This window comes from Microbispora corallina, assembly GCF_016863035.1.
Taxonomy (GTDB): domain Bacteria; phylum Actinomycetota; class Actinomycetes; order Streptosporangiales; family Streptosporangiaceae; genus Microbispora; species Microbispora corallina.
The window spans coordinates 1-56,085 of the sequence record NZ_BOOC01000051.1 but is presented as its reverse complement, the minus strand read 5'-3'; the positions used below and the strand labels follow the sequence as shown (position 1 = coordinate 56,085).

General features: G+C 71.8%; 55 protein-coding genes (1 of these 55 only partly in view). 38 read left to right on the top strand and 17 right to left on the bottom strand.

Annotated elements, in window-relative coordinates; translation table 11 throughout:
- From rpsP to Mco01_RS39960, 10 genes are all read left to right on the top strand, one after another.
- On the top strand, positions 1 to 432 hold the 3' portion of the coding sequence (rpsP, locus tag Mco01_RS35175) for a 30S ribosomal protein S16 (RefSeq protein WP_204061137.1). Its footprint begins 30 nt before the window's first position; only the last 432 of its 462 coding nucleotides appear in the window; its start codon lies off the left edge, out of view; its stop codon occupies positions 430 to 432.
- A 1-nt stretch (position 433) separates the two neighbouring features.
- Positions 434 to 676 carry an RNA-binding protein gene (locus Mco01_RS35170; RefSeq protein ID WP_036327189.1) on the top strand — a complete coding sequence of 81 codons (243 nt, stop codon included), beginning with the start codon at positions 434 to 436 and terminating at the stop codon, positions 674 to 676.
- 81 nt (positions 677 to 757) lie between these two features.
- A complete protein-coding gene (gene rimM, locus Mco01_RS35165) occupies positions 758 to 1,276 on the top strand; it encodes a ribosome maturation factor RimM (protein ID WP_204061136.1) in 519 nt (172 codons plus the stop codon).
- A 12-nt stretch (positions 1,277 to 1,288) separates the two neighbouring features.
- Positions 1,289 to 2,188: a tRNA (guanosine(37)-N1)-methyltransferase TrmD gene (gene trmD, locus Mco01_RS35160; RefSeq protein ID WP_204061135.1), complete on the top strand. Its 900-nt coding sequence runs from the start codon at positions 1,289 to 1,291 to the stop codon at positions 2,186 to 2,188.
- Between the two features lie 155 nt (positions 2,189 to 2,343).
- A complete protein-coding gene (gene rplS, locus Mco01_RS35155) occupies positions 2,344 to 2,709 on the top strand; it encodes a 50S ribosomal protein L19 (protein WP_204061134.1) in 366 nt (121 codons plus the stop codon).
- 109 nt (positions 2,710 to 2,818) lie between these two features.
- Complete coding sequence (gene lepB / locus Mco01_RS35150) at positions 2,819 to 3,682, top strand: signal peptidase I (protein ID WP_372445017.1); 864 nt, start codon at positions 2,819 to 2,821, stop codon at positions 3,680 to 3,682.
- A gap of 5 nt (positions 3,683 to 3,687) precedes the next feature.
- Complete coding sequence (gene lepB / locus Mco01_RS35145; protein WP_204061132.1) at positions 3,688 to 4,278, top strand: signal peptidase I; 591 nt, start codon at positions 3,688 to 3,690, stop codon at positions 4,276 to 4,278.
- Between the two features lie 78 nt (positions 4,279 to 4,356).
- Complete coding sequence (locus Mco01_RS35140) at positions 4,357 to 5,082, top strand: ribonuclease HII (RefSeq protein ID WP_204061131.1); 726 nt, start codon at positions 4,357 to 4,359, stop codon at positions 5,080 to 5,082.
- A 39-nt stretch (positions 5,083 to 5,121) separates the two neighbouring features.
- Positions 5,122 to 5,445, top strand: a complete 324-nt coding sequence (locus Mco01_RS35135) for a DUF2469 domain-containing protein (RefSeq protein WP_036327164.1) — start codon at positions 5,122 to 5,124, stop codon at positions 5,443 to 5,445.
- Positions 5,446 to 5,566: 121 nt separating this feature from the next.
- Entirely contained in the window at positions 5,567 to 6,553 is a 987-nt protein-coding gene (locus tag Mco01_RS39960) for a M23 family metallopeptidase (protein WP_204061144.1), read from the top strand.
- A gap of 63 nt (positions 6,554 to 6,616) precedes the next feature.
- On the opposite strand, the gene Mco01_RS39460 is transcribed toward Mco01_RS39960, so the two are convergent.
- From Mco01_RS39460 to Mco01_RS35105, 4 genes are all read right to left on the bottom strand, one after another.
- The gene (locus Mco01_RS39460; RefSeq protein ID WP_239104149.1) at positions 6,617 to 7,789 is read right to left on the bottom strand and encodes a tyrosine recombinase XerC; all 1,173 of its coding nucleotides are present in this window, start codon (positions 7,787 to 7,789) and stop codon (positions 6,617 to 6,619) included.
- Positions 7,790 to 8,025: 236 nt separating this feature from the next.
- Positions 8,026 to 9,264 carry a DNA-processing protein DprA gene (gene dprA / locus Mco01_RS35115; protein WP_239104148.1) on the bottom strand — a complete coding sequence of 413 codons (1,239 nt, stop codon included), beginning with the start codon at positions 9,262 to 9,264 and terminating at the stop codon, positions 8,026 to 8,028.
- Positions 9,265 to 9,269: 5 nt separating this feature from the next.
- Positions 9,270 to 10,847, bottom strand: coding sequence for a YifB family Mg chelatase-like AAA ATPase (locus tag Mco01_RS35110; RefSeq protein WP_204061130.1), 1,578 nt, complete (start codon positions 10,845 to 10,847; stop codon positions 9,270 to 9,272).
- 1 nt (position 10,848) lies between these two features.
- A complete protein-coding gene (locus Mco01_RS35105; protein WP_036327159.1) occupies positions 10,849 to 11,202 on the bottom strand; it encodes a YraN family protein in 354 nt (117 codons plus the stop codon).
- 194 nt (positions 11,203 to 11,396) lie between these two features.
- Here Mco01_RS35105 and Mco01_RS35100 point away from each other — a divergent pair, with 194 nt between their 5' ends.
- The 6 genes from Mco01_RS35100 (at position 11,397) to Mco01_RS35075 (ending at position 17,380) form a co-directional block, all read left to right on the top strand.
- On the top strand, positions 11,397 to 12,854 hold the full coding sequence (locus tag Mco01_RS35100; protein ID WP_204061129.1) for a CoA transferase: 1,458 nt from the start codon (positions 11,397 to 11,399) through the stop codon (positions 12,852 to 12,854).
- Between the two features lie 191 nt (positions 12,855 to 13,045).
- Positions 13,046 to 13,978, top strand: coding sequence for a 30S ribosomal protein S2 (gene rpsB / locus Mco01_RS35095; RefSeq protein WP_204061128.1), 933 nt, complete (start codon positions 13,046 to 13,048; stop codon positions 13,976 to 13,978).
- 97 nt (positions 13,979 to 14,075) lie between these two features.
- The gene (tsf, locus tag Mco01_RS35090; RefSeq protein ID WP_204061127.1) at positions 14,076 to 14,909 is read left to right on the top strand and encodes a translation elongation factor Ts; all 834 of its coding nucleotides are present in this window, start codon (positions 14,076 to 14,078) and stop codon (positions 14,907 to 14,909) included.
- A gap of 123 nt (positions 14,910 to 15,032) precedes the next feature.
- On the top strand, positions 15,033 to 15,731 hold the full coding sequence (gene pyrH, locus Mco01_RS35085; RefSeq protein ID WP_372445018.1) for a UMP kinase: 699 nt from the start codon (positions 15,033 to 15,035) through the stop codon (positions 15,729 to 15,731).
- Between the two features lie 9 nt (positions 15,732 to 15,740).
- Positions 15,741 to 16,298, top strand: a complete 558-nt coding sequence (gene frr / locus Mco01_RS35080; protein WP_036327149.1) for a ribosome recycling factor — start codon at positions 15,741 to 15,743, stop codon at positions 16,296 to 16,298.
- Between the two features lie 116 nt (positions 16,299 to 16,414).
- Positions 16,415 to 17,380 (top strand): phosphatidate cytidylyltransferase, encoded by a 966-nt coding sequence (locus tag Mco01_RS35075; RefSeq protein ID WP_239104147.1) that lies wholly within the window; start codon positions 16,415 to 16,417, stop codon positions 17,378 to 17,380.
- A gap of 3 nt (positions 17,381 to 17,383) precedes the next feature.
- Here Mco01_RS35075 and Mco01_RS35070 read toward each other — a convergent pair whose 3' ends face one another.
- The gene (locus tag Mco01_RS35070; RefSeq protein WP_239104146.1) at positions 17,384 to 18,358 is read right to left on the bottom strand and encodes a suppressor of fused domain protein; all 975 of its coding nucleotides are present in this window, start codon (positions 18,356 to 18,358) and stop codon (positions 17,384 to 17,386) included.
- 144 nt (positions 18,359 to 18,502) lie between these two features.
- Here Mco01_RS35070 and rlmN point away from each other — a divergent pair, with 144 nt between their 5' ends.
- Entirely contained in the window at positions 18,503 to 19,621 is a 1,119-nt protein-coding gene (gene rlmN / locus Mco01_RS35065; RefSeq protein WP_204061124.1) for a dual-specificity RNA methyltransferase RlmN, read from the top strand.
- Between the two features lie 46 nt (positions 19,622 to 19,667).
- Here the strand turns inward: rlmN and Mco01_RS35060 are convergent, their stop codons facing one another.
- Both Mco01_RS35060 and Mco01_RS35055 read right to left on the bottom strand, forming a co-directional pair.
- A complete protein-coding gene (locus Mco01_RS35060; RefSeq protein WP_204061123.1) occupies positions 19,668 to 20,330 on the bottom strand; it encodes a hypothetical protein in 663 nt (220 codons plus the stop codon).
- Complete coding sequence (locus Mco01_RS35055) at positions 20,327 to 21,118, bottom strand: ABC transporter ATP-binding protein (RefSeq protein WP_239104145.1); 792 nt, start codon at positions 21,116 to 21,118, stop codon at positions 20,327 to 20,329. Before Mco01_RS35055 ends, Mco01_RS35060 begins: the two co-directional genes overlap by 4 nt.
- A gap of 187 nt (positions 21,119 to 21,305) precedes the next feature.
- On the opposite strand from Mco01_RS35055, the gene Mco01_RS39955 reads away from it, so the two are divergent.
- Entirely contained in the window at positions 21,306 to 22,199 is an 894-nt protein-coding gene (locus tag Mco01_RS39955) for a DivIVA domain-containing protein (RefSeq protein WP_204061121.1), read from the top strand.
- Positions 22,200 to 22,310: 111 nt separating this feature from the next.
- Positions 22,311 to 23,903 carry a M1 family metallopeptidase gene (locus Mco01_RS35045; RefSeq protein WP_204061120.1) on the top strand — a complete coding sequence of 531 codons (1,593 nt, stop codon included), beginning with the start codon at positions 22,311 to 22,313 and terminating at the stop codon, positions 23,901 to 23,903.
- A gap of 1 nt (position 23,904) precedes the next feature.
- Here Mco01_RS35045 and Mco01_RS35040 read toward each other — a convergent pair whose 3' ends face one another.
- On the bottom strand, positions 23,905 to 25,422 hold the full coding sequence (locus Mco01_RS35040; RefSeq protein ID WP_239104144.1) for a PucR family transcriptional regulator: 1,518 nt from the start codon (positions 25,420 to 25,422) through the stop codon (positions 23,905 to 23,907).
- A gap of 84 nt (positions 25,423 to 25,506) precedes the next feature.
- Here Mco01_RS35040 and Mco01_RS35035 point away from each other — a divergent pair, with 84 nt between their 5' ends.
- The 4 genes from Mco01_RS35035 to Mco01_RS35020 all read left to right on the top strand — a co-directional run bounded on the left by Mco01_RS35035 (position 25,507) and on the right by Mco01_RS35020 (position 29,494).
- Complete coding sequence (locus Mco01_RS35035) at positions 25,507 to 26,928, top strand: purine-cytosine permease family protein (RefSeq protein ID WP_204061118.1); 1,422 nt, start codon at positions 25,507 to 25,509, stop codon at positions 26,926 to 26,928.
- A gap of 91 nt (positions 26,929 to 27,019) precedes the next feature.
- Positions 27,020 to 27,886 carry a nitrilase-related carbon-nitrogen hydrolase gene (locus Mco01_RS35030; protein WP_204061117.1) on the top strand — a complete coding sequence of 289 codons (867 nt, stop codon included), beginning with the start codon at positions 27,020 to 27,022 and terminating at the stop codon, positions 27,884 to 27,886.
- Complete coding sequence (speB, locus tag Mco01_RS35025; RefSeq protein ID WP_204061116.1) at positions 27,883 to 28,830, top strand: agmatinase; 948 nt, start codon at positions 27,883 to 27,885, stop codon at positions 28,828 to 28,830. The genes Mco01_RS35030 and speB overlap by 4 nt, the downstream gene beginning before the upstream one ends.
- 22 nt (positions 28,831 to 28,852) lie before the next feature.
- Complete coding sequence (locus Mco01_RS35020; protein ID WP_239104143.1) at positions 28,853 to 29,494, top strand: cyclase family protein; 642 nt, start codon at positions 28,853 to 28,855, stop codon at positions 29,492 to 29,494.
- On the opposite strand, the gene Mco01_RS35015 is transcribed toward Mco01_RS35020, so the two are convergent.
- On the bottom strand, positions 29,491 to 29,979 hold the full coding sequence (locus Mco01_RS35015) for an Lrp/AsnC family transcriptional regulator (RefSeq protein WP_204061115.1): 489 nt from the start codon (positions 29,977 to 29,979) through the stop codon (positions 29,491 to 29,493). The genes Mco01_RS35020 and Mco01_RS35015 overlap by 4 nt on opposite strands.
- 229 nt (positions 29,980 to 30,208) lie before the next feature.
- On the opposite strand from Mco01_RS35015, the gene Mco01_RS35010 reads away from it, so the two are divergent.
- The 6 genes from Mco01_RS35010 to Mco01_RS34985 all read left to right on the top strand — a co-directional run bounded on the left by Mco01_RS35010 (position 30,209) and on the right by Mco01_RS34985 (position 37,231).
- A complete protein-coding gene (locus Mco01_RS35010) occupies positions 30,209 to 31,642 on the top strand; it encodes a gamma-aminobutyraldehyde dehydrogenase (RefSeq protein WP_239104142.1) in 1,434 nt (477 codons plus the stop codon).
- Positions 31,643 to 31,706: 64 nt separating this feature from the next.
- A complete protein-coding gene (locus Mco01_RS35005) occupies positions 31,707 to 32,855 on the top strand; it encodes an ABC transporter ATP-binding protein (RefSeq protein ID WP_204061113.1) in 1,149 nt (382 codons plus the stop codon).
- 27 nt (positions 32,856 to 32,882) lie between these two features.
- Entirely contained in the window at positions 32,883 to 34,139 is a 1,257-nt protein-coding gene (locus tag Mco01_RS35000) for a polyamine ABC transporter substrate-binding protein (RefSeq protein ID WP_204061112.1), read from the top strand.
- Positions 34,136 to 34,999 (top strand): ABC transporter permease, encoded by an 864-nt coding sequence (locus tag Mco01_RS34995; RefSeq protein ID WP_204061111.1) that lies wholly within the window; start codon positions 34,136 to 34,138, stop codon positions 34,997 to 34,999. Before Mco01_RS35000 ends, Mco01_RS34995 begins: the two co-directional genes overlap by 4 nt.
- On the top strand, positions 34,996 to 35,781 hold the full coding sequence (locus Mco01_RS34990; RefSeq protein WP_204061110.1) for an ABC transporter permease: 786 nt from the start codon (positions 34,996 to 34,998) through the stop codon (positions 35,779 to 35,781). Before Mco01_RS34995 ends, Mco01_RS34990 begins: the two co-directional genes overlap by 4 nt.
- Before the next feature lie 55 nt (positions 35,782 to 35,836).
- Positions 35,837 to 37,231, top strand: a complete 1,395-nt coding sequence (locus Mco01_RS34985; RefSeq protein ID WP_204061109.1) for an NAD(P)/FAD-dependent oxidoreductase — start codon at positions 35,837 to 35,839, stop codon at positions 37,229 to 37,231.
- On the opposite strand, the gene Mco01_RS34980 is transcribed toward Mco01_RS34985, so the two are convergent.
- The 4 genes from Mco01_RS34980 to Mco01_RS34965 form a co-directional block, all read right to left on the bottom strand.
- Positions 37,232 to 38,104, bottom strand: a complete 873-nt coding sequence (locus tag Mco01_RS34980) for a phosphotriesterase family protein (protein WP_204061108.1) — start codon at positions 38,102 to 38,104, stop codon at positions 37,232 to 37,234.
- A 53-nt stretch (positions 38,105 to 38,157) separates the two neighbouring features.
- Positions 38,158 to 39,438, bottom strand: coding sequence for a glycosyltransferase (locus Mco01_RS34975; protein WP_204061107.1), 1,281 nt, complete (start codon positions 39,436 to 39,438; stop codon positions 38,158 to 38,160).
- Entirely contained in the window at positions 39,435 to 40,379 is a 945-nt protein-coding gene (locus Mco01_RS34970) for a DMT family protein (protein WP_204061106.1), read from the bottom strand. Before Mco01_RS34970 ends, Mco01_RS34975 begins: the two co-directional genes overlap by 4 nt.
- Before the next feature lie 129 nt (positions 40,380 to 40,508).
- Complete coding sequence (locus tag Mco01_RS34965) at positions 40,509 to 41,234, bottom strand: SDR family oxidoreductase (RefSeq protein WP_204061105.1); 726 nt, start codon at positions 41,232 to 41,234, stop codon at positions 40,509 to 40,511.
- A 55-nt stretch (positions 41,235 to 41,289) separates the two neighbouring features.
- Between Mco01_RS34965 and Mco01_RS34960 the strand changes: the two genes are divergently transcribed.
- Positions 41,290 to 41,751, top strand: a complete 462-nt coding sequence (locus Mco01_RS34960) for a nuclear transport factor 2 family protein (protein WP_204061104.1) — start codon at positions 41,290 to 41,292, stop codon at positions 41,749 to 41,751.
- A 3-nt stretch (positions 41,752 to 41,754) separates the two neighbouring features.
- On the opposite strand, the gene Mco01_RS34955 is transcribed toward Mco01_RS34960, so the two are convergent.
- A complete protein-coding gene (locus tag Mco01_RS34955) occupies positions 41,755 to 42,396 on the bottom strand; it encodes a VC0807 family protein (protein WP_204061103.1) in 642 nt (213 codons plus the stop codon).
- 196 nt (positions 42,397 to 42,592) lie between these two features.
- Here Mco01_RS34955 and Mco01_RS34950 point away from each other — a divergent pair, with 196 nt between their 5' ends.
- Positions 42,593 to 43,438 (top strand): LLM class F420-dependent oxidoreductase, encoded by an 846-nt coding sequence (locus tag Mco01_RS34950; protein ID WP_204061102.1) that lies wholly within the window; start codon positions 42,593 to 42,595, stop codon positions 43,436 to 43,438.
- Positions 43,439 to 43,443: 5 nt separating this feature from the next.
- On the opposite strand, the gene leuE is transcribed toward Mco01_RS34950, so the two are convergent.
- Positions 43,444 to 44,115 (bottom strand): leucine efflux protein LeuE, encoded by a 672-nt coding sequence (gene leuE, locus Mco01_RS34945; protein WP_204061101.1) that lies wholly within the window; start codon positions 44,113 to 44,115, stop codon positions 43,444 to 43,446.
- 119 nt (positions 44,116 to 44,234) lie between these two features.
- Between leuE and Mco01_RS34940 the strand changes: the two genes are divergently transcribed.
- The 7 genes from Mco01_RS34940 (at position 44,235) to Mco01_RS34910 (ending at position 54,180) form a co-directional block, all read left to right on the top strand.
- Positions 44,235 to 45,623, top strand: a complete 1,389-nt coding sequence (locus tag Mco01_RS34940) for a selenium-binding protein SBP56-related protein (RefSeq protein WP_204061100.1) — start codon at positions 44,235 to 44,237, stop codon at positions 45,621 to 45,623.
- Positions 45,620 to 46,219, top strand: coding sequence for a hypothetical protein (locus Mco01_RS34935; protein WP_372445015.1), 600 nt, complete (start codon positions 45,620 to 45,622; stop codon positions 46,217 to 46,219). The genes Mco01_RS34940 and Mco01_RS34935 overlap by 4 nt, the downstream gene beginning before the upstream one ends.
- Before the next feature lie 418 nt (positions 46,220 to 46,637).
- Entirely contained in the window at positions 46,638 to 47,726 is a 1,089-nt protein-coding gene (locus tag Mco01_RS34930; protein ID WP_204061099.1) for a glycoside hydrolase family 18 protein, read from the top strand.
- A gap of 365 nt (positions 47,727 to 48,091) precedes the next feature.
- A complete protein-coding gene (locus Mco01_RS34925) occupies positions 48,092 to 49,435 on the top strand; it encodes a cellulose binding domain-containing protein (protein WP_204061098.1) in 1,344 nt (447 codons plus the stop codon).
- A gap of 5 nt (positions 49,436 to 49,440) precedes the next feature.
- Positions 49,441 to 51,063, top strand: a complete 1,623-nt coding sequence (locus tag Mco01_RS34920) for a chitinase (protein WP_204061097.1) — start codon at positions 49,441 to 49,443, stop codon at positions 51,061 to 51,063.
- Positions 51,064 to 51,089: 26 nt separating this feature from the next.
- Positions 51,090 to 52,562, top strand: coding sequence for a carbohydrate-binding protein (locus Mco01_RS34915; RefSeq protein WP_204061096.1), 1,473 nt, complete (start codon positions 51,090 to 51,092; stop codon positions 52,560 to 52,562).
- 286 nt (positions 52,563 to 52,848) lie between these two features.
- Positions 52,849 to 54,180: a hypothetical protein gene (locus tag Mco01_RS34910; RefSeq protein WP_204061095.1), complete on the top strand. Its 1,332-nt coding sequence runs from the start codon at positions 52,849 to 52,851 to the stop codon at positions 54,178 to 54,180.
- 3 nt (positions 54,181 to 54,183) lie between these two features.
- Here Mco01_RS34910 and Mco01_RS34905 read toward each other — a convergent pair whose 3' ends face one another.
- The gene (locus Mco01_RS34905) at positions 54,184 to 54,594 is read right to left on the bottom strand and encodes a hypothetical protein (RefSeq protein ID WP_204061094.1); all 411 of its coding nucleotides are present in this window, start codon (positions 54,592 to 54,594) and stop codon (positions 54,184 to 54,186) included.
- A 55-nt stretch (positions 54,595 to 54,649) separates the two neighbouring features.
- Positions 54,650 to 55,723 (bottom strand): AI-2E family transporter, encoded by a 1,074-nt coding sequence (locus Mco01_RS34900; protein WP_239104141.1) that lies wholly within the window; start codon positions 55,721 to 55,723, stop codon positions 54,650 to 54,652.
- Positions 55,724 to 56,085 lie beyond the last annotated feature (362 nt).

The window sequence follows — 56,085 nt, the reverse complement described above, 5'->3', positions numbered from 1 at the left end:
GGGATGATCCGCAACCCGCAGTACCGCATCGTCGTCGCCGACGCCCGCAGCAAGCGTGACGGTCGTGCGATCGAGGAGATCGGCCTGTACCACCCGAAGGAGAACCCCTCGCGCATCGAGGTGAACTCCGAGCGGGCGCAGTACTGGCTCGGCGTCGGCGCCCAGCCGACCGACCCGGTCCTCAAGATCTTCAAGCTGACCGGCGACTGGCAGAAGTTCAAGGGCGAGGCCGCTCCGGCGACCCCGCTCCTGGTGGCCGAGCCCAAGCCCGACCGCCACGCCGCCTACGAGGCCGCCGCCCGCGAGACGCTGTCCAGTGACAGCGCCGGCGCCGCGACGACGCCGAAGAAGGCCAGGAAGCCGGCGAAGGCCGACGAGACCGCCGAGGCCCCGGCCGCCGCCGCCGAGGAGAAGCCGGAAGGCGAGGCCTGAGGTGCTCGAGGAAGTCCTCGAGCACCTGGTTAAGGGCATCGTCGAGCATCCCGACGACGTCCGGGTCCGGGCTCGGCGCATCCGCACCGGGCGCGTTCTCGAGGTTCGGGTCCACCCCGAGGACCTCGGCAAGGTCATCGGCCGCGGCGGCCGTACGGCCAGGGCGTTGCGCACCGTCGTCAACGCCCTGTCGAACGGCAAGTACGTGCGGATCGACCTGGTCGACATGGACGAGGTCCGCTGAGCAGAACCTCATGACCGGGGGGCCCTCGTACGGGGGTCCCCCGGTGCTTTTTCCGGACGTGCCGCATTGGGAAGGCGAGAAGTGCAGCTTGTGGTTGGCAGGATCGGCCGCCCGCACGGCGTGCGGGGCGAGGTCACGGTCGAGGTGCGCACCGACGAGCCCGACCGGCGCTTCGCGCCCGGCGCGACCCTGGCGACCGACCCGGCCGGCGCCGGCCCGCTCACGGTCGAGCGCGCCCGCTGGCACAAGGGAATCCTGCTGCTGACCCTCGACGGCGTGGCCGGCCGCGACGCGGCCGAGGCCCTGCGCGGCACGCTGCTCGTCGTCGACTCCGCCGACATCCCGCTTGGCGACGACCCCGACGAGTTCCACGACCACCAGCTCATCGGCCTCGCCGTCGTGACGTCCGAGGGCGCACGCGTGGGGGAGGTCTCCGACGTCCTCCACCACGGGCAGGACCTGCTCGTCGTGCGCCGTCCCGGCCGGGACGAGGCGTACGTGCCGTTCGTGAAGGCGCTGGTCCCCGAGGTCGACCTGGACAAGGGCTTACTCGTGGTCGATCCCCCGCCCGGCCTGCTCGACCTCGGCGAGGCGGAGTAGGAGCGGGGTCCGATGCGCGTCGACATCATCTCGATCTTCCCCGAGTACTTCGCCCCCCTCGACGTCTCCCTGATGGGCAAGGCACGCGAGCGGGGCATCCTCGACATCCGGCTCCACCAGTTGCGTGACTGGACGCACGACGTCCACAAGACGGTCGACGACACGCCGTACGGCGGCGGGCCGGGCATGGTGATGAAGCCGGAGGTCTGGGGCGAGGCCGTCGACGCGGTCATCGCGTCGGGCCGGTCCGCGCCGGACGCCGACTCCCGGGCGCTGCCGCGCATGGTCGTCCCCACTCCCAGCGGGCGGCCGTTCACGCAGGAGGTCGCCCTGGAGTACGCCAAGGAGCCGTGGCTGCTGTTCGCGCCGGCCCGCTACGAGGGCATCGACTCCCGGGTCGTCGCCGAGTACGGCTCCCGCCTGCGGGCCGACGAGGTGAGCATCGGCGACTACGTCCTGGCGGGCGGCGAGGCCGCCGTGCTGGTGATCGTGGAGGCCGTCGGGCGGCTGCTGCCGGGGGTGCTCGGCAACGCCCGCTCCGTCGCCGACGACTCCTTCGCCCCGGGCGCGATGGCCAACCTGCTGGAGGGCCCGGTCTACACGAAGCCGCCCGTCTGGCGTGGGCACGAGGTGCCCGAGGTCCTGCTGTCGGGGCACCATGGCAGGATCGCCCGCTGGCGGCGCGACCAGGCCCTTCGCCGTACGCTCGAGAAGCGTCCCGAACTGATCGACCGGCTGGGCCGGGAGGACCTCGACAAGCACGACCGGCGGGTCGTCGAAGAGTACGAGGAGAGCCGGCGGCACGAGCAGGGCCTGGCGGACGGCGGGCCGGCTTCCGTCGGGGCCGAGGGCGCTGACGAGGGCGGGGTCGCCGGTGCGTTTCGCGCCGGGCCGGAAGATATGGCAGACTGAATCGCTGCTGCCCTCTTCCGTGTGTCCGGGCGAGGCCCGGCCCAGGCGCAGCAGACCAGACGTATCAAGCCAAGCGCGCGTGTCCCCCTCGTCGCCGAGCCACGGGTTCGGCCGGGTGGACCTCCGCGTGCTCATGTGAGCGAGGAACCGCCGCGATGCACACGCAGATCCAGGAGATCGAGAAGGCTGCGCTCCGCAGCGACGTACCGGCCTTCCGCCCGGGCGACACGCTGGAGGTCCACGTCCGCGTGGTCGAGGGCAACCGGTCCCGTATCCAGGTGTTCAAGGGCTTCGTCCTGCGCCGCCAGGGCGGCGGCATCCGTGAGACGTTCACGGTCCGCAAGGTCAGCTACGGCGTCGGCGTCGAGCGCACCTTCCCCGTCCACAGCCCGGTGATCGAGAAGATCACCGTCGTGACCCGTGGCGACGTCCGCCGCGCCAAGCTCTACTACATGCGTGACCTGCGCGGCAAGGCCGCCCGCATCCGCGAGAAGCGTGAGGCGCTGCCGACCGCCAAGTAAGGGCGGCAGGCGTCGTGGCCCGTGCCGTATGGCGCGGGCCACTTTCTTTTCACGGGGATGCCGCGTCCCCGGCCCTGAGCGCCGGGGACATCATTTAGGCTCAGCAGCGTTGGTTAGCGACGAGCGGGGTTCGGCGGGCGCCGTCCCCGCCGAGGACGGGGTGGACGTGGTCGCCGAAGACGTCAAGCAGGCCGCCGAGGGCGGCGGCAAGAAGGGCTCGTTCTGGCGGGAGCTTCCCGTGCTGATCGTGGTCGCCCTCGCCCTCGCCCTGCTGATCAAGTCCTTCGTGGTCCAGGCGTTCTACATCCCCTCGGAGTCGATGCAGGACACGCTGCTCGTCAACGACAGGGTGCTGGTCAACAAGCTCGTCTACCACGTCCGCGACATCACGCGCGGCGACATCGTGGTGTTCTCCGGCCTCGACTCCTGGGACCCGGAGGTCCAGATCGAACCGCCGTCCAACCCGGTCGCGGGGGCGCTGCGCTGGGTCGGGACGGCGTTCGGGATGGTCCCGGGCGAGAAGGACTACATCAAGCGCGTCATCGGGATCCCCGGCGACAAGGTCAAGTGCTGCGACCCCAAGGGCCGGATCACCGTCAACGGCGTGCCGCTGGACGAGAAGTCGTACCTGTATCCGGGCGACACCCCGTCCGGCCGCGAGTTCGAGGTCACGGTGCCGCCCAACCGGCTCTGGGTGATGGGCGACCACCGCTCGGTCTCGCTCGACTCCCGCTCGCACCAGGGTGACCCGGGTGGCGGCACGATCCCCGCGGACAAGGTGGTGGGCCGGGCGTTCGTCATCGTCTGGCCGTTCGACCGGGCCACGATCCTGCCGATCCCGGACACCTTCGCCCAGCCCGCCCTCTCGGTCGCCTCGGGGGCCGCGCCGTTGGTCGCGGGCTTCGCCGGAGCGGTGCCGCTGGTGGCCCTCGGCCGCCGGCTGAGGCCGCGCAGGCGACCGGCCGGGCGGTAACGGCCATGGAGACGGCCGAGGCCCCGGCCAAGAAGACCTCCGGATTCCGCGACACGCTGCTGTTCACGCTCGGCGGCATCGTGGTCGCGCTGCTCGTGCACGCGTTCGTCCTGCAGTCGTTCTACATCCCGTCGGAGTCGATGGAGAAGACGCTGCTGATCAACGACCGCGTCATGGTCAACAAGCTGGCGTTCACCTTCGGCTCGGTCGACCGGGGCGACATCGTCGTCTTCAAGGGCTGGGACGGCGAGGACACGATCAAGCGCGTCATCGGCGTCGGCGGCGACGTGGTCAAGTGCTGCGACGCCCAGCGCCGGATCACGGTGAACGGCACGCCCCTCGACGAGGAGAACAAGTACCTCTACCCGGGCGTCTACCCGTCGGGCCGCCAGTTCGAGGTGAAGGTGCCCCAGGGCCGGCTCTGGCTGATGGGCGACAACCGCAGCAACTCGCTCGACTCGCGGGCGTTCCTTGACGACGGCCACTTCGGCACGGTCTCCGAGGACGACGTGATCGGACGGGCCTTCGCCCGCTACTGGCCGCTGTCCCGCCTGTCGTGGCTGTCGCCGCCGGAGACTTTCAGCGCCGTCCACTGATCTGACCAGGTGCTTTGCCGTCTGGGGCGCTTTCGGCCGTATCGCGGGCCGGGAATGGGGCGTAATCTGCTTGTCGTCATGACAGCTGCCTATCGCCCGCGTCCCAGCGTCGTACGGCGGGACTCGGGACTCTACGGCTACGAGCGAGCCCTGGCCCGGCGGGGGTTCACCCCGGTCGCCGGGGTGGACGAGGCCGGACGGGGGGCGTGCGCCGGGCCGCTGGTCGTCGCCTCGGTCGTCCTCGGCCGCGACATCGACGGGCTGAGCGACTCGAAGCTGCTCACCGAGGCCGTACGCGAGCGTCTGTACGAGCGGATCTCGGCCACGGCCAGGGCCGTCAGCGTCGTCGTGATCCCGCCCGAGGAGATCGACGCCCGGGGGCTGCACAAGTGCAACGTGGCCGGCATGCGCCGCGCGGTCGCCGGTCTGGGGATCGTCCCCGGATACATCCTCACCGACGGCTTCCCGGTGGCCGGGCTCCCCGCGCCCTCGCTGGCCGTCTGGAAGGGCGACCAGGTGGCTGCCTGCGTCGCCGCCGCCTCCATCGTGGCCAAGGTCACCAGGGACCGGATGATGCACGGCCTCGACGGCGTCTACCCGCAGTACGGCTTCGCCGAGCACAAGGGCTACGTCACTCCAGCGCATCGACGGGCTTTGGCCCTGCACGGACCGAGCCCCCATCATCGGTTCTCGTTCGTGACGGTGGCCAGGGTGACTCGTGGGTCGCAGATCCCGGACGTGGGCCCGTGGACGGGGCAGGATGGGGACATGCGCGAGAATGAGGTCGGTGCCGGTGTCGTCTGAACGGGCGATCTCGACGGGAAGCGGAGAAGGAGGACCGGGATGAGCGCGGAAGATCTCGAAAAGTACGAGACCGAGATGGAGCTGCAGCTCTACCGGGAGTACCGCGACGTGGTCGGGCTGTTCACCTATGTCGTGGAGACCGAGCGGCGTTTCTACCTCACCAACTCCGTGGACCTCGACGTCCGCACCGCCGAGAACGGCGACGTCTTCTTCGACGTGAAGATGCAGGACGCCTGGGTCTGGGACATGTACCGGCCGGCCAGGTTCGTGAAGAACGTCCGGGTGGTGACGTTCAAGGACGTCAACATCGAGGAGCTGGCCAAGCCCGACCTCGAGATGCCCAAGGAGGGCTTCTCCAGCTGAGCCCGCGGTCCGCGGCGGGTCGTGCCTGCCGCGGCCTCGGTCCGGGGTGGGCGTGTGGCCGTCATCCCCAGAACGGGGTTCGGCAGGCCGGGGCGTCGGGGCGGTGTCGCATCGTCGGGGCATGCGTCTTCGATGGTCTGTGTTCGCCGGGTCTGGTTTCGTGGGGTCTGTGTTCGCCAGGTCTGGGGCGGCGGCTGCCGGGGCGGCTGCCACGGGAAACCCGGCGAGGATCCGTACGGGCGGGCTCGTGCCGCCGGTGCCGACGGCTCTCCTGGCGGCACTGCTGGCTGCTCTGGTGGCCGTGACCGCATCCGCGTCGGCCCCCCTGCCCGATCTCCGGTCACCCGTTTCCGTGCCTCCGGCATCGGTCCCCGTGCCGGGTCTTTCACCCCCCGCTTCCAGGCCTCCGGCATCGGTGCCCCGCTCCCACACTGCTGGGCTGTGGGTGCCGGGGTCTCCCGTGCCGGAGGCGTCCGTACCCGGCTCACACGTGAGGCGGCTGCCAGGCCCGCTGGTGCCCGAGTCGTGGGACCGATCGGCGGCGGAATCGGGGGATCCGCCTGGGGCTCAGCCGTTGCTTTTGCAGGCCGCTCTTGTGGCCACCTCGGCAGCGGCGAAGGGGCGGCCCGTGCCGCCGCTCTCGTCGCCCGGACCCTCGCGGCCGGTCTCGGGTGCGACGAGATGGCGCCCGCCGACGGCCGGCTCGTTTCGCGTTCTTCGGCGGTTCGATCCGCCGCCACAGCGGTGGCTGTCGGGCCATCGGGGTGTCGACCTCGCGGCCGAGGCGGGCGAGCCGGTGCGCGCAGTCGGTTCCGGAATCGTGCTGCACGCCGAGCGTGTCGCGGGACGCGGTGTCGTGACCGTCGCCCATCCCGACGGCCTGCGCACGACCTATCTGCCGGTCCGCGCGTCCGTACGCCCCGGAGACTCCGTGGCCGCCGGTGACGTCATCGGCGTCATGGAGGACTGGACGGGCCATTGCCCGATGTCGTGCCTCCACCTCGGCCTCCTCCGGGGAGACCTTTATCTCGATCCCCTGCTCCTGTTCGGAACAGGCCAGGTCCGCCTGCTTCCCCTCTGGTCGCGGCCGTCTGAGCGCCGGGGCTGAGCGGAGGTACGGGGGTGGACGAGTCCGGGGGAGTTGGGGATGGCTCCGAGGCAGGGGAGCGGGTCAGGCGCGGGGGTGGGCCTGGCGGTATGCCGCCCGCAGTCGCTCGATCGACACGTGCGTGTAGATCTGTGTCGTGGCCAGGGAGGCGTGTCCCAGCATCTCCTGAACGCTGCGCAGGTCCGCCCCGCCCTCCAGCAGGTGGGTGGCGGCCGTGTGGCGGAGGCCGTGCGGGCCCATGTCGGGCGCGCCGTCCACCTCGGCGAGGCGGGCGTGCACGATGCGCCGTATCGTCCCCTGATCGATACGGCCTCCCCGCACCCCCAGGAAGAGCGCGGGTCCGGTGCCCTCCCGGATCCACAGTGGCCTGCCGCGGACGCACCACGCGTCGAGAGCGTGGAGCGCCGGCCGGCCGATGGGGATCGTCCGCTCCTTCCGGCCCTTGCCGAGCACGCGGACGGTGTTGCGGTCCCGATCGACGTCGTCCACGTCGAGGCCGCACAACTCGCTCACCCGCATGCCTGTGGCGTACAGCAGCTCCAGCACGGCCTGATCTCGAAGGGCCTTGGGGTCTCCAGTCGTGCGACCGTCCCCCCGGCCGTTCGCCCCGGCCTCTTCTCCGCCGCCGGCCGCCTCCGGTGCTGTGACAGGCGCGTCCGGTGACCCGGAGCCGGCAAGCTGTGCGCCCGCATCGTCGGACGCCACGGGGGCGAGGCCGGCTGCGGGCTCGGACCGTCGAGCGTCCAGCGCGACGATGTCCGGTCTACGGGCGTCCAGCGCGGCGATGTCCGTCCCGTGCGCTTCCACGGTGCCGGTGTCCGGCCACCGGGCGTCTACCGTGGGGGTGTCCGGCCGCCGGGCGTCCAGCAGCGCCCGCGCCTCCGCCTGGTCGAGGACCGCGGGGAGGCTCCGGCCCGCTTTGGCGGTGCCGAGGAGCAGGCCCGGGTCGGTGGCCAGCCAGCCACGCCGGTGGCAGAAGGCGGTGAAGACGCGCGCGAAGGCCGTGCGCCGCGCCAGCGTCGATCGTGACCGCCCCGCCTGGTGGAGATTGCCGAGCCATTTCCGCAAGGCCGTGATGGTCAACGCCTCGACCCCGTCCACACCCGCCTGGTCGAGGTGTGCGAGGAGCGAGGCGAGGTCCCCCAGGTACGCCCTGACCGTGTGTGGTGAGAGGTCGCGCTCCAGCCGCAGGTGACGTTCGAACGCGTCCCGCACGGCCTCAAACTCAGGAGCCATACCGGCCTCCCCGTCCCGCGCGACCGCATCTCCAGCAACGACCTCCGGCGGTTCGGGTAGGGCAGTACCAGCCGTTCGGGGCCGTCTCGGCACGGTTGCGTTGCCGGTTGTGCCCGGCCTTGATCCCGAATGTGCCGTCGGCCATGCGAATCACCGTAGGCCTTTGCCCTTCCATGGTCGACAGGACACGCCACAGGCCGTCGGCGAGCCGCGATACTCCCGGGCAGGCCGGGGTGTCACCCACGGCGTCGTAGCCGCCAGCCCCGGTCCGCCGCCTCAACGAAGCCGGCCGCCGCGAGGCCGCCCAGACAGCCGAGTGCCGTGGTGAGATCCACACCCGCGGCCACGGCTATGGCCGCGGGCCCCGCCGCCCCGCGCGCCGGGATCGCTTCCAGCACTCGCCGGGTCTCGTCGTTGAGGGCGTCGTGCGGGCGGGCCTGTCCTCGCTGCTCGGGCGCCAGGTCGTCGCCGATCGACCCGACCAGTTCGACGATCTCCTCGACCGAGGTGACGCACACGGCCTTGCCCTGTCGTATCAGCACGTGGCAGCCCGCGGAGGCCTCCGACGTGATCGGGCCGGGGACGGCCATCAGATGCCGGTTGAGGCCCGAGGCGTGGGCGGCCGTGTTGAGCGCGCCGCTGCGGACGGCCGCCTGGACGACCACTGTGCCGCGCGACAGTGCGGCGATGACCCGGTTGCGGACGAGGAAGCGCAGCCGTGTCGGATGCGAGCCCGGCGGCCACTCGCTCACCACGACCCCGCGTCCGCGCACCGCCCGGAAGAGCTCCTCGTGCGCGCTCGGGTAGCAGACGTCCGTCCCGCAGGCCAGCACGACGACCGTGGGCGTCCGGACCGCCAGAGCTCCTCGATGGGCCGCGCCGTCGATCCCGTACGCCCCGCCGCTCACCACCGACCACCCGCGCGAGCCGAGCCCGTGGGCCAGGTCGGCGGCCACGGTCGTCCCGTACGGCGTGGCGGCTCTGGCGCCGACGATCGCCACCGAGCGCAGGCAGGACAGACGGAGGTTGGCCCGGCCGTCCAGCCACAGCCCGAAGGGCCGCGTGTCCCCGAGGTCGTCGAGCTGGGTCGGCCACTCCGCGTCGCCGGGGATGACGAGCCGCGCACCACGCTCCTCCCCTTGGGCGAGATCCGCCGCGGGGTCGGCGTAGCGGGCCGCCCACGAGGCGGCGAGCCGGTCCAGGTCGGTCCGGCGCCGGGGCGCGACGGCCTCCTCGGCTGCTACGAACTCCGGTGCGAGCACCCCGCGCCGGGCCTGTCCGAGCGCTCCGTGCGGCCCGTAGGCGCGGATCAGCCGGCCCATGACCGGGTCACCGGCCTCCGCCATCCGCATGAGGGCGACCCGGGCGAGCCGATCCTCGCATCGGTCCGCTCCTGGCGGAGAGTCCGGGGTGCCGGCGACGGGGCACTCGCCCGCGGGCAGACCCGGGGCGTCGGCGGATCCGGGGGACATCATGGCGATCACTCCACTCCCAGCCACATGGCGAGGGCGGCCGTCGTCTCCGGCTCGCCCGGTCGGTGCTTGCCCGCGAGGTCGGCGAGCGTCCAGGCGACGCGCAGGACGCGGTCGAGCCCACGCGCGCTCAGCGTCCCCAGGTCGAGGCCGCGGTGAAGGGGGGCCAGGGCACTGTCCGGCACCCGGAGGTCGCCGTGCAGGGCGGCCGAGGACACGTCGGCGTTGCAGTGCCACGGCGTGCCGGCCAGGCGCCGGGCCGCCCTGTCGCGCGCGTCGAGGACGCGGGCGGCGACCGTGGCGCTCGGCTCGGCGAAGTGGCGGTCCGCCAGCAGCTCCGCTCGTGTGGCGCGCCCGATCCGCACCTTGACGTCGATGCGGTCGAGCAGCGGTCCGGACAGCCGGGCCAGGTAACGGCGCCGGGCGGCGGGGGTGCACCGGCAGGGATGACCTGCGCTGCCCTGGAGACCGCACGGGCAGGGGTTGGCGGCCAGGATCAACGTGAACCTCGCCGGGAACGTCACCGTCCCGATCGCCCGCGCGATCGTCACCGAGCCCGACTCCAGCGGTTGCCGCAGGGATTCGAGCACCGCGGTCGCGAACTCGGGCGCCTCATCCAGGAACAGGACGCCTCTGTGGGCGAGTGACACGGCCCCGGGCCGTACGACGCCGCCGCTTCCGCCGCCCACGACGGCCGCGGTCGTCGCGCTGTGGTGCGGGGCCATGAACGGCGGCCGGGTGAGCAGCGGACGCCCCGGCGGAAGGCGGCCCGCCACCGAGTGGATGGCCGACACCTCCAGCGCCTGATCGGGGTCGAGCGGCGGCAGCAGGGTCGGCAGCCGTTCGGCGAGCATCGTCTTCCCGCTCCCTGGCGGGCCGAGCATCCACAGGTTGTGCCCTCCCGCCGCGCACACCTCCAGTGCCTTGCGGCCCACCGGCTGCCCGGCGACGTCGCGCATGTCGAGGCACCGGTCGTCCTCCTTCGCCGTCCCGGACAGGCCGGACGCGGAACGGCCGGAGGCGTCGTCGAGCAGCGCGGCCGCTTCGGCGACCACAGGGAGCCGGTGCAGGTCGCCGGAGCGGAGCCAGTCCACCAGCTCGCCGAGGGTCGCCACGGGGACCACGGTCAGCCCCGGCACCAGTGCCGCCTCGGCGGCGTTGATCGACGGGACCACGACGGTGCGGGCGCCCGCCTCGGCGGCCGCGAGGGCCGCGGGCAGCACGCCCCTGACCGGCCTGACCCGCCCGTCGAGCCCGAGCTCTCCGAGGAACGTGGGTTCGGCGACCCGCTGGGCCGGGACGGCGCCGGCGGCGGCGAGGACGGCGATCGCGATGGCGAGGTCGAACATCGACCCGCGTTTGGGCAGGCTCGCGGGGAACAGGCTCACGGTCACCCGCGCGTCGGGCCAGGAGAACCGGCTGTTGATCAGAGCCGACCGCACCCTGCCGCGCGCCTCGCTGATGGCGGTGTCGAGGAGGCCGATGAAGTGGGTGCCGGCAACGCCCGGCCCCACGTCGGCCTCGATCTCCACGATCCGCCCGGTCACGCCCACGAGCGCGACGCAGCGGGTGCGGGCCACGGCCACGTCAGACCACCCCGCGCTCGTGGCGGAGCGAGAAGTCGCCCGCGAACCGCTCCAGCGCGATCACGTCGACCCTGATCGAGTCGAACCTCTCCGTCTGGGACGCGAGCCAGCGCCCCGCCAGCGACCGCAGGCGCAGCAGCTTGCCCTGCGTCACCGCTTCGAACGCCGTGCCGTGGCTGCGGCCCGATCTGGTCTTCACCTCCACGACGACCAGCGCGTTGCCGTCACGCGCCACGATGTCGATCTCGCCCTCGGCGCAACGCCAGTTGCGGGCGAGGATGCGAACGCCCGCCGCCTCGAGAAAGTCGGCGGCCAGTTGCTCGCCGTGTCTGCCCAGTCGATCTTTCGCGGCCATGGGACCACCTCCGCCGGAGACGATCGCCGGGCGGTCCGCGGCGCCGATCGGCCGAATCACGTTCTGTGGACAACCGGGTTATCCACAGGCTGCCGGGGTGCGTCGCCGCGAGCCGGAGGGCGTGGGGATACTGGCCGAGGCCCACGAGAAACAGGCGCAGGAGACCCCTTGGGACGGGGCATGAGGAGGTGGCGATGATCGAGAATCCGGCAGTGGAGGTCGAGGACGGGAGCGTGCGGTCCGTGCCCGAGCTCATCTCGGCGCTCGGCGACGCGGTGGGGGTCGCCCTGCCCGCTGTGCGGGTGACCGGCGGGGATCCGGTGTTGCCGTCCGTGTACCGGCTCGGTGCCCTCGCCGCGGCCTCGGTCGGCGCGGTGACCGCCGCCGCTGCCGCCCACTGGTCCATGCGTGGCGGGCCGGGCTCGGCGGAGGTGGCGGTCGACGTGCGGCACGCCGCCCTGGCCTTCCAGAGCGAGCGGCACTTCCGCGTCGACGGCGTCCCGTCCGTCTCCTGGGCGCCCCTGTCCGGCGACTACCGCACGAGCGACGGCTGGGTCAGGCTCCACTGCAACTTCGACCACCACCGGGACGCCGCCCTGCGGGCCCTCGGCCTTCCGCTGGGAGCCGCCGAGGGTGAGGTGGCCCGGAGATGCGAGAGCCGTACGGCGGCGGACGTCGAGGAGGCGGTGACACGCGAGGGCGGGTGCGCGGCCGCGATGCGGAGCAGGGCCGAGTGGCTGGCTCATCCGCAGGCCGCGGCGGTCGCCGCCCTGCCCCTCGTCGGTCTCCGGAGGATCTCCGCGGAGGGCGGGGACGCGCGGACGAGGACGCCGGACAACGTGCCGGGACGGCCGCTCGCCGGGGTGCGGGTGCTCGACCTGACGCGGGTCATCGCCGGGCCGGTCGCCGCGCGGACGCTGGCCGCGCACGGCGCCGAGGTGCTGCGCGTCGGCGCCGCCCACCTGCCCGAGGTGCCGGGCCTGGTGGTGGAGACCGCGTTCGGCAAGCGGTCGTGCCACGTCGACCTGCGCTCGGAGGCCGAGACGCTGCGCGAGCTCGTCCGCGGCGCCGACGTGGTGGTCCAGGCCTACCGGCCGGGGGCGCTGCGCGACCGAGGGTACGGCCCGGAGGATCTGGCGCGGCTGCGGCCGGGTGTCGTCTGCGTCGACGTCTCCGCGTACGGCTCACGCGGTCCCTGGGGCGGGCGGAGGGGGTTCGACAGCCTCGTCCAGATGGCCTCCGGGATAGCGAGCGAGAACGGCGACGGGACACGCCCGTGCCCGCTGCCCGCCCAGGCGCTCGACCACGCCACCGGCTACCTCGCGGCGTTCGGGGCGATCGCCGGCCTGCTCCGGCGCGCCGCCGAGGGGGGCTCCTGGCAGGTCGAGGTCTCGCTCGCCCGTACGGCGGGCTGGCTCGACGCCCTGGGCAGGACCGACGGGGCGTCCGCGCCCCAGCCGTCGCCGGACGAGGTGCTGGCCGTCATGGACAGCCCCTTCGGCGAGCTCACCTATGTCACGCCGCCGGGCCTCATCGAGGGGGCGGCCCCGCACTGGGCCTCGCCTCCGCCACGTCAGGGGGAGCACGCACCCGAATGGCCGACCGGTGCGGCGGGGCCTGCGCCGGTCAACCGACGGGGCGGTTCCGGGTAGACTATTCGACGGCCTGCTAAGCAGGCCGAATTCGCACGCCCGTTCACGAGCCGCCTTCTCGGTCCGGACCATGTCCGGCGAAAGCGGCCCGGGGCGTCAGGGCGCGGGCAAACGGCCCGCGTGTCCAACCGAGGCCGTGCCTTGGGGTCCCATAGGGCTCCTGGGGCACACAACCATGGAGGACCATCACGATGGCCCCTGTCGTCACCATGCGGCAGCTGCTCGAGAGCGGCGTCCACTTCGGTCACCAGACCCGCCGGTGGAACCCGAAGATGAAGCGCTTCATCTTCACCGAGCGCAACGGCATCTACATCATCGACCTGCAGAAGTCGCTGTCGTTCATCGACCGTGCGTACGACTTCGTGAAGGAGACCGTCGCGCACGGCGGCTCGATCATGTTCATCGGCACCAAGAAGCAGGCCCAGGAGTCCATCGCCGAGCAGGCGTCCCGGGTCGGCATGCCGTACGTGAACCAGCGCTGGCTGGGCGGAATGCTCACGAACTTCTCGACCGTCCACAAGAGGCTCCAGCGCCTGAAGGAGCTCGAGGAGCTCGACTTCGACAACGTCGCCGCGTCCGGGCTCACCAAGAAGGAGCTCCTGATGCGCCGCCGCGAGAAGGAGAAGCTGGAGCGCACCCTCGGCGGCATCCGCGACATGGCTCGCGTTCCGAGCGCCATCTGGGTGGTCGACACCAAGAAGGAGCACATCGCGATCAACGAGGCCAAGAAGCTTGGCATCCCGGTCGTCGCGATCCTCGACACGAACTGCGACCCCGACGAGGTCGACTACCCGATCCCGGGTAACGACGACGCGATCCGGGCCGTCAGCCTCCTCACCCGCGTGATCGCCGACGCCGTGGCCGACGGCCTCATGACCCGCTCGGGCGCCGCCCGCGCCGACGACAAGCCGGCCGGGGTCGCCGCCGCCGAGCCGCTGGCCGAGTGGGAGCGCGAGCTGCTCCAGCGCGCCGACGGCGAGGAGGGCGCCGCGGAGGCCGCCTCCGGCGAGACCGCCGAGGCCCCTGCCGCTGAGACCGCCGAGGCCCCCGCCGCTGAGACCGCTGAGGCCCCCGCCGCCGAGGCCGCCGAGGCCCCCGCCGCGGAGCAGGGCGAGCAGGCCTGACCCAGGCACCAGCACAACGGCTTCACCGGGCGGGCGCCGACCTCGGCGCCCGCCCGCCACGACGATTCGCATCGGGTCCCGAAGAGGAATTTGGACAATGGCTTCCGTGAACATGGCCGACGTCAAGCGGCTTCGCGAGCTGACCGCCGCCGGCATGATGGACTGCAAGAAGGCGCTTGAGGAGTCCGAGGGCGACTTCGACAAGGCCGTCGACATCCTCCGCGTCAAAGGCGCCAAGGACGTCGGCAAGCGCGAGGCCCGCACCGCCTCGAACGGCCTCGTCGCCGTCAAGCACGAGGGCGACTCGCTCGCCGCGCTGCTCGAGGTCAACTGCGAGACCGACTTCGTCGCCAAGAACGAGCGGTTCCAGCAGCTCGCGGGCGAGATCGTCGCCCACATCGTGGCGAGCAGGCCCGCCGACGTGCCGACCCTGCTCGAGTCGCAGGTCGACGGCAAGACGGTCAAGGAGCTCCTCGACGAGGCCAACGCGGCGCTCGGCGAGAAGATCGAGATCCGTCGCTTCTCCGTCCTCGAGGGCGGCTTCATCACGTCCTACATGCACAAGACCGACCCGCAGCTCCCGCCGACCGTCGGCGTGCTCGTCCAGCTGGACAAGCCGAACGCCGAGGTCGCCAAGGACATCGCCCAGCACGCCGCCGCGATGGCGCCCAAGTACCTCAGCCCCGCCGAGGTGCCGGCCGACGTCATCGAGAAGGAGCGGTCGGTGTTCGAGCAGATGACCCGCGAGGAGGGCAAGCCCGAGGGCGCCATCCCGAAGATCGTCGACGGCCGGGTTAACGGCTGGTACAAGGACTTCACGCTGCTGGAGCAGGCCTTCGTGAAGGACAACAAGAAGACGATCGCGAAGGTCGCGGACGAGGCCGGCGTCAAGGTCCTGGCCTTCACCCGCTACAAGGTCGGCCAGGCTTAGGCTTACAGCCAGGAGCTCTGACCCGCACTTATATCCGAGGAGGCCGCCGCCGTGCAGGAGAACACCAGACCCGCCACGCCGGCGGCTTCGTCGTACGACGGGCCGCTGCGCTGGAAGCGGGTGATGCTGAAGCTGTCCGGTGAGGCGTTCGCCGGCGGCGAGTCGCTCGGGATCGACCCGCTCGTCGTGGCCCAGCTCGCCGACTCCGTCGCCGAGGCCGTCCGCGAGGGCGTGCAGGTGGCGGTCGTCGTCGGCGGCGGCAACATGTTCCGCGGCGCGGCCCTGTCGGAGCGGGGCATGGACCGCGCCCGCGCCGACTACATGGGCATGCTCGGGACGGTCATCAACTGCCTCGCCCTGCAGGACTTCCTCGAGAAGCGCGGCATCGACACCCGCGTGCAGACGGCGATCACCATGCAGCAGGTCGCGGAGCCGTTCCTGCCGCGGCGGGCGATCCGCCACCTGGAGAAGGGCCGCGTGGTCATCTTCGGCGCCGGGCTCGGCTCGCCGTTCTTCTCGACCGACACCTGCGCCGCCCAGCGCGCACTGGAGATCGGCGCGGAGGCGCTGCTGAAGGGCACGCAGGTCGACGGCGTGTACGACTCCGACCCCCGGAAGAATCCGGACGCTGTGCGGTTCGACCAGCTCGAGTACGGTGAGGTCCTGACGCGGGGTCTCGGGGTCATGGACGCCACCGCGATCAGCCTGTGCATGGACAACGGCCTGCCCATCGTGGTCTTCGATCTCATGGGCGAAGGCAACATCCTGCGGGCGGTCCGCGGTGAGAAGATCGGCACGCTGGTGAGTCCGGCAGGGAAATAGGGAGCCGCAGTGATCGACGAAACCCTCCTCGAGGCCGAGGAGAAGATGGACAAGGCGGTGACGGTCGCCAAGGACGACTTCGCGAGCATCCGCACCGGCCGCGTCACCCCCTCGATGTTCAGCAAGATCAGCGTGGACTACTACGGGTCGCCCACGCCCATCCAGCAGCTCGCGTCCTTCCATGTGCCCGAGGCGCGCATGGTGCTGGTCCAGCCGTACGACAAGGGCTCGCTGAACGCCATCGAGAGGGCCATCCGCGACAGCGACCTCGGCGTCAACCCCGGCAACGACGGCGCGGTCATCCGCGTCGTGTTCCCCGAGCTGTCGGAGGAGCGCCGCAAGGAGTACATCAAGGTGGCCCGCAACAAGGCGGAGAGCGGCCGTGTCTCCGTGCGGAACATCCGTCGTCACGCCAAGGAGGTCCTCGACAAGCTCGTCAAGGACGGCGAGGTCGGCGAGGACGAGGTCCACCGGGCGGTCAAGGAGCTCGACGACCTCACCCAGAAGCACGTCGCGAAGATCGACGAGTTGCTGAAGCACAAGGAAGCCGAGCTTCTCGAGGTCTGATGACCCGGTGCCGGGGGAGAGACCCCGGCAGGGCCGGACGGCACGACCGTGATCCTTGTGCCGCACTGCGTGGACAGGGCGGCGCAAGGATCACGCGTATACAGGGAGTGGACGCTGTGGACGGAACGGCTGGCGACCGGAACTCGGCGAAGAGCGCCGCCGGGGCGTCGGGCAACGGGCACGGGCCGGCCGACGCCGGTGACGCGGCCGGGCCATCCGCGGTGCCGGGGGGTGATCGCGTGAGCGGGTCCTCGGGCGGGTCCGGCGGCGGGAGCCGTACGGGCCGCAACCTGCCGGCGGCGGTCGCGGTCGGCGTCGCGCTCGGCGTGGTCGTCATCGGCTCGCTGTACGTGGTGAAGCTGGCGTTCCTCGCCGTCGTCATGGCCGCGGTCGGGCTCGGCGTCCACGAGCTGGCCAAGGCCCTCGCCACCCGCGGCATCCGGGTGCCGCTCGTCCCGCTGCTGGCCGGTCTCACCGCCATGGTCGTCGGTCCCTACTGGGGCGGGACGGCCTTCCTCGTCGGCGCGTTCGCCGTGACCGTGATGGTCCTGCTGACCTGGCGGATGTTCCAGGGCGCCGAGGGATACGTGCGGGACGCCACGGCCGCCCTGTTCATCGCGGTCTATCCTGCCCTGCTCGCCGGGTTCGTCCCGCTGCTGCTGTCGCCGGAGGACGGCCCCGACAGGGTCATCGTCTTCATCGCCGTGACCGTGTGCAGCGACATCGGCGGCTACTTCGCCGGCATCCTGTTCGGCCGGCACCGGATGTCGCCGCTGATCAGCCCGAAGAAGACCTGGGAGGGCTTCGCCGGGTCCGCCCTCGCCTGCGTCGTCGGCGGGTCGTTACTCGTCCACTTCCTGCTGGACGGCGGCTACTGGCAGGGCGCCCTGATCGGCGCCGCCGGGGTCGTCTGCGCGACGCTCGGCGACCTGATCGAGTCGGTCATCAAGCGCGATCTCGGCATCAAGGACATGGGCAGCCTGCTGCCGGGCCACGGCGGCGTCATGGACCGGCTCGACTCGCTGCTCTTCACGCTCGTCCCGGTCTGGCTGCTGCTGACACTCCTCGTGCCGGTCCACTGACGTCTAGATCCGGCTGTGCACGGCCAGCCGCTCGCTGATCACCTCGTGCCCCTGGTCCGCCACCACCCGGAGCTCGGTGTCGGTGAGCGGGACGAGCCACAGCCACCGCACGGAGTCGCCCCCGAACAAGAAGCCAGACATGTCCGGCATCCCCGGCGGATCCGCCAGCATGATCACCCCTTGGTGGCCGCCGTCCAGGGGGAACGTTCCCGGCCGCTGGAACCACCGGGCCGTGTGCCCGTGTCCCAGCCAGGTCACCGACCGCCACGGATACTGCGCCAGCCAGGCGAACAGCCGGGCCGCCACCCTCGGGTCCTGGCGCGTCGCCACCGCGAGCTCGACTCGGCAGGCCGTGTCGTACAGCTCGGCCGTCGGCATCCGCTGGCAGCTCATCCCCACCGTGGACAGGACCGTGTACCCCCGGCCGGGCCGCTCGCTCACCCCGACGAGAGGGAGCCGGTCGCCTCCGACGTCCCAGTAGCGGCCCGGCGGCCCGACCCTGCTGTCGAGATGCCCCATCACGAACTGCTGGAACGACGCCCAGCTGCCCTCCGCCTGCCGCCACTGCCAGTACGCCCGCGCCTTCGCCACCCTCGGGGCGAGCCCCTCCAGCGCCTCGCTCAGCGACCAGGCGAACGGCGACTCTCCGGCGGCGTCCCTCGCGTAGCCGGGCATGCCGCGGGCCATGTCGGCCCACCCCGGAATGACGGCCAGGAGATCGTCGTTCTCGTACAGGGCGACGCCGTCGCCCTCCTCGAACCACAGGACCGACAGCGTCGCCGGGTCGAGGGGCGGCGTGCCCGTGGGGTGGTGGGTCCCGGAGGCCGGCATCAGCGGCGGAAGACCGGCGTTGGCCCTCGCCAGGTCGACGGCCGCCGGAGCTGGGACGTGGTTGGCCAGCCAGACGGCTCCGTGGACGGTCCCCCTGGCGTCCCGAAGGTAAGCTACGGAGGACGCCCGGTCGGATTCGATCGTCAACGTGCGGCTCCCGTAAGGGTTGGGGCTGGTGAGGACCACAGAGACGTCCACATCTACCTCCGGGATTAGACCGCCAGACCAGAATGTAAAGCCGCTGGCCGCGATCGTTAAGAGCACGCGGTCAGGAGATCGGAAGGGTTTTGCGTGAGCGAGCAGCCGAAGGCCGGGCAGCTGACGTTGGTGGCGCCCCGGCGGGGCAAGCCCCAGCGCCATCTGGCCGACCTCACGATGGCCGAGCGGCGCGCCGCCGTGGCCGAGCTGGGCGAGAAGCCGTTCCGCGCCGACCAGCTCTCACGTCACTACTTCGCCCGGCTCACCGAGACCCCCGAGCAGATGACCGACCTGCCCGGCGGCACCCGGGAGCGCCTGGTCGCGCAGCTCATGCCGCCACTCCTGACCTCCGTACGGGAGATCACCTGTGACGGCGGGACGACCCGCAAGACGCTGTGGAAGCTGTTCGACGGCTCCCTCGTCGAGTCGGTCCTCATGCGTTACCCCGACCGGGTGACGATGTGCGTCTCCTCCCAGGCCGGCTGCGGCATGAACTGCCCCTTCTGCGCCACCGGCCAGGCCGGCCTGACCCGGAACATGTCCACCGCCGAGATCGTCGAGCAGGTCGTCGCCGGGGCCCGGGCCCTGGCCGCGGGGCAGGTCCCCGGCGGGCCCGGCCGGATCACCAACGTCGTTTTCATGGGCATGGGCGAGCCGATGGCCAACTACAAGGCCGTCATCGGCGCCGTCCGCCGCCTCGTCGATCCCGCGCCCGAGGGGCTGGGCATCTCCGCCCGCGGCGTGACCGTGTCGACCGTCGGCCTGGTGCCCGCCATCGAGAAGCTGGCCGACGAGGGACTGCCGGTCACGCTGGCCCTCTCGCTGCACGCCCCCGACGACGAGCTCCGCGACACGCTCGTGCCGATCAACACGCGCTGGAAGGTCTCCGAGGTGCTCGGCGCGGCCTGGCGGTACGCGGCCAAGACCAAGCGCCGGGTGTCGATCGAGTACGCCCTCATCAAGGACATCAACGACCAGGAGTGGCGGGCCGACCTGCTCGGACGCCTGCTCAAGGGCAAGCTCGTCCACGTCAACCTGATCCCGCTCAACCCCACGCCGGGCTCGAAGTGGACCGCCTCCCGGCCGGAGGACGAGCGGGCCTTCGTCCGCCGTCTTGAGTCCCACGGCGTCGCCGTCACGGTGCGCGACACCCGGGGCCGGGAGATCGACGGCGCCTGCGGGCAGCTCGCCGCCGCGACCCCCGACTCCTGACGGCCGACCCCGCAGCCCTCCCGTCGAGACGCCGTCGCGGCCTGACTCAGGGACGTGTACGGCGAAGCCAGGCGTAGGCGGCCAGCCCGACGGCGGGCCACAGAAGCGACTCGGCGGCGAGCCAGGGGAGACGGGACTCGAGCAGGCCGTGGTGCGCGTCCCGCATCCACGTCATGACCGGGACGCTCAGCCAGTGCACGCTCGACGCGCTGACCATCAACGTCGCGATATATCCGGCGATCAGGACGATGGTCGAGACGGCCGGCGAGGGAAGGATGGGGCGGCTGGTCAGGGCGCCCAGGGCGACCCCGGCCACGACCGAGAACAGGTGCAGGGCCACGCCCAGCGCCACCTGGCCCGCCGTCGGGCTCCCGGCGAGCCGTGTCAGCAGGGCGACCTCGGAGACGGCGGCCAGCACGAGGTCGTACGCGAAGGCGGCGAGCAGGCCGCTCACGAGCTCGGCGCGACCGGCGGCGACGATGGAGATCATCCGCTGCTCGTCGGGCTCGCTGTCGAGCAGTCCGCGCGCCGCCCAGGCGAACACCGGGATCAGGATGCCCGCCGAGTCGGCCGCCGCGCCGATTTCCTGGCCCGGAGGAACCGGCGTCGCGTACAGGATGGCGAGCAGTGGCAGCAGTCCGATGAGGGGCTGCAGCGCCCGGTGCGACCGGGCGTACCCGGCGATCCGGAACCGGACCAGGGCGATCACGACGCCTCCCCGGACCGGGGGCCGACCCGGGAGTCGCCGACGTCGGAGGCCCCGAGGTCCCGGAGGTCCGGGGCCTCCCGCTCACCGGAACCGGGGCCGGAAGGCGCGAGGCCGGCCGGGCCGATCCGCACCGCGTAGCCGTCCGCGCGGAGACGGCGGGCCAGGCGGGCGGCCTCGGACGCCGGGACGTCGACCTCCAGGACGGCGAGCCGTTCCGGCTCAGGACCGGTCCCCGCCGCGGCCTCCCGCACCGACCGGTCCGCGACCTCGTAGCGGCGTATGCCCGGAAGGCCCCGCAGGTCGCCCTGATGGTCGCTGACCACGACGGTGCCGCCCCTGGCGGACACCTCCGCGATGACGACGGGCAGTTCGGCGCGGGTCGCCGCGTCGAGCCCGGCGAACGGCTCGTCGAGGACGAGCAGTCCGGGGCGGCACAGGAGGGCCTGGGCGAGCCCCACCTTGTGGGCGCTGCCCTTGGACAGGTCGGGCAACCGCTGGCCCAGCAGGTGGTCCATGCCGAGCCGGTCGGTCCACTCGTCGACGTCCCCCGGCGCGACCTTCCTGATCGCGGCCATGTGCCGCAGGTAGCCGGCCACGGTGAACGGCTGGGCCGCGGGGAAGCGCTCGGGGGCGTACCCGACGACGGGCGGACGGTCCTCGACCGCTCCCCGCACGGGCCGCAGGAGTCCCGCGAGAAGGCGCAGGAGGGTGGACTTGCCGGTGCCGTTCGGGCCGACGATCTCGACGACGTCGCCCGCGCCGAGGGTCATGTCCACGCCGGCGAGCACCCAGGGCTCCCGCCGTCCATAGCGAAAGGAGAGATCGGCGACCCGCATAGATCCCCGAGCTTATCGGCATATTTAGGGTCACGTCTGGGGATCGGGCGATCACCAGGTATCGCTTTTGTGATCGGCGTACCGACAGAATCGCCGTACGGACAGAATGGACAGGTTTCGCAGAGGCCCGGAGGAGTGGGTGAATCGCTTTCCACGCGTCATGGCCGTGCGGCTGGGCTATGACCCCGGCCAGGTCGACGAACTGATCCGCAGGATCGAGCGGACGCTCGCGTCCGGCCCCGCCGCCGAGCGGCCGATCACGCCGAACGAGATCCGCGAGGCCAAGTTCGGCGTCAAGCTGGGCGGTTACAACGAGACGGCCGTGGACTTCGCGCTCGACGCGTTCATCGTCGCCCTGGAGGCCCGCGCCGCCGGTTCCGGCGCCCCGGCGGCCAAGGAGGGCCCTGCGGTGCCGAAGGCTCGTACCGGTTCCGGCGCCCCGGCGGACGCGGAAGGCCCCCCGGCCCCGGCGGGCCCCGCGGCCCCGGCGGGCCCCGCGGCTGAGGAAGGCCCCTCGCGCCCGAAGGCGCCCGCCGACCTGGCCACCACCGACGTGCTCGTGGCCGGCGGGCCGGCGACCCCGCTCGACGCCCCGCCCGCCGCCGCGACCTCGCCCGCCGCCACTCCGCCCGCCTCCCCGGCTCCGCTCGGCACCGAGCCGCCTGCCCCCGCCGCACCGTCCGCCCCGCCGGCCGCCGCACCCTCACCCCCAGCCCGTACGGCAGAGCCCGCTGGGGCGACACCCGCACCGCCCCGCCCGGGAACGCCGGAGTGGTGGGAGGGCCACGCCGAGAAGGTCGAGCGGGTGGCCTTCCGGCCGGGCCGGCTGGGCATGGGTTACCGGGAGGACGAGGTGGACGCCTTCCTCGACCGGGTGGTCGAGACGCTCCGTGGGACGGCCGACCGGCCGCTGACCCCCGACGAGGTCCGGGCGGCCACGTTCTCCACCGTGATGTTCCGCCCCGGGTATGCGATCACCGAGGTGGACGGCTTCCTGAACGAGATCGCCGGCATCCTCGAACGCCGACCCTGATTCCCCTCGAGCCGGGGGCCACCGTACACGCCGGTCCGGACGACCAGACCGAAGCCTGACCGAAATGGAATAAGTACATATTTGCCGGGGCGATGCACCACGATGGTGGCCATGCCTCGCAGATCCCCCCTCGCGGCGCTCACCGCCGCCGGTCTGACCTTGCTCACAACCGCAGTCACCCCCACGGCCGCCCTCGCCGACACGCCCGGAGGGGATGACGCTCCCCTCACCGTCACCCTCCAGGACGCCGGCTCCGGCGACGCCCGGCCCGCTGACGCAGGCGCCGCCGGGCTGGAGGCCGGCACCCGCCGCACGGCCTCCCGCGAGCGCGGCACGGCGGCCCTCGCGGCCGCCCGTCGCACGACCCTCAGGGACGCGTCCCGCACCGAGTCGAAGGACACCTTCACGCCCGGCTCCGCCGGCCTCGGCGACCCGTACTTCCCGCTGGCGGGCAACGGCGGCTACGACGTGGGCCACTACGACATCGCCCTGCGGTTCGACCCCAGGACCCACCGCATCGCCGCGACCACGACCATCAAGGCCACCGCGACCAAGAACCTCTCGCGGTTCGACCTCGACTACTCCGGACCGGCGATCACCAACCTGGAGGTGAACGGGAAGCGGGCCTCCTACCGCCGTAAGGGCCAGGAGCTCGTGGTCACCCCCAAGGAGGGCCTGCCGTCGGGCGCCGCCTTCACCGTCGAGGTGTCGTACGCAGGCGCGCCGAAGGCGATCAACGACAAGGCCCTGGGGCTGGAGGGCTGGATCAACACCAAGGACGGCGCCACCGTGGTGTCGGAGCCGGACGGCGCCCGCAGCTGGTTCCCGGCCAACGACAACCCCCAGGACAAGGCGACCTTCAGCTTCCGCGTCTCGGTCCCGGTGGGCCTGACGGTCCTGGCCAACGGCGAGCCGAAGAACCCCGGGATCGTCCCCGTACGGAACGGCTACACCACGGTCAGGTGGGAGATGTCCCAGCCGATGGCGACGTACCTCGCGATGGTCGCGATCGGGAAGTTCAAGGTCACCGAGGGCGCCGTCGCCGGCGTGCCGAACATCACGGCCTACGATCCGGCGGTCGCCAAGAAGTCGAAGTACCTGCACCGCACCACGGCCAAGGCCATCGCCTGGGAGTCGAAGGTCTTCGGCGGCTACCCGTTCTCCTCCACGGGCGGCATCGGCGACAAGCTGGACGTGGGATACGCGCTGGAGACGCAGGGCAGGCCGGTGTACGACGGCGGCCCGAGCGAGGACCTGGAGATCGTGCACGAGCTGGCCCACCAGTGGTTCGGCGACAGCGTCGGCCTGCGGAGCTGGAAGGACATCTGGCTCAACGAAGGCTTCGCGACGTACGCCGAGTGGCTCTACCAGGAGCAGCACGGCGGCCCGTCGGCCCAGTCGATCTTCGACAAGCACTACAAGCAGAAGGGCTCGTTCTGGGACGAGAAGACGGGCAACCCGGGCCGGGCCGACATGTTCGACTGGGAGGCGATCTACCTGCGCGGCGGCATGACCCTGCACGCCCTGCGCAAGAAGATCGGCGACGACACCTTCTTCACGCTCCTCAAGACCTGGACCGAGGACAACAAGTACGGCACGGTCACGACCCGCGACTTCGTCGACCTGGCGGAGAAGCTGTCGGGCCAGGACCTCGACCCGCTCTTCGACGCGTGGCTCTACAAGGCCGCCAAGCCGAAGCTGTAGGTCACGGACCCCAGGTGATCCGGCCGAGCTGCCCGGCGGCCCGGATCGCCAGCCACACCTCGGCGAAGTCACCGGTCGCGGACAGGTCGCGGCCGGTAAGCGCCCCGAACCTGCGCAGCCGGTAGGACAGCGTGTTCGGGTGGACGTGCAGGGCCCTGGCCGCGTCGTCCACCCGGCGGTCGCGCTCCATCCACGTCCGGACGGAGGCGACGAGGCCCGAGCCGTGCTCGGCGTCGTAGCGCAGGACGTCGCCGAGCACGTGCTCGACCAGGCCGGACAGCACGCCGACGTCGTCGGGCAGCCAGCGGCCCGTCGTGTCCTCGCCGTAGCCGACGACGGGCTGGCCCGACTCGGCGGCCCTCGACGCCGCCCACGAAGCCTCCCGCTGGGCCACCCGCAGCGAGCGTCCCGGCCGCAGCGGCCTGCTGACGCCGACCGCGATGCCCGGGACCTCTCGCAGCCCGCTCGCCGCGCCGGGCCCGCCCGAGGGGTGGGACGACCAGGGCGTGAGCACGTACAGGTCGCGGTGGTGGCGGAGCATGAGGTGGGGGTGCTCGTCGAACGCCCGGACGACGGCGTCCTCGGCGGCGCCGCGGACCACGAGCAGGACGACGTCCTCCTCCGGCGGCAGGCCGATCCGGGAGAGCCGGCGGCGGGCGGTGTCCGGGTCGAGCGCGTCCTGCAGCAGCTCGGCGAGCGTCTCCGCGCCCTGGCGGCGCAGCGTCTCGCGCTCGCTGCGCACCATCGCGACCTGGAGGGCGGCCACGGTCGCGATGTGCTGGACGACGGCCAGCCCCGCCGGGCGCGCGCCCTCCCGCTCGAACGCCACGAGGAACCCGGCCGGGCCGTCCGGCGCGGGGACGGGCAACGCGAAGCCGCCGGGGATCGTGGGCGGCGCCTCCGCCGAGGACGGCAGCGTCACCGAGTCCGGCGGGACGGGCACGCCGGGCAGCAGCGGCCGGCCCTGGGGCGTGCTCAGGTACACGTCGTAGCCCGACAGCCGTTCCAGCCGGGTGAACAGCGCGGCCGCGTCGAGTCCCTCGGAGGCCAGCCAGCGCAGCGCGCCGAACACCTGCAGCTGCGCGCCGAGCCGCTGCCGCGCGTCCTCCTGCACGGCCGCCGCGACCTCCTGGGCGACGGCGATGAACGGGACGGCCAGCGGCACCTCCAGCACCGGGAACCCGCGCTCCTCGGCGGCGTCGAGGAACCCGCGGCGCAGCGGCGGCACGTGCAGCCCGGCGCTCAGGGCGAGCCCGGCGACCCCGGCGTCGTCGAGCCGTTCGAGATAGGCCCGCTGGGCGGCGGCCCCGCGCGGGACGCCGATGCCGGTCGTCATGATCAGCTCGGCGCCGAGCAGCCAGGGGGTGGGGTCCTCCAGCTCGCTCACGTGGGCCCAGGACACCGACCGGCCCAGCCCGCGCTCGCCCGCCACCACGCGCAGCTGGAGCGCGGGCGAGCGCACCAGGTCCTCGACGGTCGCGGGGCCGTCGTCTGCTTTGTGCCCATCCACAAACGTCACCTTATTTCCCGTGATGGGGACAATTGTCCGGCTGAACGGGCGGGCGGCAGACTCGACCAATCTCCCCATGACCAGGAGGAATGTATGACCACGACTGCGGCCTCCCCAGCGGGAGGAATCGAGGTCCGTTCCATCGACTACGTGCCGGAGACCGAGCGCCACGGCAAGGTCTGGCACCAGGGCCCGTTCTGGTTCTGCGGCAACTTCCAGCCTTACACGGTCGCGCTCGGCTTCATCGGCCCGGCGATGGGCCTGTCCCTCGGGTGGACCTCGCTCGCCAGCGCCCTCGGCGTGCTGTTCGGGACGTTCTTCATGGCGTTCCACGCCTCGCAGGGGCCGTGGCTCGGGCTGCCGCAGATGGTGCAGTCGCGGGCCCAGTTCGGGTACCGCGGCGTGGTGGTGGCCCTCGCGGGCACGCTGTTCACCTACGTCGGCTTCAACGTCATCGACACGGTCATCGTCGACAACGGCCTCAACGCGGTCTTCGGCTGGAGCAAGCCGGTGGTCGGCCTGGTCATCACCGTCGTGGCGGCCGTGCTCGCCGTCTACGGCTACGACTGGATGCACCGGGCCTTCCAGGTGCTGTTCTGGATCTCGCTGCCGCTGTGGCTCGTGCTGACCGTCGCCGTCCTGGCCGGGGGAGCGGGCGGGAAGGCCCCGGCGGCCGGGGGCTTCACCTGGGTCGCCTTCATGGTCCAGTTCGCCGTGGCCGCCTCCTACAACATCACCTACGCGCCGTACGTCTCGGACTACTCCCGCTACCTGCCGCGGCGGACCAGGACCTCGCACATCGTGTGGTCGGTCTTCTTCGGCGCCTCGGCCTCCCCGCTGTGGCTGATCCCCATCGGCGCCTGGATGGCCACCCGCCTCGGGGTGAGCGAGCCGCTGGTCGGCATCCACGACGCGGGGGAGAACGTGGTCACCGGTCTCGGCGGCGTGCTCACGGTCGTGTCGGTGCTCGTGCTCGTGGCCACCATGGGCCTCAACGCGTACAGCGGCATGCTGACGGTCGTGACGGCGGTGGACACGGTGCGTCCGGTGAGACCGACGCGGTCGATCCGGATCGTCACGGTCCTCGTCCTCGCCGTCGTGTGGGCGTTCGTCGGCATGGTCCTCATCACGGACTTCTCGACCGCGTTCACCAACGCCCAGCTCATCATGCTGTACGTCCTCGTGCCCTGGACCGCCGTGAACCTCGTCGACTACTTCTTCGTCCGGCGCGGCCACTACGCGATCACCCACCTGTTCCGCAAGGACGGCATCTACGGGATGTGGGCGTGGCGCGGGCTCGTCTCCTACCTGGCCGGCCTGGCCGCCATGGTCCCGTTCGTCGTGCTGAGCTTCTTCACCGGGCCGGTGGCCGCCGCCATCGGCGGCGTGGACGTCGCCTTCGCGGTCGGGCTGGTCGTGGCCGGCGGCGTCTACCTGACGCTGTGCCGCACCCTGGACGTCGCCTCCGAGGAGTCGGTCGTCGAGGCCAGCGAGCGCGAGCTGGTCAGCCTGTGACCGCTCCCAACGCCCCCGCCGCCTCCACCGCCGTCGGCGCGGCCGCCGTACGGCCGGGGGAGTCAGGCGGGCTCCGCGCGGGGGTGCGGCCGTGACGCCGCCGGCGCGCGTGGCCGTCGCGCAGCTCCCCCTGCAGGTGGGGCGGGCGGCCGGCAACCGGGAGGCGGCGGCCGCCGCGGTCGCCGAGGCCGCCGCGGCCGGGGCCCGGCTCGTCGTGCTGCCCGAGCTCGTCAACAGCGGCTACGTCTTCAGCGGGCCGGATGAGGCGAGGGCGCTCGCCGAGCCGCCCGACGGGCCGACGGTGTCGCAGTGGGAGCGCCTGGCCCGCGCGCACGATCTGGTGATCGTCGGCGGGTTCTGCGAGCGGACCGCCGACGGGGTGCGCAACAGCCAGGCGCTGGTCGACCCCGGCGGGCTGCGGGCCGTCTACCGCAAGGCCCACCTGTGGCACGACGAGCAGGACGTGTTCACCCCGGGCGGCGGGCGGCCGCCCGTGGTCGAGACCGCGATCGGCCGCGTCGGGATGATGGTCTGCTACGACCTGGAGTTCCCCGAGTGGGTGCGCGCCGCCGCGCTCGCGGGGGCCGATGTGCTGGCGGTCTCCACCAACTGGCCGTCCTCACCGGTGCCGGCGGGGGAGCGGCCGGTGCTGGTCGCGCACGCGCAGGTGGCCGCGGCCGCGAACCGCATGTTCGTCGCGGTCGCCGACCGCTGCGCCGCCGAGCGGGGCGTGGGATGGGTGTGCGGCACCTCGATCATCGGCCCGGACGGCTACCCGCTCGCGGGACCGCTGCTGCAGGACCGCGCCGCCGTGCTGGTGGCCGACTGCGACCTGTCCGAGGCGCGGGACAAGGCGATCGGGCCGCGCAACGACGTCCACCGGGACCGCCGGGCCGACCTGTACGACGGCCGCCGGGACGTCACGAACACCGAGAAGAAGGGCAGGCACACGTCATGACCGAGCCACGGGGGCCCGTCGACTCCTCCCGCGTCCCGCGCTTCGCGGGGCCCGCGACCTTCGCGCGGCTGCCGCGCGTCGACGAGGTGGAGCGCGCGGACGTGGCGGTGGTGGGCGTGCCGTTCGACAGCGGCGTGTCCTACCGGCCGGGGGCCCGCTTCGGCCCGTCCGCCGTGCGGGAGGCGAGCCGCCTGCTCCGGCCGTACCATCCGGGGCTCGACGTGTCGCCGTTCGAGGCCGTGCAGGTCGCCGACGCCGGGGACGTGGCGGTCAACCCGTTCGACATCAGGGAGGCCGTCGAGACGCTGGAGGGGGCGGCGTCCGCGCTCATGGCGGGCGGCACCCGGCTCGTCACGATCGGCGGCGACCACACGATCGCGCTGCCGCTGCTGCGGGCGGCGGCCCGGGAGCACGGTCCCGTCGCGCTGCTGCACTTCGACGCGCACCTCGACACCTGGGACACCTACTTCGGGGCCGAGTACACCCACGGCACGCCGTTCCGCAGGGCCGTGGAGGAGGGCGTCCTCGACACCGAGGCGCTGAGTCACGTCGGCATCCGCGGGCCGCTGTACGCGAAGAAGGACCTCGACGACGACCACCGGATGGGGTTCGGCGTCGTCACCAGCGCCGACGTGATGCGGCGGGGGGTCGACGAGGTGTCCGCCGCGCTGCGGGAGCGGATCGGCGGCCGGCCGCTGTACGTGTCGGTCGACATCGACGTGCTCGACCCGGCCCACGCGCCCGGCACCGGGACGCCCGAGGCGGGCGGGCTGACCAGCCGCGAACTCCTGGAGATCCTGCGCGGGCTCGCCGGGTGCGACCTCGTCGGGGCGGACGTGGTCGAGGTCGCCCCGGCGTACGATCACGCGGAGATGACCGCGGTCGCGGCCTCGCACGTGGCGTACGACCTGGTGAGCCTCCTCGCGGTCACGGAGAAGCACTGAGCCCTGGAGAAGGCGAGGCAGCGTGTTCGTCGACCTGTCGGTGCCCCTGGTCACCGGGATGCCGGTCTATCCCGGCGACCCCGAGGTGGAGATCGTCCCGGCGCTCACCACGGCGGCCGAGGGCGTCAACGTGCTCGCCCTGCACCTGGGGTCGCAGTCGGGCACCCACGTGGACGCGCCGTACCACGTGGACGACGCGCTCCCCGCCCTGGACGACCTGCCGCTGGAGCGCTTCGTAGGCCCGGCGGCGGTCGCCGACGCGCGCGGGCTGCCGCCGCGGTCGCCGATCCCGCCGGAGACGCTCGCCCCCCATCTCGCGCCCGGAGTGATCCTGCTCGTCGCGACGGGGTGGGCCGGCCGGTGGGGGACCACGGAGTACCTGGAGCACCCCTTCCTCTCGCCGGAGGCCGCCGGCCTGGTCGTCGCGTCGGGGGTGCGCACGGTCGGGATCGACGCGCTGAGCGTGGACCCCACGCCGGCCGAGGACCTTCCGGCGCACCGGGCCCTGTGCGGCGCGCACGCCGTCATCGCGGAGAACCTGCGCAACCTCGATCCGCTCCTGGAGGCGCAGGCGGCCGGACGGGCGATCGAGGTGTCGCTGCTGCCGATCCGGCTCCAGGGGGCCGACGGCGCGCCCGTGCGCGCGGTCGCGAGGATCGGCTAGCGGGTGCCCCAGGAATAGGTCTGCTTGTGGAGCTTGAGGTAGACGAAGGTCTCGGTCGCCCGCACGCTCGGGATGGCCCGGATCTTCCCGAGGATCTCCAGCAGATGGCTGTCGCCCTCGCAGACCACCTCGACCATGATGTCCACCGAGCCCGCGGTGAGCACCACGTAGTCGATCTCCTCAATCGACGACAGCTCGTCGGCGACCGACTCCAGGTCGCCCTCGCACTTGATGGAGATCATGGCCTGCCGGGGGAACCCGAGCGTGAGCGGGTCGGTCACCGCGACGATCTGCATCACGCCCAGGTCGAGCAGCCGCTGCACCCGCTGGCGAACCGCCGCCTCCGACAGCCCCACCGCCTTGCCGATCGCGGCGTACGGCTTTCGCCCGTCCGTCTGGAGCTGCTCGATGATCTGCTTGGAGATCTCGTCCAGCACCACCGGCCCACCCTTGGCGGCCGCGCGTACCCTTGGCGGTGTCGTCATCCTCGGGGGGTGTCCTCTCTAGCCGGGCGAGCGGGGGAAGCCCTTACGTACCTCGTGTTACGCGGCCGTTCCTGACATGTTGCGGTCGTGGTCTGACATGTTGTCAGCTCAATCGCCTCTGTCAAGCGATTTCGTAGCAATTTGGTATCTTAGCCACGAAATCCCTTGTTCATGTCGTGTTTGTCTGCCAGAGTCGCGACAACTCAGCCACCTCACCAGGAGGTCAACGGTGACCACCCGTCTCCAGAACTTCGTGAACGGGAAGTTCGTCGACGCAGCGAGCGGCCGTTTCTCCGACGTCGTAGACCCTACGACGGGGGAGGTCTACGCTCAGGCGCCGGTGTCGGGGCAGGAGGACGTCGACGCCGCGTACGCCGCCGCGTCGGCCGCGTTCGAGACGTGGGGTCAGACGACGCCGGGCGAGCGCGCCGCGCTGCTGCTGAAGGTCGCCGACGCGATCGAGGCCCGCGCCGACGAGATCAACGAGGCGGAGTGCCGCAACACCGGCAAGCCGCGCGCCCGGATGGCCGAGGACGAGACCCCGGTCGCCTCCGACCACTTCCGTTTCTTCGCCGGCGCCGCCCGCACGCTGGAGGGCCCGACCGCCGGGGAGTTCCTCGCCGACCACACCTCCGTGATCCGGCACGAGCCGATCGGCGTCGTCGGCCAGGTCACCCCGTGGAACTACCCCATGATGATGGCGGTCTGGAAGATCGCCCCCGCGCTGGCCGCCGGCAACACCATCGTCCTCAAGCCGTCCGACACCACTCCCGCCTCGACCCTCAAGCTGGCCGAGATCCTGGGCGACGTGCTTCCGCCCGGCGTCTTCAACGTGGTCACCGGCGACCGCGAGACCGGCGCCCTGGTGGTCTCGCACCCGGCCGCGAGCATGGTCGCCATCACCGGCTCGGTGGGCGCGGGCATGTCGGTCGCCCGCTCGGCCGCCGACGACCTCAAGCGCGTCCACCTGGAGCTGGGCGGCAAGGCCCCGGTCGTCGTCTTCGAGGACGTCAAGGACATCAAGGCCGTCGCCGAGGGCATCGCCGGGGCGGGCCTGTACAACGCCGGCCAGGACTGCACCGCGGCCTGCCGGATCCTGGTGCACGAGAGCATTCACGACGAGTTCGCCGCGGCCCTCACCGAGGCCGCCGCGAACACCAAGGTGGGCGGCCTCGACGAGGAGGACGCCTACTTCGGCCCGCTGAACAACCCCAACCAGCTGGCCAGGGTCGAGGGCTTCTTCGAGCGGCTCCCCGAGCACGCGAAGGTCCTCACGGGCGGCGCCCGCCTCGGCGACAAGGGCTTCTTCTTCGCCCCGACCGTCGTCGACGGGCTCCGCCAGGACGACGAGATGGTCCAGGACGAGGTCTTCGGGCCTGTCATGACGATCCAGACCTTCACCGACGAGGCCGACGCCCTCGCCAAGGCGAACGGCGTCCGCTACGGCCTGTCGGGGTCGGTCTGGACCTCCGACCACGGCCGGGCGATGCGGATGTCGAAGAGGCTCGACTTCGGCGTCGTCTGGGTCAACACCCACATCCCGTTCGTGTCGGAGATGCCGCACGGCGGCTTCAAGCACTCCGGCTACGGCAAGGACCTGTCCGTCTTCGGCCTGCACGACTACACGCGGGTCAAGCACGTCATGCACTACATCGGCGAATAGGGCTCCGTCGGCGGGCGAGGCAGAGCCGGCCCCGGACCTATTGATAAAGAGGGATAAGCCTGGAATGACAGAAATCCAGGCGGGCGCGGGGGCAGCCGTCGAGGCTGCCCCCGTATCACAGGACGTGCCCGCCATCGAGCTCGACAACGTCGTCAAGGAGTATGTCTCGCACGGTGAGGTCGTAAGGGCGGTCAAGGGCGTCAGCCTCGCCATCACGGAGGGCGAGTTCTTCTCCCTCCTCGGCCCGTCGGGCTGCGGCAAGACCACCAGCATGCGGATGATCGCCGGGTTCGAGGACCCCACAGGGGGCGTCGTCAGGCTCCATGGGGAGGACGTCACGAGCGTCCCCCCGAACAAGCGTGACGTGAACATGGTCTTCCAGTCCTACGCGCTGTTCCCGCACATGAACGTCTGGGACAACGTCGCGTTCGGACTCAGGCGCAGGAAGGTGCCCGACGCAGAGATCAGGCGTCGCGTCGGCGAGATCCTCGAGGTCGTGGACCTCGTGGGCCGGGAGAAGCGCCGCCCGAAGGAGATGTCCGGCGGTCAGCAACAGCGGGTCGCGCTCGCGCGCGCCCTGGTCAACCGCCCCCGCGCGCTCCTCCTCGACGAGCCCCTGGGAGCGCTCGACCTCAAGCTCCGCCAGGCCATGCAGATCGAGCTGAAGCGCATCCAGCGCGAGGTCGGCATCACGTTCGTCTACGTCACCCACGACCAGGGCGAGGCGCTCACGATGAGCGACCGCATCGCCGTCATGAACGACGGCCTGGTCGAGCAGCTGGCCGAGCCCCGCGAGATCTACGAGCGGCCCTCGACGAAGTTCGTCGCCGGGTTCATCGGCACCTCGAACCTGCTGAGCGGCGCCGTGCAGACGGTGTCCGGCGACACCGCCGTGCTGGCCCTCGGGCCGAGCGACCGGATCGTCATCCCCGTTGACGGGACGGTCTCCGCCGGCGACACCGTCGACCTCACCGTGCGGCCCGAGAAGATCACGATCACCAAGGAGCAGCCCGCGGGCGACCTGAGCGTCGTGCGGGGGACCGTCTCCGAGGTCGTCTACCTCGGCACGTACAACAGCTACCTGGTGGTCCTCGCGGACGGCGCGGAGATCACCGTGTTCGAGCAGAACGCCCACGACAGCACCATCACCGCCGAGCGCGGCGACACGGTGTGGCTGTCCTGGCAGCCCCGGCACTCCTACGAACTGCGCTAACCGCGACACCCCCGGAGCACGAACCCCATGAACGACTTCAGGCGCGATCCCGCCTTCCTCCGTGGCTCGACCCAGCGCCGTCTCGGCCGCCGGGACGCCTTCCGCCTGGCCGGCATGTCCGCCGCCGGCCTCGCGCTCGCCGCCTGCGGCGTCCAGGGCAAGGGCGTGGCCAAGCCGACCTCCTCCGCCCAGGCCCAGTCCGAGGTGGAGAAGTACTGGGCGGGCAAGGCCAAGACCGGCCACGTCGACTTCGCCAACTGGCCCCTCTACATGGACCCCAAGCACCCCGAGCTGCAGCAGTTCACCAAGCAGACTGGGATCACGGTGACCTACAAGGAGGTCATCCAGGACAACGCGAGCTGGTTCGCCAAGATCCAGCCGCAGCTCGCCGCCGGGCAGTCCATCGGCTACGACCTCATGGTGGTCACCAACGGCATCCAGTTCACCCAGCTCGTCCAGCTCGGGTACCTCGTGCCGCTCGACCACTCCAAGCTGCCGAACTACACGGCGAACGCGGGGGAGCGGTACAAGAACGAGGCCTACGACCCGGGCAACGTCTACAGCGTGCCGTGGGCGTCGGGCATGACGGGCATCGCCTACAACCCCAAGTACGTCGACACCCCGCCGACCAGCATGGCCGACCTGTGGAACCCGAAGTACAAGGGCAAGGTCGGCATGATGTCCGACTCGCAGGAGATCGCGAACTTCGGCCTGTTCGCGCTGGGGATCGACCCGGACAAGTCCGGCCCGGCCGACTGGGAGAAGGCGGCGGCCAAGCTCAAGGAGCAGCGCGACTCCGGGATCGTCCGCAAGTATTACGACCAGTCCTACGTCGACCCGCTGAGCAAGGGCGACATCTGGCTGACGATGGCCTGGTCGGGCGACATCTTCCAGAAGAACGTCTCCGACGGCACCGACCTGAAGTTCGTGATCCCGCAGGAGGGCGCGACCATCTGGACGGACAACATGATGATCCCGAAGACCGCCTCCAGCCCGGTCGACGCGATCACGCTCATCGACTTCTTCTACGACGTGAACGTCGCCGCGCGCCTGGCCGAGTACATCAACTACGTGACCCCGGTCCCCGGCGCCAAGGACGTCATCGCCGCCGACGCCGGCAAGGCGAGCGGGGACGACAAGAAGCTCCTGGAGGACGTCGCCGCGAGCCCGCTGGTGTTCCCCTCCGACGCCGACCTGTCGAAGCTGCGCAGCTACAAGGTCTTCAAGGACTCGGCGGAGCAGAAGCAGTTCGAGAGCACCTTCCAGGCCATCACCACGTCATGAACCGACTCAGGGCGGCGCTCACGCCGTACGCGCTGATCTTCCCGGGCGGTCTGTGGCTCGCGATCTTCTTCGTCGTCCCGACCATCGTCATGCTCTCGCTGTCGCTCCAGTCGGGCGACGTGGTGAACGGGTTCGCGTTCACCTTCAACTGGCACAGCTACGTGGACGGCATCGCCAACTTCCACGACCAGATCATCCGGTCCGTCCTCTACGGCCTGGCCGCGACCGTGATCCAGATCATCGTGGGCTTCCCGGTGGCGTACTGGATCGCGTTCAGGGGTGGCAGCCGCAAGTCGGTCTACCTGTTCCTGCTGCTGCTGCCGTTCCTCGTGTCGTTCGTGCTGCGGACCATCTCCTGGCAGTTCTTCCTGTCGGACAACGGGCTGCTGCTCGGGCCGCTGAAGAGCGCCGGGCTGGTCCCGCAGGACTTCCACATCCTGGCGACCAGCGTCGCGGTCATCGGGGGCCTCGCGTACAACTTCCTGCCGTTCATGGTGCTGCCGATCTACGTGGCGCTGGAGCGGATCGACCCGCGGGTGCTGGAGGCGGCGCAGGACCTGTACGCCGGCAGGACGCAGACGTTCCTGCGGGTGGTGCTGCCGCTGTCGATGCCGGGCGTGTTCGCCGGCGTGCTCATGACGTTCGTGCCCGCGACGTCGGACTACGTCAACGCCTCCGTCCTTGGCGGCACCGGCAACACCATGATCGGCAATGTGATCCAGAACCAGTTCCTGGTGAACCAGGACTACCCGACGGCCTCGGCGCTGTCGTTCACGCTGATGGCGCTGCTGCTGGTCGGCATCTTCGTCTACGCGCGGGCGCTCGGCACCGACGACGTGCTGGAGGTGGCCGCCCGATGAGCAGGGGCCTGTTCAGGGGCCGCGGCCTCCAGGTCTACACCTGGCTGGTGATCGCCTGGCTGGTGCTGCCGATCGCGGTCATGATCCTTTTCGGGTTCAACGACACGCACGGCCGGTTCAACACCTCCTGGCAGGGCTTCACCCTGAAGTGGTACGGCAAGCTGTTCGAGATCGACGACCTGACCAGGGCCCTGGTGAACTCGCTGGTGATCGCCGTGCTGACCATGGTGATCGCCGGGGTGCTCGGGTCGCTGATCGGGCTCGCGCTCGGCCGCTACCGCTTCCGCGGGGCCGGGGCGACGAACCTCGTCCTGTTCGCGGCCATCTCCTGCGCCGAGATCGTGATGGGCGCCTCGCTGTTGTCGCTGTTCGTGACGTTCGCCGTGCCGCTGGGCTTCTGGACGATCGTGATCTCGCACGTCATGTTCTCGATCTCGTTCGTGGCCGTGACGGTCCGGGCGCGGGTCATGACGCTGGACCGGTCGCTGGAGGAGGCGGCCCGCGACCTCGGCGCCGGCACCTGGGAGACCTTCCGGCTGGTGACGCTGCCGATGATCTTCCCGGGTGTGCTGGCCGGGTCGATGCTGGCCTTCGCCCTGTCCATCGACGACTTCGTCATCACCAACTTCAACTCCGGCGGCACCGTGACGTTCCCGCTGTGGATCTGGGGCGCCACCCGCGTCGGCATCCCGCCGCAGGTGAACGTCATGGGCACGCTGATCTTCGCGGCGGGCGTGCTGATCGCTGTGGTGAACGGCCTCGCCGCCCGCCGCCGCGCCTGACCCGGCACGGCACCTGCACGGGATCTGTACGGGATCTGCAAGGGATGTGGAATGCGTGGGTCCGCTGAAGGCGCTCGCTGACGCGGAGCGCAAGCCGTACTGGCTGGACCGTCCGATCGCGCCCGAGCCGCTGCCGCGGCTCGTGGGCGACGTCACCGCCGACCTGGCCGTCGTCGGGGGCGGCTTCACGGGGCTGTGGACGGCCCTGATGGCCAAGGAGCGGGACCCCTCGCTCGACGTCGTCCTGCTGGAGGGCGGGCACACCGGGTGGGCCGCGTCCGGCCGCAACGGCGGGTTCTGCGCGGCCAGCCTCACCCACGGCCTCGGCAACGGGCTGGAGCGCTGGCCGGACGAGATCGCCGCGCTGGAGCGGCTGGGGCGGGAGAACCTCGACGAGATCGAGGCGTCGCTCGCCCGCCACGGCGTGGACTGCTCCTTCGAGCGCACCGGCGAGCTGCGCGTGGCCACCGAGGAGTGGCAGCTCGCCGGGCTCGACGAGGAGGCGGCGGTCGCCGCGTCGCTCGGCCGCAGGCTGGAGCGGCTCGACGCCGATCGGGTGCGCGCGGAGCTGGACTCCCCGACGTATCTCGGCGGCCTGTGGGACCGCGAGGGCGTGGCGATGGTCGACCCCGCCCGGCTGGCCTGGGGGTTGCGGGACGCCTGCGTGCGCCTCGGCGTCCGCGTCGCCGAGGAGACGCCGGTCCGGTCGCTGCGCGACGGCGGGCGGCTGCTGGAGCTGCGCACGCCCCTGGGCTCCGTCAGGGCCCGCCGGGTGGCGCTCGGCACCGGGGCGTTCCCCCCGCTGCTGCGCCGGCTGCGGCACTTCCTCATCCCGGTCTACGACTACGCGCTCATGACCGAGCCGCTGTCCGCCGTCCAGCTGGCCGCCCTCGGATGGCGCAACCGGCAGGGCGTCGGCGACTCGGGCAACCAGTTCCACTACTACCGGCTGACCGACGACAACCGTGTTCTGTGGGGCGGCTACGACGCCGTCTACCACAACGGCGGCCTGGTCCGGCCGGAGTACGACCAGCGGGACGCCACGTTCGAGAAGCTGGCCAGGCACTTCTTCGAGACGTTCCCCCAGCTCCACGGCGTGCGCTTCACCCATCGCTGGGGCGGGGTCATCGACACGTGCAGCCGGTTCAGCGCCTTCTTCGGCACGGCGTACGGCTCGCGCCTCGCCTACGCCGCCGGGTACACCGGCCTCGGGGTCGGCGCCACCCGGTTCGGCGCGAACGTGATGCTCGACCTGCTGGACGGGCGGCCGACCGAGCGCACGTCGCTGCGGATGGTCAGGGACAAGCCCATGCCGTTCCCGCCCGAGCCGGTCAGGTCGGGCGTCGTCCAGTTCACCCGCTGGTCGATGGTCCGCGCCGACGCCCACCAGGGTCGCCGCAACGCCTGGCTGCGCATGCTCGACGCGATGGGCTTCGGCTTCGACTCCTGACTATCCCGCGAGCCAGCGCAGCGGGTTGTCGTGGGTGACGAGCCCGATCACGTCCTCCTCGACCCCGGCCTCCCGCAGGCCCGGCACGAGTGTCGCGAAGAGCCGGCCGTACCCGTGCCCGCCGTAGGCGGCCAGGTGCTCGCGCCGTGTCACGCCGCTGCTGAGCAGCACCCGCTCGGCGTGTCCCGCGTCCAGCAGGGCGAGGACGTCCTCGACCTCGCACACGCTGACGTACGCGCCGGTCTCGGCGATCTTCCGCTGTGCCAGCGGGTCGGCCGTGCGGGCGCTCAGCCGCCGGGGCGGCACGTTCTGCGACAGCAGCAGCTCAAGCAGTTCGAGGCCGCCGGTGGCCACCGGCAGGTCCGTCCGCAGCGACGCCCGGGCGGCGGCCGTGACGGCCCGCTCCTCGGCGGGCGTGGGGACCTCGCCCCACGCCGACGCCACGATGAGGCCGGGCCGCGCGCCGGTGCCGTCGAGCCCGGCGCCGATCTCGTGCAGCAGGTCGGACGTGAGGTCCTCCACGCTGTAGCGCCGGATCAGGTCGCCGGCGAACGGCTCGGGGGCGAACCCGGTGGCGGCGACCACGGGGACCCGGCCCGCCATGGCCACCCGCGCGAGGGCGGCGGGGTCGCGGGCCAGCCCGGCGCAGCTGTGCTCGACGACCAGGCCCAGGGCGTGTTCGCGGCCCAGCGCCCTGATCTCCTCCAGGACGTACCGTTCCTCGTCGATCCACCGATGGGGATCCGACTCGACGCCGATCCCCCACCGGGTGTCGCTGCGCAGATGCTCCTGGGGCAGCACGGGACCGTCGATCTCGGCCACGGGCAGGGCTCCGGTGACGGTCTGGATGCGGGGGAAATAAGCGCCGGACATGAACGGACATTAACCGATTTTTTGCCGAAACCGCACGTGATTCGCATGATTCTTTACTGTTCGGCGGCGAGTTCGCGGTAGATCTCCTCGAACCGGGCGAGCGAGCGCCGGTGGTCGTGCCCGGCGGCCATGGCCAGGCTGACGGCCGACATCTCCGCCCGCAGGCCGTCCGAGGTCAGCACGGTCGTCAGGTGCCGGGCCATCGCCTGGACGTCGCCCGGCCGGTAGAGGCGGCCGTTGCCGGCGACGAGGTGCGGCAGGGCCATGGCGTCGGCCGCGACGACCGGCAGCCCGCTGGCCATGGCCTCCAGGGTGGCGATGCTCTGCAGCTCGGCGACGCCCGGCATGGCGAACACGTCGGCCGCCGCGTACACCCGGGGGAGCTCGTCGTCGGGGACGAACCCGAGGAAGCGCACGCGGTCGCCCACCCCCACCCGGGCCGCCAGGCGCTCCAGGCCGGCCCGACGCCCGCCCGTCCCGGCGATCACCGCCTGGGCGTCGACGTGGTTGAGCACGTGGGGGAGCGCCAGCACGAGGTCCTCCAGGCGCTTCTCCTCGTCCAGGCGGCCCACGAACAGCACGGTGGGCCGGTCGGGCAGGCCGAACCGGCGCAACGCCCACTCCCGGGCCCACGGCCGCGGCTGGGGCCGGAACCGCTCCAGGTCGATGCCGCAGGACACGGCCTCCACGTCGCAGGCGAGGCCCTTGTCGCGCAGCAGCCCCGCCGCGATGCGGGTGGGCGTGGTCACGTGGTCGGCGCGGGCGAAGACGCGGATGAGGTCGCGCCACGCGAGGTCCCCGGCACGCCCGCGCAGGCGGGCCGGCACGCGGCCGAACTGGAACAGGTTGTCCGGCATGAAGTGGTTGGTCGCGACCACCGGGAGGCCGGCCGCCCGCGCGGCCCGGACCGCGGCGCGGCCCACCACGAAGTGTCCCTGGACGTGGACGACCTGCGGGCGCACCCGCGCGATGAGCCCCGCCAGGGCGCGGCCGAGCCCGGCGGGCAGGCTGACCCGCATCGTGGGGTGGACGAGCAGCGGGGCCGACCGCATCCGGTGGACCACGACTCCGTCGCCGGTCTCCGTACGGGCCGGGCCCTCGGGGGAGGCGCAGACGACGTGCACCTGACCGCCCCGGGCCGCCAGACCGGTCGCCAGGCGGTGGGTGAAGTGGGCGGCGCCGTTCACGTCGGGCGGGTAGGTGTCGCCGGCGATCAGGACCCGGAGCCGCGGGACGCGGGCCCCGGCGACGGCCAGGGCGGGCGGCTCCTCCACGGGGGCGCCGGGCAGGGCCTCCGGGGCGGCGGGGGCGGATCTCAGCGGCAGGGCGTTCATCGGGCTCCGATCTCACGAGGGGGGGTTCTCATGGAGGCGGTGGCGGCCGCGGAGGCCGCGGAGGTGGAGACCATCCCGGTCACGGCGGTCTCCGCGGTGGTGGCGAGGGGTGTCGTGGCGCGCGGTGTCGTGGCGCCGGGGCCCGCGCCGGTGGCCGTACGGGCGAGCGCGACGGTGCCGGCCGCGGCCAGCAGCCCCGCGGCGGTGGCGACGGCCGGGCTGGCGGGGAGGGGCTCGCCGAGGAGCAGGGCGCCGCAGGCGACGGCGGTGAGCGGGTCGGCCAGCTGGACGGAGGCGAACGCCACGCCGAAGTGGCCGCAGGCGTAGGCGCGCTGGAGCAGCGCCAGCGCCGCGACGGCGGGGAACGGCACGACCGCCAGCAGCCACAGGTTCAGGCCGGGCGCCTCCGCCAGCACCCGGACGAGCGTCGCGGCGCTGCCGTACAGGACGCCCGCGGCGACGGCCAGCAGGGCGGCGCGGGCGGGGGCGGCGGCGCGGGCCGCGAGGGCGCGGCACGCGAGCGCGGTGAGGGCGGCGGCCGCGAGCATGCCGGCGGCCTCCGCGCCGTCCAGGGCGGGTGAGGGCACGGCGGCCGGGACGAGCAGGACGATGCCGGCCAGCCCGGCGGCGACCATGCCGGCGGCGGCGATCTCGGCCCGCGCCACCCTGCGGCCGTGCAGCGCCGCGGCGATCGGCAGGGCGAACAGGAGGGCGGCGACCCCCATCGGCTGGACCACGGTCAGCGGTCCGACGCGGAGCGCGCCGATGTGCAGGGCCCCGCCCGCCGTCATGGAGGCCGCCGCGAGGAGCCAGCGCGGGCGGCGCAGGAGCGCGCCGAGCCCGGCCCCGGGCGAGCGGGCCGCCTCGTACTGCTGGAGCGCCGCCCCGGTCGCGAAGAACAGCGACCCGAGCAACGCCAGTCCTGCCGCGAGCGCCGTCATCCCCGCCTCCCTTCACCTGAATGAAGGCATGGCGTCGTGGCCGGAACGCCTCAGGCGGGCGTCGGGAGGCGGAACGCGGGACTAATGGCGCAGCGCGGTATTCGGAGGGGGATATCTGGGTGGGGGGAATCAGGTCATCGTCTTGCCGCCGTTGACGGCCAGGCGCTGCCCGGTGACGAAACGGGCGCCGGGTGAGGCGAGGAACGCCACGGCCTCGGCGACGTCGACCGGCACGCCCATGTGCGCCAGGGGAAGATCACGCAGGTACGCGTCGTAGTCCTCCGGGGGGACCTCGGCGTGCCGCTCGACCGGTATCCAGCCCGGCTCGACCGTGTTCACCGTGATGCCGTACGGCCCGAGCTCGCGGGCCCACGAGCGGGTCAGGCCGTGCATGGCGGCCTTCGCGGACACGTAGTGCCCGTAGTCCGCGTTGCCGAGGTCGGTCACCTCGCTGCCGACGTTGACGATCCGGCCGGAGCCGGCCTCCCGCATGCCCGGCAGCACGGCCTGCAGGATCAGCAGCGGCGCCTTGACGAAGAACACCAGCTGGTCGAGGTGGTCCTGCCAGGTCTGCTTGTCGACCGGCATCAGCGGCTGCGGGCCGGTGGCGTTGTTGACCACGACGTCGATCGGCCCGATCTCGGCGATGCCCCGCCGTACGGCCTCCTCGTCGGTCACGTCGAACCGGGCGAGGCGGGCGGTGTTCCCGGCCGCCTCGATGCGCTCGACGACGGCGGTCGCGCCCCGGGTGTCGTGCGCGTAGTTGACGGCGACGTGCCATCCGTCGGCCGCGAGCCGCTCGGCGATGGCGGCGCCCAGACCTCGTGAGGCGCCGGTGACCAGTGCTGTTCCCATGGCGTCCTCCTTATCACGGCCCCGCCCGCCCGTGACGTGCGGCATAGTGAACCGCATGGATGAGATCGCCGCTCTGGTGGACCGTGCAGAGATCGCCGACGTCGTGACCGCCGTCTTCGACACCGTGGACGCCAAGAACTGGCCGGTGTGCCAGGCGCTGTTCGACGACGAGGTGGACGCCGACTTCACGAGTCTGAACGGGGGAGAGCCGGCCAGGATCACCTCCGCCCAGCTTGTCGACGGGTGGCGGACCGGGCTGCACGCCCGCAAGCAGAGCTTCCACACGGTGAGCAACCTGGCCATCGCCGTGGACGGCGCGGAGGCCGGGGTCACCGCGAAGGGGTACGCCTACAACCTGCTCGACGCCGGGCTCGGCGGCGGCATGTGGGAGGTCTGGGGCGTCTACCGCCTCCGCCTCGCCCGCCGGGCGGAGGGCTGGAAGGTGACCGGCCTGACGTTCGAGGCCCGCCACACGCGGGGCGACGACGCCGTCCGCACCCACGCGCTCGAGGGCTGACGGTCAGCTCGTGATCGCCGGGGCCTCGGCGTGCAGGCGCTTGAGGACCCGGCGGAAGGCCCACGCCGAGCCGAGGAAGGCCAGGCCGCTGATGACGGCCACCGCCGTGGTCCTGACCAGCAGGTACGTCCCGATCGACTGGTGGAGCAGCAGCCAGATGCTGACGGTCGAGTTGGTCAGCAGCACGAACGCCCACAGCAGCGTGATGCGGGCGAAGAACCGGCGGACCCGCTCGTGCCGCAACACGAACGACGGCAGGTGGATGTAGTCGAGCGTGAGCTTCTGGACCAGCGGGCGGCGCAGCCGCACCGAGGCGAGGAAGGCCATGCTGATGCAGATCGTGCCGAGTTCGGGCTGGATGAAGTACACGACCGCGCTGCCGCTCCACAGGCCGAGCGCGGCCCGCACGGTGATCGCGATGGCGGCCAGCACCATCGTGCCCGGCACCGGACGGCGGCGGACCAGCCGCCACAGCAGCCCGAGGTACACCCACGACACGGCGGCGACCAGGGCGCCGTCCAGGCCGAGGATGGCGAGCGCCGCGTAGAAGACGGCCAGGGGGGCCACCACGCCTTCGAGGAGCCGGGGCACCGCCTGTTTGATCATCGCGGTGAGCCTGGGCAGGGCGAAGGGGGTGTGGTTCATGACACTCCAAGCGGCCGGCGAGGGACCGACGACGGATTCGGCACGCCTACCCGGACGCAGCTACCGAAAACGCCCGAGGAGGCCTATGTCGTCGGTCGCCTACCGTACCTGAAGGGTCCGGGATCCGAAGCCGATCCGCGGACGCCGCGCGCCGCCAATGCCGGTGCGGCATGAGCGTCGAGGTTACGGTGGCCGGATGGACTCAGGATTCGGCTACTTCGCCACCCATGATTCGGTCCGCCCGGACGCGCTGGCCCGGCTCGTGGAGCAGCGCGGCCACCAGGCCCTGCTGTTCACCGAGCACACCCACATCCCGGTGCCCGTGGACCGCGACGTGCCGGCGGACGAGCGGGGCGACGACCTGCCGCGCAAGTACTGGCACACCTACGACCCGTTCGTCGCCTCCATGGCGGCCGGCCAGGTCACCACCCGGCTGCGCGTGGGCACGGGCATCTGCCTGGTCCCGCAGCACGAGCCGATCGGCCTGGCCAAGACCGTCGCCAGCGTGGACGACCTCACCGGGGGCCGGTTCGAGTTCGGGGTGGGGGCGGGCTGGAACGCCCCCGAGACCGCCAACCACGGCGTGGACTTCCGCCGCCGGTTCGGCGTGATGCGCGAGCACATCGAGGCGATGCGGACGATCTGGACCCGGCCGGAGGCCTCCTACCACGGCGAGTACGTGTCGTTCGACCCCATCTGGTCGTGGCCCAAACCGGCCCAGCGGCCCCACCCGCCGATCCTGGTCGGCGGCACCGGCCGGCGGGTGTTCGAGCGGGTGCTCGCCTACGGCGACGCGTGGCTGCCCAACTACGGCCCCGGCGTGCTCGACCGGGCGGCCGAGCTGTTCCGGCTGGCCGAGGAGGAGGGCAGGCGGGTCGAGGTGATGCTGCTGTCCGTCCCGTCCGACCCGCGCGTGCTGGAGGAGTGCGAGAGGGCCGGCGTCTCCCGGGTCATGGCCTGGCTCCCCTCCGCCGGCCTCGGCCGGATCGAGCGCGCGATGGACGCGTTCGAGGAGGCGCTGGCCGAATACCGAGGGGAGTGACGCCCCTAGCTGAGGGAGGCGGTGGCGAGCTTCGCGCCGAACCCGAGGAACAGGGCGCCGACGCCCGTCGTCAGCCCGGCCGACAGCGCCCGGCGCCGCCGGAAGTGGTCGGCCAGGAACGTGCCGCCGAAGATCAGCGTGGTCAGGTAGGCGAAGCTGAACACCTGCACGATCAGGGCGAGGATCAGGAACGACAGGGCCGGGGCGCCGTACGACGGGTCGACGAACTGCACGAAGAACGCCACGAAGAACAAGATGGCCTTCGGGTTCAGCAGGCTGACGGCGAGCGCCTTGCGGAACGGGCTGCCCGGCGCGGGCGCCTCCCGCTCGGCCTGCTCGGCCTGCGCGCCCTCCGGCCGGGGACGGCGCGACGAGCGCAGCGAGCGCCACGCCGACCGGAGCATGCCGAAGCCGATCCACGCGAGGTAGGCCGCGCCGGAGTACTTGACCAGCGAGAACAGGAACGGCGTCGACTTGAGCAGCGACGCGACCCCGGCGGCCGACAGGAACATCAGCACGGAGTCGCCCAGGAAGACCCCGCTGGCCGCCCGGTACCCCTGCCGCACGCCCCGCTGGGCGGCCGTGGAGAGCACGAACAGAGAGTTCGGCCCAGGCAACAGGATGATCAGGAACGAGCCGATCACATAGGTCCAGATGTTGGTGATGCCAAAGAACATGCCCGCTCCCGCAAAAGCCGATATTTCTTGTTATAGCGCCTCACAGAGCGTGGTCGCAGCATGTTATCGGCGTGAGATACCTATTGACCTGGTGGGAAAAGAAGGAAGATCCTGGGCGCATGACCCTCTGGACGCCGGATCCCACGTTCTACCCCTCGCCCCGGGACGCCGCCACCGCCCCGCCGGAGACGCTCGCGTATGTGGCCGCCTTCGACCGCTCCGCCGAGCGGCCCGACGCGCTGGCCGTGCTCGACACCGACCCCGGCTCGTCCTCGTACGGGCAGGTCGTCGGCTGGACCGATCTGCCGTACACGGGTGACGAGCTGCACCACTTCGGGTGGAACGCGTGCAGCAGCGCGCTGTGCCCCTACGCCCCGCACCCCCACGTGGAGCGGCGCTACCTGATCGTCCCCGGCCTGCGGTCGTCCCGGATCTACGTGTACGACACGAAGGACCGGGTGAGCCCGGAGCTGGTCAAGGTCATCGAGGCGGAGGACCTCGGCAAGCGGGCCGGCTACTCCCGCCCGCACACCGTCCACTGCGGCCCGGAGGGCCTGTACGTGTCCGCGCTCGGCGGGTACGGCGAGGAGGGCCCGGGCGGCATCGCGATCCTCGACCACACGTCGTTCGAGGTCCTCGGCCGGTGGGAGGTCGACCGCGGCCCGCAGTACCTCGCGTACGACTTCTGGTGGCACATCAACCACGACGTGCTCGTGACGTCCGAGTGGGGCACCCCGTCCATGATCGAGGACGGCGTCGTGGGGGAGCTGCTGCTCGGCCGCAAGTACGGCCACCGGCTGCACTTCTGGGACCTGCGCAGGAGGCGCCACGTCCAGGAGGTGGACCTCGGCGACCAGTACCAGATGCCGCTGGAGCTGCGGCCGGCCCACGACCCCACGAAGAAGTACGGCTTCGTCGGCGTCGTGACCAGCGTCGAGGATCTGTCCGCCTCGGTCTGGCTCTGGTACGAGGAGGGCGGCCGCTGGGCGGTGCGGAAGGTGATCGACATCCCGGCCGAGCCCGCCTCGCCCGACGACCTGCCCGACGTGCTCAAGCCGTTCGGCGCGGTGCCGCCGCTCGTCACCGACATCGACCTGTCGGTCGACGACCAGCGGCTGTACGTGTCGTGCTGGGGGACCGGCGAGCTCAAGCAGTTCGACGTGTCCGACCCGTTCAAGCCGGTCGAGATCGGATCGGTCCACCTCGGCGGCATCGTGCGCCGCGCCGCCCACCCCGCCGCGCCGTCCGAGCGCCTCGCGGGCGGGCCGCAGATGGTGGAGGTCAGCCGCGACGGCCGCCGGGTCTACGTGACCAACTCGCTGTACGGCTCCTGGGACGACCAGTTCTACCCCGACGGCGTGGGCGCCTGGATGGCGAAGGTCGACGCGGACGGCTTCACGCTCGACGAGCGCTTCTTCCCGCACGGCGACGACTTCCGCGGCCTTCGCCCGCACCAGACCCGGCTGCAGGGCGGCGACGCGTCCTCCGACTCCTACTGCTACCCGTGACCCTGACCGCCGTCATCCTGCTCGGGGCGTTCCACGGGATCAACCCCGCGATGGGCTGGCTGTTCGCCGTCGCCCGGGGGCTGCAGGAGCGCAGCCGCGACCTGCTGCTGCAGTCCCTCCCGGTGATCGCGCTCGGGCATCTCGCGTCAGTGGCGCTGGTGGTCCTCGTCGTCAGCGCCACCGGCTCGGTCGTGACGGGCACGGCACTCGCGATCGGGTCGGGGGTCGTGCTCGTCGGGTTCGGCCTGTGGCACCTGCTCGCCCGGCGGCACTTCCGCTGGGTGGGCATGCGGCTGTCGCTGCCGCAGCTCGCGGCCTGGTCGTTCCTCATGTCGTCGGTGCACGGGGCCGGCCTCATGCTGCTGCCGGTGCTCACCCGGATCCCGGCCGGCCACCACGGCCACGCCCTGTCCGGGGGGATGTTCGTGGCCGGCGTCCACACGCTCGCCATGTTCGTCACGGCGACCGCCGTGGCCCTGGCCGTCTACGAGTTCCTCGGCGTGGCCGTCCTGCGCCGGGCATGGTTCAACCTGGACAAGATGTGGGCCTTCGCCCTGGTAGGGGCGGGGGTGTTCACACTCGTCGGGGCCATGTGAGCCCTCCCGGTAGTCCTCGGCCGCCGCAGCTCTCGGCGTGCGCCGGGCCGGGCTCCGCGCCGCGCCCCTCGGCGTGCGCCGGGCCGGGCTCCGCGCCGCGCCCCTCGGCGTGCGCCGCGCGAGGTTGGCCTCCGCCGCGGCTCGGCGGCCGCTACGCGAGGCTCGCCGCCGCCTGGACGGGCGGCGGCGCCCGGAGGCCGCGGGCCTGGCATTTCATGAAAGTTGCATGCCGGGCGGGTGTGACGCGGATCACACCTGCGGCGTGGAACGTGCCCTGCTGCGGCATGAGCCAGGGCTAATCCGCCGTTAAGGTTGCGCTCCTTGTTGGCCTGGCGCGGACGCCGTTACGCTCCCCCAACATTCCTCTCCTTTCACTCGCGTCCCGTCAAGGGGCGCCCGCATATCCGGAGCCATCCCCATGGAAGCGATCACGCGTGGCGCCTTCGCGGCCGTGGTCCTGGCCGCCGTGCTGTTCTCGTTGTTCGTCGCGTGGTACGAGCCGGCCCGGGCGACGGAGACCGCCGAGCCGGCCGCGAGGAGCACGCTGCTGGTGACCCGGGCGAGCCGGGCCCCCGGCCCCGCCGCCCCGCCGGTCGTCCAGCCGGCGGCCGCCGCGGAACCGGCCCCCGACCCGGTCGTGACGGTCACCGTGACCGTCACCCCGGCGCCGGCCCCCAGCCTCACCCCCTCGGTGACGCGGCGGCCGGTGAAGGTGGGCTACCTCGCCCAGCGCGGCGCCTACGGCGCCACCGACACGGTCAGGAGCCTGGAGACCAGCGGGACCGCCTCCCGGCTGACCCATCTCAACTACGCCTTCGCCAACATCGACCCCGACTCGCTCACCTGCCTGAGCGGGGTGACGGCGCCGGCCCGGCCCGATACCGAGGACCCCGACCAGGGCGACGGCGCGGGCGACGCCTGGGCCGACTACCTCAGGGGCTTCTCGGCCGCCGAGTCCGTCGACGGTCTCGCCGACCCGCCGGACGCCGCCCTCGCCGGGAACTTCAACCAGCTCAGGAAGCTCAAGGCCCGTCACCCCGGGCTGAAGGTCCTCATCTCGATCGGCGGCTGGACCTACTCCAAGTACTTCTCCGACGCGGCGCGGACGCCCGCGAGCCGGCAGCGGTTCGTGCGGTCCTGCCTGGACGTCTACATCAGGGGCGACCTGCCCGTGGCCGGCGGACGGGGCGGCCCGGGGAGCGCGGCCGGCGTGTTCGACGGCATCGACGTCGACTGGGAGTGGCCGGGCTCCGAGGGGCACGCCGGCAACCACGTGAGCCCCGACGACGGACGCGACCTGGTCGCGCTGCTCGCCGAGTTCCGCGCGCAGCTCGACGCGCTCGGCGAGGCGGACGGGCGGCACTACCTGCTCACCGCGTACGTGCCCGCGGACCCCGGCAAGATCGAGGCCGGCTTCGACCTCGACCGGATGGCCGCCCTCGTCGACTTCGAGAACGTCCAGGGCGCGGGGGTGCACGCCGTCCGCGACGGCGCCGTCCTCCTGTGACCGCGGCACTCGCGCCTCCGACCCGACGCGTCCTCCTGAAATCCGGCGCTCTCCGCTGACCCCGCGCCGTCCCCGATCCGTCACGCAACGCCGCCGTAACCCGTGCGGCGGCCCTGACCTGGCCTGACAGAGGCCGTCAGAAACACCTTCGGTTTGGGCCTTGTGGACCGTGTTCCCTGGGGCTACGATCCGAACAACTCTTAGGAAACTTTCCTAAAAGTAATAGCCTTTCACCCGATCCTGCGTCCCGTCACCAGACGCCCTCGAGTGCCGTACGGCTGGCGCCGTTCCATCGGCCGCCTCCGTCAGGCGTCAGCCGTACGGATCCATGACCTCCCCCTTCACCCCCCACACGAGGTTGTGACATGCAGATCAGGTTCGTCTGGCGTGCTCTCGTGGCGCTCGCCGCGGTCGCACTCGCGCTCGTCGCCCTGCCGGCCCAGGCCGCCACCGCCAAGGCGGTCTTCTCCAAGGACTCCGACTGGGGCTCCGGCTACCAGGCCAGATACACGATCACCAACACCGGGACGTCGGCGATCTCCGGCTGGACCGTGGAGTTCGACCTGGCCTCGGGGTCGTCGGTGGGGTCCTACTGGGACGCCCTGATGACGAAGTCCGGCAACCACTACACGTTCAAGAACCGGGAGTACAACGGCTCGCTGGCCCCCGGCGCCTCGACGACGTTCGGCTGGGTGAACAGCGGCGCCGCCGTCCCGGCGAACTGCACGCTGAACGGCGGCTCGTGCGCCGGCGGCACCTCCCCGTCTCCGTCGCCCTCGCCCTCACCGTCGCCCAGTCCCTCCACGTCGCCCACCGCGCCGCCGCCCAACCCCGGCTCGATCAGGACCGCGCCGTACGTCGACATGGGCTCCTGGCCGACCCCGAGCCTCACCGCGATGGCCTCGGCCTCCGGCCTCAAGAACTTCACCCTCGCCTTCATCACGGCTTCCGGCTGCAAGGCCATGTGGTTCAACGCGTACGACCCCCGGCAGCAGTGGGCCAAGGACCAGATCGACGCGATCCGGGCGGGCGGCGGCGACGTGAAGATCTCCTTCGGCGGCGCCACCGGCATCGAGCTGGCCCAGGCCTGCGGCGACGTGACCTCGCTGTACAACGAGTACAACGCGGTGGTCAACGCGTACGGGCTGAAGTACATCGACCTCGACATCGAGGGGTCGGCCTCGGCCGAGCCGGCGTCGATCGCCCGCAGGTCGCAGGCCCTGGCGAGGCTCCAGCAGGCCCACCCCGACCTCAAGGTCTCGCTCACGCTCCCCGTGCTGCCGAACGGCCTCACGGCCGACGGGGTCAACGTCGTGAAGTCCGCCAGGGACGCCGGCGTCACCCTCGACGCGGTCAACGTCATGGCCATGGACTACTACCAGTCCGTCGACTACGGGGACGCGGCCGTGCAGGCGGCCAACAGCACCTTCGCCCAGCTCAAGACCCTCTACCCGAGCCTGTCCGACGCGCAGGTGTGGCGGATGGTCGGCGTCACCCCGATGCTCGGCCAGAACGACGACGGCCACGTCTACAACCAGGACGACGCCCGCCAGCTCGTGACCTTCGCCAAGGGCAGGCATCTCGGCCTGCTGGCCTTCTGGGAGCTCACCCGCGACCGCAACGCCTGCACCGGCGCCCTCTACATGTGCACCAACATCGCCCAGTCGCCGTACGAGTTCTCCAAGATCTTCGCTTCGTACACGGGATGACCTCCATGAAGAGAACGATCGGGCTGGGCGCCGTGGCGTCCCTCGCCGCCGCGGGGCTGTTCACCGGCGCGCTGACCGGCACGGCGTCCGCGGCCAACATCCTCGGAAATCCGGGGTTCGAGTCGGGGCTGACGGGATGGACGTGCTCGGCGTCGTCGGGGGCGCAGGCGGTGGCCGGCCCGGTGCACGGCGGCACGCGCGCGCTGACGGCGACGCCGGTCGGCAGTGACTACGCCCGCTGCCAGCAGACCGTGGCCGTGAAGCCGTCCACGACGTACGCGCTGTCGGCCTGGGTCCAGGGCGCGTACGTGTTCCTGGGCGCGACGGGGACGGGCACGTCGGACGCGCAGACCTGGGCGACGCCGGGCGCGACGTGGAAGCAGCTGACCACGTCGTTCACCACCGGGTCGTCGACCACGAGCGTGACCGTCTACGTCAACGGCTGGTACGGCCAGGGCGCCTACTACGCCGACGACGTCGTGCTCGACGGCCCCGGCGGATCGAGCCCCTCACCGACGCCGACCCCCACCCCGACCCCCACGCCCACCCCGACGAGGACCCCCACCCCCACCCCCACGCCGACTCCGACCCCGACTCCCACGCCTCCTCCCGGCGGCAAGCGGCTGCTGACCGGCTACCTGCACGCCTCGTTCGCCAACGGCTCGGGCTACGTCCGGATGGCCGACGTCCCGAACGACTGGGACGTCATTGACCTCGCCTTCGGCGAGCCCACCTCGGTGACCTCGGGCGACATCCGGTTCACCCGGTGCCCGGCCTCCGAGTGCCCGAACGTCGAGAGCGACGCCGACTTCATCGCGGCCATCCGCGCCAAGCAGGCGGCCGGGAAGAAGGTGCTGATCTCGATCGGCGGCCAGAACGGGCAGGTCCAGCTCACCACGGCCGCCGCCCGCGACACGTTCGTCCAGTCGGTGGGCGCCATCATCGACAGGTACGGCCTCGACGGCCTCGACATCGACTTCGAGGGCCACTCGCTGTCGCTCAACGCGGGCGACTCCGACTTCAGGAACCCGACCACCCCCGTGATCGTGAACCTGATCTCCGCCCTCAGGACGCTCAAGGCCAGGTACGGCGCCAGGTTCGTGCTGACGATGGCCCCGGAGACGTTCTTCGTCCAGCTCGGCTACCAGTTCTACGGTCCCGGCCCCAACGGCTCGGCCGACCCGCGGTCGGGCGCCTACCTGCCGGTGATCTACGCGCTCCGCAACGACCTAACCCTGCTGCACGTCCAGGACTACAACTCGGGGCCGATCATGGGCCTGGACAACCAGTACCACACGATGGGCGTGGCCGACTTCCACGTCGCCATGACCGACATGCTGCTCACCGGCTTCCCCGTGGCCGGCGGGGCGACCTTCCCCGCGCTGCGCCCCGACCAGGTGGCGATCGGCCTGCCCGCCGCTCCCTGGGCCGGGAACGGCTTCACCACCGTCGCCGACGTGCAGAGCGCGTTCGGCTGCCTGGCGAAGGGGACGGGCTGCGGCTCCTACCGTCCGCACGGCGTCTTCCCGGGACTGCGCGGCCTGATGGCGTGGTCCGTGAACTGGGACAAGTTCAACAACTTCGAGTTCTCCCGCAGCCACCGGGCGTACCTCAACTCCCTCGGCTGACCACCCCCCACCCCCTGCGAGGTTCGATGAAACTCCGGTTCACCACCGGTGTCCGGGCGGCCGTGGCCGTCCTGGCCTCCCTCACCATGGCCGCGGCCGGCATCGCCGCCGGCACCTCCGGCGCCTCGGCGTCCGCGGCCCCGGCCGGCCTGGTCATGCTCGCCTACCCGGCGTGGGCGCCGAACACCTGGTACGCCATCGGCGCCCGGGTGACGTACAACGGCGTCGACTACGAGTGCATCCAGGCCCACACCTCCCTCACCGGCTGGGAGCCGCCGAACGTCCCGGCCCTGTGGAAGCCGGTCTCCGGCGGCGGCACGCCGACCCCCACCCCGACGCCGACCGCCGGGACGCCGGGCAAGCCGGGCACCCCGAGCGTCACCGGCACCACGAACTCGTCGATCTCGCTGTCCTGGTCGGCGTCGAGCGGCACGGTCACCGGCTACCGCGTCTACGAGGGCTCCAGCGTGGTGGCCACGGTCACCGGGACCAGCGCGACGATCTCCGGGCTCGGCACCTGCACCACGCACACCTACACGATCAAGGCGTACAACTCCAAGGGCGAGTCGGTCGCCAGCGGGTCCGCGACCGGCAGCACCTCGGGCTGCACCGGCGGCGGGGGCGGCAAGCTTCCCGGCGCGCCGTACCTCTACGAGGGCTGGGGCAACCCGCCGAACCCGGCCACGGTCATGAGCGCCACCGGCATCAAGGCGTTCACGATGGCGTTCATGCTCTCCGGCGGCGGCTGCACCCCGGCGTGGGACGGCTCCCGCCCGCTGACCGGCGGTGCCGACGCGAGCGCGATCTCCCAGATCAAGGCGGCCGGCGGCAACGTCCAGATCTCGTTCGGCGGCTGGCAGGGCAACAAGCTCGGCCCGAACTGCTCGTCGTCGTCGGCGTTCGCCTCGGCCGTCCAGCAGGTGATCAACGCCTACAACCCGGCCGCCGTCGACTTCGACATCGAGAACACCGACGAGTTCGAGAACGAGGCCGTCCAGGACCGCATCCTCGGCGGGCTGAAGATCGTCAAGCAGAACAACCCGAACGTCAAGGTCGTCGTCACCTTCGGCACCAGCACCACCGGGCCGACCTACTACGGCACCCGGCTGATCAACCAGTCGAAGGCGCTCGGCGTCAACATCGACAACTACACGATCATGCCGTTCGACTTCGGCGGCGGCGCGAACATGTACCAGAGCACGGTCAACGCGGCCGAGGGCCTGAAGAACGCCCTCAAGTCGGCGTGGGGCTGGTCGGACGCCACGGCGTACGCGCACATGGGCATCTCGGGCATGAACGGCCTGTCCGACCAGCAGGAGCTCACCTCGGTGGCCACGTGGACGCAGATCCGCGACTACGCCAAGTCGAAGGGCCTCGGCCGGCTCGCCTTCTGGGCCGTGAACCGTGACCGCGGCTGCGCCGGCGGCGGCGTCGTCTCGAACTGCAGCGGCATCGCCCAGTCCGACTGGGACTTCACCAAGGTGACCGCGGGCTTCTGACGCTCCGCCTCCGAGGTCCGTGAATGAGCCGGCGGCCGGCCCGGCAGGTACGCCCCCCTACCTGTCGTGTCGGCCGCCACTTCGCGTGGGGGCGAGCAGTCCGATCAGCATGCCCACGAACATGGCGACGGCGAGGGTCGTCCAGAGGCGAATCTTCATCGAGGTCTCCTGTTTGTTACGCTGCGTGGTCAGGATAGCGCGGAGCGTAACCGATTGCGACCGTTAGGCAAGAAATCTGATGTCAAGTCGCCTCTTCCCAGGTTTGTCGGGCACTCTTGACATCGTCATGGACTACGCGATCCCCACAGCCCTCGTCCTCGCCGCAGGCGTCGTGCTCGCCATCGTGGCGCAGTGGAAGGGCTGGCGTCCCACGCTCGCCGTCACGCTCGCCGTCGGCATCGGCGTCCGTGTGCTCATCCTCGTGCTCTCCGCCAGGGACACCTGGCAGCCCGTCGACTACGTCAACAGCTTCCAGCCGGCCGGGCAGGCGATCCTCGACCACCGCGACCCCGTGCTGGAGAGCAACGGCGGCTGGCACTTCCTCCCCACGATCCCCTACGTGTACGGCCTGCTGCTCTGGCTGCACATCCCCTGGGCGGTCGCCGGGAGGCTGGTGACCGTGGTCTCCGACATCGTGCTGATCCCGCTCGTGGGCAGGCTCGCCGGCGGCCCAACCGCGCGGCTGCGCGCCTTCCAGTACGCGTGCAACCCCCTGGCCATCCTCGTGGCGAGCGTGCACGGCCAGGTCGAGCCGGTCTCGCTCGTGTTCGCCGTCGCCGCGTACGTCGTGGCCCGCGGGCCGGAGGGCTGGCGGCCCCCGGCGACGCTGCCGTGGCGCAGCCCCCGCGACTTCGTGCGCCGGTTCACCCACCCGCTGGACGAGGACCGGGCGGCGACCGCCCGCGCCCTGGGCGCGGGGCTGCTGATGGGGCTCGCCCTGTGCGCCAAGAGCTGGCCGGTCATCCTGGTGCCGGCCATGCTGATGCTGCTCCCGGGCCTGCGCTCCCGCGTGGTCTCGCTCGTCGCGACCGGCGTCCCGCCCGTGTTCTTCCTGCTGACGCTGCCGGTCGCCGGGTTCACCGACTGGAACAAGCTGCCCGAGGTGCTGAACACGATCGGCCTGCGGCCGAGCGACGTGCGCCCCATCACGGGCGACTGGGGCTGGACGACGCTGGTGAGCGGCGGCAACTGGAACCTCGACCCGGCCCCGGCCAGGATCGGCCAGTACCTCATCTACGCAGCCGTCGCCGCCTGCCTCATCTGGTGGCGCAAGGCCGACCCGATCGACGTCACGATCGCGATCCTGCTGGCGTTCATGATCTTCACGCCGCGCCTCGGCGCGCAGTACCTGATGTGGTTCATGCCGTTCCTGGTCGCCCGGCCGACTCGATGGGCGTGGCCCGCGATCATCGGCAGCACGTTGTGGGCGTCCGTGGGCTACCTGGTGCTGACGCAGTTCCCCGGGCCGAAGTGGTACGAGCTGCACTCGCCCTGGGCGCTGAGCTCGCTGCTGGTCCTGCCGCTCCTCGCCGCGGCGCTCCCGTGGCGGCGCACGCGTCCGCTGGACTCCGGCCAGACGAGCGTCCGCAGCACGCCCGTCCCGGTGGGGAACCCCTGACCGCTACGTCACGATGAGGCGCACCAGATGTCCGTGGCTCTTGAAGCCCGGCGGGTCGCCGTCGAGGACGCCGGTGACGCACTCGAACACGCCGGGCCCGGCCTGCCGTACGTAGAAGGCCGGCTCGGCGACGGCGGACAACAGGCGGACCACCTCGCGGTGCACGTGGACGCCCTCCCTGTCGCCGGACAGCGACACCGTCACCTCGTAGACCCCGTCGTCGAGGAGGCGCTCGCCCATCAGGAGCCACTCCGAGCCGCACGCCCGCCGCAGGTGGGGGAGCAAATGCACCTCGGGCTGCTCGGTGACCCAGCCGTCCCGCCGCATCGCGTCGAGCAGGGCGGTCACCTGAGGCTCCATCGCTGACCCGTCCGCGATGCCCGTCCCGCGCTCGTCGACGTCCCATCGCCGCATGTCACCGAGACTAACGCCGCGCCGCCGCCCGCCCGCCGCGGCGCGCGTACGGCGGCTACTCGGTTCCCTTGCCCTCCGCGGGCGTCCCGCCCCGGTCCGGAAGCCGCCCCGAGATGAGGGCGGCGGCCCAGGCCCCGGCCGGGTCGCTGTCGATGAGCAGGGCGCGGACGAGGAGGCTCAGCGGAATGGCGAGCAGCGCGCCGAGCGGCCCCAGCACCCACGCCCAGATGATCAGGGACAGGAACGTCGCCGTGGTCGACAGCCCCACGGCGTCCCCGAGGAACTTGGGCTGGATGAACGACTGGATCACCACGTTGATCGCCAGATAGGCGGCGATGACCAGCAGCATCGTCTTCGGGCCGCCCTCCAGCAGGCCCAGCAGGGCGGGCGGGATCAGGCCGAGGACGAAGCCGATGTTCGGGATGTAGTTCGTGATGAGGGCGAGCACCCCCCACAGCAGGGGGAGCGGAACGCCGAGCACGTACAGCGCCGCGATGTCGAGGACGGAGCAGATCAGGCCGAAGATCGTCGACACGATCAGGTAGCGGCGCGTCTTGTCCGTGAACGTCATGAGGGCGCGGGCCATGGCGGGGCGCTCGACGGCGGCGGCGTCCACGATCCGGGCGAACACCGGCGCGTCGAGGCTCATCGCCAGCAGCAGCACCACGATCAGGAACAGGCTCGACAGCACGCCGAGGAGACTGCTCAGCACGCTCTGCGCGAGCCCGATCACCTTGCCCGCGTCGAACGACGCCAGCGCCTTGTTCAGCTGTTCGCTCCCGTAGCCCAGACCCGCGGCCCAGCGCTGCAGATCCGCCACCATCGCGTTGAACTGCGTGGCGTATGTCGGGGCGAGGATCGCGACCTGTGCGGCGGCGAAGGTGAGGATCGCGACCATGCCGAGCAGGACGATCAGCACCACCGCCAGAGGAACGGCCACCTGCACCCACACAGGAGCCCGGTGCCTGGCCAGCCAGCCGCGCAGCGGCGAGACCGCGATGACGAGCGTCAGGGCGAGCAGGACCGGGCCGAGGATGGAGCCGACCGCCTGCATGCCGGCGAGCGTGACGACGGCGGCGGCGGAGCCGAGGAGAACGACCAGGGCGCGAGGGAACCCCTGCTGAATCACGTCCCGTTCCTACCCTTTCTAGGAGGTTGGACCAGTCCTAGCATGGCCCGTGCCTGCCGTCGCCCGAGTCGGCGGAGCCGGGGAATGAATCGCGCCCGCGGTCCGTTGGACTCCCTCGCGTCCCCGGCTTGTCCCGGTTGTCCCCACACGGGCGACCTGGGGGAATAGAGCTGGCTTGAGGGGCGTTGTTCGCTTGTTGGGTCTGGTGGTGTTCCAGGCCTGGTAATCTTGTCGTGTCGGCGCGGTTCGGCGCCCCTCTCCTCGATCATCTCGATGGTTGTGTGGTGGGCGTGCGTTCGCGTCCGGCAGCCCCTGTGTCTGTTCGGCTGAGGCCCCGGTTTGTACCGGTCGTCCGAGTCGGG

What these genes read in the sequence shown, in the direction of transcription:
- trmD (WP_204061135.1), top strand. Translation starts at nt 1,289, where the DNA reads ATGCGCGTCGACATCATCTCGATCTTCCCCGAGTACTTCGCCCCCCTC.
- rplS (WP_204061134.1), top strand. Translation starts at nt 2,344, where the DNA reads ATGCACACGCAGATCCAGGAGATCGAGAAGGCTGCGCTCCGCAGCGAC.
- lepB (WP_204061132.1), top strand. Translation starts at nt 3,688, where the DNA reads ATGGAGACGGCCGAGGCCCCGGCCAAGAAGACCTCCGGATTCCGCGAC.
- Mco01_RS35140 (WP_204061131.1), top strand. Translation starts at nt 4,357, where the DNA reads ATGACAGCTGCCTATCGCCCGCGTCCCAGCGTCGTACGGCGGGACTCG.
- Mco01_RS35135 (WP_036327164.1), top strand. Translation starts at nt 5,122, where the DNA reads ATGAGCGCGGAAGATCTCGAAAAGTACGAGACCGAGATGGAGCTGCAG.
- Mco01_RS39960 (WP_204061144.1), top strand. Translation starts at nt 5,567, where the DNA reads ATGCGTCTTCGATGGTCTGTGTTCGCCGGGTCTGGTTTCGTGGGGTCT.
- Mco01_RS39460 (WP_239104149.1), bottom strand. Translation starts at nt 7,789, where the DNA reads ATGGCTCCTGAGTTTGAGGCCGTGCGGGACGCGTTCGAACGTCACCTG.
- dprA (WP_239104148.1), bottom strand. Translation starts at nt 9,264, where the DNA reads ATGATGTCCCCCGGATCCGCCGACGCCCCGGGTCTGCCCGCGGGCGAG.
- Mco01_RS35105 (WP_036327159.1), bottom strand. Translation starts at nt 11,202, where the DNA reads ATGGCCGCGAAAGATCGACTGGGCAGACACGGCGAGCAACTGGCCGCC.
- Mco01_RS35100 (WP_204061129.1), top strand. Translation starts at nt 11,397, where the DNA reads ATGATCGAGAATCCGGCAGTGGAGGTCGAGGACGGGAGCGTGCGGTCC.
- rpsB (WP_204061128.1), top strand. Translation starts at nt 13,046, where the DNA reads ATGGCCCCTGTCGTCACCATGCGGCAGCTGCTCGAGAGCGGCGTCCAC.
- tsf (WP_204061127.1), top strand. Translation starts at nt 14,076, where the DNA reads ATGGCTTCCGTGAACATGGCCGACGTCAAGCGGCTTCGCGAGCTGACC.
- pyrH (WP_372445018.1), top strand. Translation starts at nt 15,033, where the DNA reads ATGCTGAAGCTGTCCGGTGAGGCGTTCGCCGGCGGCGAGTCGCTCGGG.
- Mco01_RS35045 (WP_204061120.1), top strand. Translation starts at nt 22,311, where the DNA reads ATGCCTCGCAGATCCCCCCTCGCGGCGCTCACCGCCGCCGGTCTGACC.
- Mco01_RS35035 (WP_204061118.1), top strand. Translation starts at nt 25,507, where the DNA reads ATGACCACGACTGCGGCCTCCCCAGCGGGAGGAATCGAGGTCCGTTCC.
- speB (WP_204061116.1), top strand. Translation starts at nt 27,883, where the DNA reads ATGACCGAGCCACGGGGGCCCGTCGACTCCTCCCGCGTCCCGCGCTTC.
- Mco01_RS35015 (WP_204061115.1), bottom strand. Translation starts at nt 29,979, where the DNA reads ATGACGACACCGCCAAGGGTACGCGCGGCCGCCAAGGGTGGGCCGGTG.
- Mco01_RS35005 (WP_204061113.1), top strand. Translation starts at nt 31,707, where the DNA reads ATGACAGAAATCCAGGCGGGCGCGGGGGCAGCCGTCGAGGCTGCCCCC.
- Mco01_RS35000 (WP_204061112.1), top strand. Translation starts at nt 32,883, where the DNA reads ATGAACGACTTCAGGCGCGATCCCGCCTTCCTCCGTGGCTCGACCCAG.
- Mco01_RS34995 (WP_204061111.1), top strand. Translation starts at nt 34,136, where the DNA reads ATGAACCGACTCAGGGCGGCGCTCACGCCGTACGCGCTGATCTTCCCG.
- Mco01_RS34990 (WP_204061110.1), top strand. Translation starts at nt 34,996, where the DNA reads ATGAGCAGGGGCCTGTTCAGGGGCCGCGGCCTCCAGGTCTACACCTGG.
- Mco01_RS34980 (WP_204061108.1), bottom strand. Translation starts at nt 38,104, where the DNA reads ATGTCCGGCGCTTATTTCCCCCGCATCCAGACCGTCACCGGAGCCCTG.
- Mco01_RS34975 (WP_204061107.1), bottom strand. Translation starts at nt 39,438, where the DNA reads ATGAACGCCCTGCCGCTGAGATCCGCCCCCGCCGCCCCGGAGGCCCTG.
- Mco01_RS34970 (WP_204061106.1), bottom strand. Translation starts at nt 40,379, where the DNA reads ATGACGGCGCTCGCGGCAGGACTGGCGTTGCTCGGGTCGCTGTTCTTC.
- Mco01_RS34965 (WP_204061105.1), bottom strand. Translation starts at nt 41,234, where the DNA reads ATGGGAACAGCACTGGTCACCGGCGCCTCACGAGGTCTGGGCGCCGCC.
- Mco01_RS34960 (WP_204061104.1), top strand. Translation starts at nt 41,290, where the DNA reads ATGGATGAGATCGCCGCTCTGGTGGACCGTGCAGAGATCGCCGACGTC.
- Mco01_RS34955 (WP_204061103.1), bottom strand. Translation starts at nt 42,396, where the DNA reads ATGAACCACACCCCCTTCGCCCTGCCCAGGCTCACCGCGATGATCAAA.
- Mco01_RS34950 (WP_204061102.1), top strand. Translation starts at nt 42,593, where the DNA reads ATGGACTCAGGATTCGGCTACTTCGCCACCCATGATTCGGTCCGCCCG.
- leuE (WP_204061101.1), bottom strand. Translation starts at nt 44,115, where the DNA reads ATGTTCTTTGGCATCACCAACATCTGGACCTATGTGATCGGCTCGTTC.
- Mco01_RS34940 (WP_204061100.1), top strand. Translation starts at nt 44,235, where the DNA reads ATGACCCTCTGGACGCCGGATCCCACGTTCTACCCCTCGCCCCGGGAC.
- Mco01_RS34930 (WP_204061099.1), top strand. Translation starts at nt 46,638, where the DNA reads ATGGAAGCGATCACGCGTGGCGCCTTCGCGGCCGTGGTCCTGGCCGCC.
- Mco01_RS34925 (WP_204061098.1), top strand. Translation starts at nt 48,092, where the DNA reads ATGCAGATCAGGTTCGTCTGGCGTGCTCTCGTGGCGCTCGCCGCGGTC.
- Mco01_RS34920 (WP_204061097.1), top strand. Translation starts at nt 49,441, where the DNA reads ATGAAGAGAACGATCGGGCTGGGCGCCGTGGCGTCCCTCGCCGCCGCG.
- Mco01_RS34915 (WP_204061096.1), top strand. Translation starts at nt 51,090, where the DNA reads ATGAAACTCCGGTTCACCACCGGTGTCCGGGCGGCCGTGGCCGTCCTG.
- Mco01_RS34910 (WP_204061095.1), top strand. Translation starts at nt 52,849, where the DNA reads ATGGACTACGCGATCCCCACAGCCCTCGTCCTCGCCGCAGGCGTCGTG.
- Mco01_RS34905 (WP_204061094.1), bottom strand. Translation starts at nt 54,594, where the DNA reads ATGCGGCGATGGGACGTCGACGAGCGCGGGACGGGCATCGCGGACGGG.